The following is a 57,671-nucleotide window of genomic DNA, read 5'->3' as shown; positions in this document are numbered from 1 at the left end:
TATGGATCGTACTCAATTCCGTACATCTTTCCCTAAACAAGAATCTAATCCAGCTTGGTTAGATGAACAAATTGCTAAAGCTCCTGCAGAAATCAAAGCTCATTTAGAAAAAGTTCGTCCAGATGTCTTAGCATTCCAGCAAAAGATTGCAGATATTGAGAAAGAACTTAATTTAAGCGTTGCTGAAATTAAAGATATTTCTAAACGTATGGCGATTGGTGAAGCCAAAGCACGTCGTGCGAAAAAAGAAATGGTAGAAGCTAACCTTCGTTTGGTAATTTCGATTGCGAAAAAATACACCAACCGTGGTTTACAGTTCCTTGACTTGATTCAAGAAGGGAACATTGGTTTGATGAAAGCCGTAGATAAGTTTGAATACCGTCGTGGTTATAAATTCTCGACTTATGCAACTTGGTGGATTCGTCAGGCAATTACCCGTTCTATTGCAGACCAAGCACGTACAATTCGTATTCCTGTACATATGATTGAAACGATTAACAAGATTAACCGTGTCTCTCGTCAATTGTTACAGGAAATGGGCCGTGAACCTACTCCAGAAGAGTTAGGTGAACGTTTAGAAATGGATGAGGTCAAAGTTCGTAAGGTTCTTAAAATTGCTAAAGAACCAATTTCAATGGAAACTCCAATCGGTGATGATGAAGATTCGCATCTTGGGGACTTTATTGAAGACCAGAACATCACTTCTCCAATTGATGCTGCGACTTCAGAAGGCTTAAAAGAAGCGACTCGTGAAGTTCTAGAAAACTTAACTGAACGTGAAGCTAAAGTATTAAAAATGCGTTTTGGTATCGATATGCCAACCGATCATACTTTAGAAGAAGTTGGTAAACAGTTTGATGTAACACGTGAACGTATTCGTCAAATCGAGGCGAAAGCATTACGTAAATTACGTCACCCTTCTCGTTCTGAACACTTGCGTTCTTTCTTAGAGAATGACTAAGTTTTGAAATCTTGAAATTTCGACACTAGCCCCCATTTAATAGAAAGAGCTATAAACGCCTGCGATGATGCAGGCGTTTCACATGATGAGGTTACTTATGTTAGACCGCACTCCATCTCGCGAACTCCGTGAAGACCTTTGGGTATTTCCAATGGACTATCCAATTAAACTCATTGGCGATGCGGGTGAAGAATTACGTATAGCTGTAGTTGATATTCTAGTAAAACATTTCCCTGACTTTGACCAATCAACGTTAAAAGTACAAGAATCTCGTACAGGCAAATACCATTCATTAACCGCACAATTACGCTTTGATGAATTGGAACAAGTTCATGCTTTGTATGCAGACTTGGCTGCTTGTCCGCAAATAAGAACTGCACTTTAATTTTAAGATGCCATGACAACTTTAATGTCATGGCATTTTTATTTATAACAACCTTATTATAAATAATCACAAATATTTAGAACCGTTTAAGCAAAATACTTTAAACTCATCAAGAGCATACTCTCATGACTTAAGGTTGTGAGCTGCCCTTCTGTTTAGTACGTCGCACAGGAAAATGTTTAATGAGCCTTGATAAACCCACTTTGATTATTCGTCAGTGGAACGATTTACAAGATTATCAAAGCAAATTCGAATTGATGAAGAACCTGACCAATCAACGTGATGAAAACACAGCAGACGAGCTGTGGTTGCTCCAGCATCACGAAGTCCTTACTCAAGGACAGGCTGGAAAACCAGAGCATATTCTAATTCCATCGAATATTCCTGTCGTTCAAACTGACCGTGGTGGACAAGTGACATGGCATGGACCAGGCCAACTGGTAGCTTACTTTATGTTTGACCTTAATCGACTAAAGTGGAATGTACGTACATTGGTTAGTTTTGCTGAACAATTTATGATTGATGTTTTAAAGAAATATAATATTGAAGCATATGCAAAACCTGATGCTCCAGGCGTATATGTAAATGATAGAAAAATTGGTTCCTTAGGTTTCAAAATTCGCCGTGGACGTAGTTATCACGGTTTAGCCCTAAACTTGGACTGTGCTCTAACTGGTTTTCAAACTATTAACCCTTGTGGTTATGCAGGGTTAGAAATGGTCCGCATAAAAGATTTAGTGACTCCATATCCATCATTTGAGCAACTTTGTCAGGACTTTATTGAGTATATTAAGGCCTCTGGGTTCTTTAATGACCCTGAAGTCAAAATTGAATAAATGATTTTGAGATGGAATAAAAATAGATTAGAGTAATTACTCTAAATTTGCTTTTGCATAATTTTAAGAAGGGATAGCAAGTGATTTCGACAAAAGCTGTAAAGCCCACTCTGCAACTTGCCTACGTTAAGCTCATGATGGATGTTGTTGGTCGTGGCTTAGTCATGGCGAGTCAAGTAGATAGTGAAATACAAGAGGAAGTGTCCAAATTTCCTGTTCACTTTGTACTTTCAATGAATGTCTTCCCAAATGGACCAGCATTTTTTGCCCGAGTGACAGAGAACAAACAATTAGAGCTGCTAAAAAGAGCGGAAAAAAAACCTGATTTAACCATTACATTTAAGCATGTAACTCATGCATTTTTGGTTTTCTCATTTCAGGAAAGCACTGCTCAAGCATTTGCAAACGATCGAATGATTGCCGATGGTGATGTATCCGCAGCAATTCGTCTAGTACGCTGCCTAAACAAAATGGAATCTCTCATTTTACCGAAATTGGTAGCTTCACTCGCAGTTAAAGAATACCCAACCGAACTCACCCTAAAAGAAAAATTCAACGAAGCTGCAAATATTTATTTAAAAGTAGCTAAGTCTTACTTCAAGCGGAGCGCATAACATGGCTAAACCATATTACGAATTCTTTTGTCCTGTAAAAGTCATTGCCGGTAATGCTGCTTTAGAACATATTCCGTTTGAACTCGCGACTTTGGGTGCAAAGCGTCCTCTTATCATTACCGATAAAGGCGTTCGCGCGAATGGCTTACTCAACCCTATTGAAGCTGCTTTTAGTACGACTGATGCTGTGATTGGTCATGTTTTTGATGATGTTCCACCAGACTCAAGTCTTGAAGTCGTTCGCCTTGCAGCAGAAGCTTATCGCACAAATAAGTGTGACGCGATTATTGCTGTTGGCGGTGGCTCTGTTATTGATACCTCTAAAGCAACCAATATTTTAGTCTCTGAAGGTGGAAATGACCTTCTTCAATATTCTGGTGCTCATAACTTACCAAAACCATTAAAGCCATTTTTTGTGATTCCGACCACTTCAGGTACAGGTTCAGAAGTAACTATGGTTGCTGTGGTTTCTGACACACAAAAGAATGTGAAATTGGCATTTGCTTCATATTATTTAATGCCACATGCTGCAATCTTAGATCCACGCATGACATTGACTTTGCCACCTCACTTGACGGCAATGACTGGTATGGATGCGTTAACACACTGTGTGGAAGCATACACCTGCATGGCAGCTAATCCACTCAGTGATGCTTATGCAAGTGCGGGTATTAAAAAGATTAGTGAAAATTTATTTAACGTTTTAGAAAATCCAAATGACTCACAAGGCCGTTTAGAACTCGCACAAGCTTCCACAATGGCAGGTATTGCATTTTCTAACTCGATGGTAGGCCTTGTACACTCATTAGGGCATGCATTAGGTGCAGTTGCTCACCTGCCCCACGGTTTATGTATGAACCTATTCTTACCATATGTGCTTGAATACAACAAACAAGTCAATGGTCAGAAAATTGGTGAGTTACTATTACCTCTAGCTGGTGCAGATATCTATGCACAAACTCCAGCAACCCAACGTGCAGATAGAGCAATTACAACTATTTTAGCGATGCGTGATCGCTTATTTAGTTTAACTAAATTACCACGTACTTTGCGCGAAACTGGTAAGGTTACTGAAGCACAACTTGATGAGGTTGCAGAAAAAGCACTAAATGATGGCTCTATTATTTACAACCCTAAAGAAGCAAGCTTAAAAGATATCCGGGAGATCTTACAAAAAGCTTGGTAATTTAAGTTTTAGCTAGCTCAAGTAAAAACTTAAAGGTCTGATTTTTATGATAAATCAGACCTTTTTTATATCTATGAATTTTTATTCATCATTTTATTTGGAAATATGGCAAAAAATTTGCTAAAAATTCCACGAAAGTACTGACAATTTGCATCAATTTAGGATAGATTGGCGCACTTTATCTTTTATGTAGGGGGGATCGTTCGTCTCAAACGATCCTTAACACCAAGCTGATCCTTGATCAACGATTATGAGGATAACGCCGTTGACAAACTTATCTGGGACTAAACCAACAGCTAAACTTCAAAAGAATCTTGTGCTATGGCACATCATTATTATTGGTTTAGCTTATATTCAGCCATTAACTTTATTTGATACTTTTGGTTTAGTATCAGAACGAAGTGGTGGTCATGTACCTACTTCTTATATTTTTGCCTTAGTTGCAATTTTATTGACATCGATCAGTTATGGACACATGATCAAACGCTATCCTTCTTCAGGATCGGCATATACCTACGCCCAAAAGTCAATTCACCCTAATGTTGGTTTTATGGTGGGTTGGTCATCTTGGCTAGACTATTTACTTTCACCACTCGTCAATATCATTTTGGCCGATATTTATTTAAGAGCATTGTTTCCGGAAGTAAATAATTGGTTATGGGTTATTGGCTTAACTGCATTAATGACTGTGATTAACTTATTCGGCGCACGTTTCGTTGCTCGTTTTAACAGTACAATTGTCGTTATTCAACTTGGTGTTATCTTTTACTTTGTTTATCAAGTATATACCTTGCTTACTCAAGGGGTATATGCTGATGGCACGCTGAATCCAGATAAATCAGAACTATGGTCACTCACTCCTTTTTGGAATGATATGACTTCTATTAGTGCTTTGATTGGTGGTGCAACAGTACTGTGTTTTTCTTTTACAGGTTTTGATGCTTTATCTTCACTTGCCGAAGAAACAAAGGATGCTGAAAGAACGCTTCCAAAAGCGATTTTCTCAACAGCATTGCTTGCAGGTATTATTTTTATCGTAAGCACTTACTTTATCCAGTTATATTTTCCAAGTAACCCAAATACTTATTTTAAGCCATTAGATGAATCACAACCTGTGATGGTTGCAGCAATTGGCAGTATTGCCTTTAAAACGTTAGTTTTATATTTTGCTGTAGTTGCAGTTATGGCATCGGGTATTTCAGCACATGCTGGTGTATCTCGCTTAATGTATGTAATGGGTCGTGATGGGGTTATCAATAAAAAGTTATTTGGTCATATTAGCCCAAGACTACATACACCAACTTACAACATTCTTATCGTTGGTGTAGTTGCATTGTCTGCTGGCTTTTTAGACCTTGAACATATTGTTAACTTAATTAGTTTCGGGGCCTTAACTGCTTTTAGTTTTGTGAATTTCTCAGTAATTTCGCGTTATGCGCTTAGAGATGGTAAAAACAAATCTATTAAAGATATTATTAATTACATTATCGTACCAACGCTTGGCTTTGCCAGCGTGTTCCTAATGTGGTTGGAGATCGACAAGCTTGCTTTACAAATCGGCTTGGCTTGGGCAGTGGTTGGTGTAGGTTATCTTGCTTACAAAACCAAAGGCTTTAAATACAATGCTCCTCAACACAACGAGCATGAATAATAAAAAAGGCGCTTAAAGCGCCTTTTTTATGGACTTATTATCCAAATATTTTATTTACAATACCTTGTACGCGTTTTGCATAAAGTTTTGCTGTTTCCAAATCCCCTGTTGGAATCTCATCTACACTTGCGTCTGATGGCGACTGAACAAGTAAACCTACTGAACCACCTAGGTTATTAACATCTTCACGTTTTGCATTTTTAGTATTTGCTGGTAACAGACCCAAGCTCACCCAAATACCACCGTGTTGTGATGCTAAAGTTTGTAATTGGATAAGCGTAACTTGCTTATCACCATTTAGACTTGCACTGTTGGTAAAGCCTGCAAATACTTTATCTTCCCAACCACGTGTAAACCAAACTTTTGAAGTTGCATCAGCAAATTTTTTAAACTGCCATGGAGCTGTACCCATGTAAGTCGGAGCACCGAAAACAATACCTTTTGCATTGTTTAATGTTTCCCAATCTTGCTCAGTAATATTACCTTCCTGATCAATCTGGATAAGTTGAGCATTAATTTCATTAGCAAAAGTTTCAGCAACTACTTTCGTGTGGCCATAACCAGAGAAATATACAACCGCAATATTAGAATTAGACATGGGAGAAACCTGTGTTTTATTAAATTCTGTTTTATGATATATTTTAGAAACTAGGTGTCAATTAGTTACCACTTGGTAACTAGTATATTTTTTTAGAAATAAGTAGGTAAATGGTATGAATGAATGTCTAAAATACAATATTTTTCAACAACATTGCCCTGCTCGTTTATTTTTTGAAAAAATTGCAGATAAGTGGGTTTTACTCATCTTAAATATTCTTGAGGAAGAAACTCAGCATTTCAATTTACTCAAAAAGAATATTCAGGGCATTTCTCCTAAAGTCTTGTCACAAAAATTAAAAATGCTAGAAAGAGATGGTTTTATCGAACGTAAAATTCAAGACACTTCACCCATTCGTGTAGACTACTCACTTACACCATTGGGTCAGAATGTCGCATCAATGGCATTCCAATTAAAAGAATGGGCTGAAACAAACATTGAGCAAGTTTTAGCAGCACAAATCATGTATGACGAAAAAATACTAGAACAAGCTTAAATTAAAATTAGATCAAAAAAATAAGGCCACCTAGGGCCTCATTTTTTGTATTTAGGAAACTAACCTAAATTTTTAAAACCTTGCTGACGCCATGCTTCGTAAACAATCACTGCAGTTGCATTAGACAAATTCAAACTTCTAGAGTTTTCAGCCATGGGTAACCGAATCCACTGCTCTTGAGGGAACATCAAGCGAACATGCTCAGGCAAGCCGCGTGTTTCTGGCCCCATCAGTAAAGCCACAGGTCGATTCAAATCAACTGTATGCGGAGTTGCAGAACCCTTCGTCGTTAGAGGAAAGACATGCTCAACACCTTTTGACTTTAAGTCTGCGAGGCATGCTTCAATATTGTCCCAAATCTGCATTCTTGCCCATTCATGATAATCAAGCCCCGCACGTTTAAGCTTTTTATCATCAAGCTCAAAACCTAAAGGCTTAACCAAATGCAATTGAGCCCCTGTATTCGCGCATAGTCGAATAATATTCCCTGTGTTTGCAGGGATTTCAGGCTCGTATAGGACAACATGAATCACTTAATTACTCACTTAAATTACTTGTTGGTTAGCTTAGGCAATAGTTACATCTCTTTTGTAGATAGTAATTGGCCTACTAATTCCACTGTAACTGTTCGCGCAAACGTACGACCTCACCAATAATTGTGAGAGTCGGCGCATGAATTTGATGTTCTGTCACTTTAGATGCAATATCAGCAAGTGACCCCACCACAACCTTTTGTTCAGGGGTTGTACCCTTTGAAATTAATGCGACTGGCATATCTGGACGCTGTCCGTGTGCAATCAGTTGCTCACAAATACGTTCCAAGCCCACCAAGCCCATATAAAGAACTAAAGTCTGGTTCTCATATACCAGCTCATTCCACGGAAGCTCAGGAGAACCTTCTTTTAAATGACCAGTTAGAAAACGTACACTCTGAGCATAGTCACGATGAGTGAGCGGAATACCAGCATAAGCTGAACAGCCTGACGCTGCCGTAATGCCTGGAACCACCTGAAATGGTACACCAGCTTGGAACAATTCTTGGATCTCTTCGCCACCACGCCCAAAAATAAACGGATCACCGCCTTTTAAACGACAAACACGCTTTCCTTGTTGAGCATATTCAACGAGTAAAGCATTGATCCCGTCTTGAGGAACAGAATGATTTGAGCGAGCTTTACCAACATATATTTTTGTCGAGTCTCGACGGCATAATTCTAAAATGGGTTGAGATACCAAACGATCATAAATAACTACGTCAGCTTGTTGCATTAAACGCAAAGCTTTTAAGGTAAGCAGTTCAGGATCACCAGGACCTGCGCCCACTAAATAAACTTCACCTTTAGGTGCTTTCCACTCCAGCAATGCTTGTTCAAGCATGCTATCTGCAATATCTAAATTATCGTTAAAAACCTGCTCTTTTAAGGGACTTGCATACAAGTTTTCCCAAAAAATACGGCGTTCATCAGGATTAGAAATTTTTTCTTTAACCTGATTTCGCCATTTTCCAGAAAATTCCGCTAACTTCCCCATTCCATGCGGAATGGATGTCTCTAACTGTGTACGGATTTGACGAGATAAAACTGGAGACGTCCCATTTGAAGCAACCGAAATCACTAAAGGTGAACGGTCAATAATCGCAGGAACCATAAAGCGGCAATTTGGAATATCATCAACACTATTTACAAGTAAATTACGTACTTCACATTGTTCAAAGACTGTTTTATTGACTTGTGGATCATTGGTCGCAGCAATGACTAAACGATAGGGTGTACTTAAAAACTTCTCAGAGAAAACTTCAGCAAAATGCTGACCGCTTATTGCTGTTACTAATTGCAGAAGCTGCTCTTCAATTTCAGGAGCAACAATATCTATTATTGCTCCTGCCTTAGCTAATAAAGTCGCCTTGCGTAAAGCAATATGCCCTCCGCCCACAATCAGACAACGTTGCTGCTGCAACTTCAAAGAGATTGGAAAAATATCCACCTTAAACCTCTACATCAATCATCTGATTATGTTTAAGCAAAAAACGTGCACAATTTAGATGCAAAGTTTAGTCAATAAAAGTTGCACCACCCATATATGGGCGTAATACTTCTGGAATCTCGATTGAGCCGTCTTCACGTTGGTAATTTTCCATTACTGCAAGCAAAGTACGTCCTACTGCAAGACCTGAACCATTTAGCGTATGCACTAATTCAGTCTTCTTCTGATCCATACGGAAGCGTGCTTTCATACGACGCGCTTGGAAATCACCCATATTAGAGCAGCTTGAAATCTCACGATATGTATTTTGGCTTGGAACCCATACTTCTAAATCGTAAGTTTTCATCGCACCAAAGCCCATATCACCACCACAGAGCAAAATTTTGCGGTATGGCAAACCAAGTGCCTGCAAAATGCCCTCAGCATGTGCGGTAAGTTCTTCAAGGGCCTGCATAGACGTTTCTGGTTTAACGATTTGCACCATTTCAACTTTATCAAATTGGTGCTGACGGATTAAACCACGTGTATCACGGCCATAAGAACCAGCTTCACTACGGAAACATGGTGTATGCGCTGCATATTTTAGTGGTAAACGGTCTGCATCAATGATTTCGTCGCGAACAAAGTTTGTGACAGGAACTTCAGCTGTAGGAATAAGGTAGTATTCTTTTTCGCCTTGAAGTTTAAATAAATCTTCTTCAAATTTTGGTAATTGTCCTGTCCCACGAAGTGAGTCAGCATTAACCAAATAAGGCACGTATGCTTCAGTATAGCCATTCTTTAAAGTATGGGTATCAAGCATAAACTGAGTTAAAGCACGTTGTAGACGCGCTAAAGGCCCCTTCAACACACTGAAACGTGAACCAGTAAGTTTGGTCGCAGTTTCAAACTCTAAGCCGCCCATCCACTCGCCTAAATCAGTATGATCTTTGATTTCAAAATCGAACTGACGAGGTGTACCCCATTTTGAGATTTCAACGTTATCACTCTCATCCTTACCAACTGGAACAGATTCATCCGGTAAGTTAGGGATGCTAAGCGCTTTTTGTTCAATCTCGTTTTGTAGTTCTGATAAAGCAACTTCAGCTGCTTTAATCTCATCACCAATCGCCTGCATGCGTGCCATGATTTCAGAAGCATCGCCACCGGATTTTTTAATCTGACCCACTTGTTTAGCACCGGCATTTCGCTCTGCCTGTAACTTTTCAGTTTTTGATTGCAAGTCTTTACGGCGAGTCTCTAAAGACGCCCATTCTTGAACGTCTAACTGAACACCACGTTTTGCCAAAGCTGCATTAACGACTTCAATATTATTTCTGAGTAACTTAGGGTCGATCATAATTAATCATAATATGGGTAAAAACTGGCTATAGTGTAAGCCCTTAGCACTAAAAAATATAGTGATCATCTTCATATCGAATAGCTTTCACACAATTCTAAGAAGAGACCTCATATTTTACATGTTGTAGTTTGGCACACTCGGTAAATACTCAGGTTTAATGAACTTAGCTGCCTCAGAATATGGCAGTGTTAATTCAGTCATTCCTTCTGCATAAGAAGCTAACTCATAGACAGGATAGACAAAAACAATCCCATTGGCACCATAATAGTAATTATCACTTAGTTGCAGTTTTTCACGGCTAATATTGTGGTCTTGAAGCCAGTTCGTATTCGCATCAAAAAGTGCATCAACGAGTTGCTTTTCAACATCTGGCTTAAGGAGTTCCGCAACAGTAATGTGTTTTTTATTTAATAAATCAAAATTTACAAATTCTTGATGAGACATGCCATGTGCTGCACCCGCAGAGTATGAGTATGTCTGTAAGGCAAAGGTTGCAAGATTATAATTTTGTCCCAAATAACGGACATAAATTGCACTTTGACTTGAGCTCGGCTCCCCTTCTGGTACCTCTACAGGTTTATCAGCCAAGTTTGCAAAAGCATTCGGATCTGCTTTTTTTATACGGTTCGTAAAATAATCATTAATCCATTTTTGGTTGGTTTGTACTGTCTGAAAATCATATTCAGTACAGCCATCTTCAAGACAAACTTTAGATTTTGGTAATTTTACTGGAATTACTTTTGCTTGAATCACTGGAACTTCTGCTTGTTTTTGTTCTTTTACTGAAGCACTAGATGCAGGTTGCTCATCTTTAGCTGCAGATTTTGGCTGACAACCACTTACTGCCGCCATGGCAGCCACCATAGGAAGAATGAAAATAATTTTCTTATCGTAAAGTCGCATGTTAATCCCCGTGTAATCTGTTTTATCACTATACAAAGCGTAGGAATAAGACGGGGTTAAAAAATGTATCTAGGATTGATATATAAAAAGAAAGCCACCCTTTTAGGTGGCTTTCTTAACGAAGCACAATAATTATTGATCAATAATATCTGTGCCTTTTGGTGGTGTAAAATTAAAAGTTGAAGCTGGAATTGAGGCATTCACTTTTACATTATTAAATTTCACGTAAGTGGTTTGACCTAAAGAATCTTGTAATACCATTAATGTAGGTGCTTTGTTGGCACCAAAACTAATAGTTAAGCTTTGGAAAGCTCCATCTTCTTTTTTCGGGAATAAAGTGAAATATAATTTAGATTTATCTGGCTGAGTCACTCGGTAAGACTTCATGATTTGACTAGTATTACCAGAGAGCAATAAAGCTGGAGTATCGGCTACTTGCGAATCTAAGCTTTGACGTACAGCTTGCTGTAAATCAGGATCATAAATCCATACTGTTTTACCACTTGTCACAATAGTTTGTTTGGACGGGCTCACAGTTTCCCAATAAAATTTCCCCGGACGTTCAACTTTCATTGAACCTTTAAATGTCTGGTTCATATGCTGAGCACCTAGACCTTTTTTCTGTGCTACAGCTTTTGTATTTGCTTTGGTTGTTTGTTCAAAATCAGCAGTTAAACGCTGTAATCCTGATAACTGATTTACCAGGTTCCCAATTGCCTGTTGCTCCGGTGCTGCTACTGGTGCAGCAAACGCTGTAGTACTCATTACAGGAGCAAGCACTGAGGCGCTGAGTGTAATAGCACACATGGTTTTACGAAGCATATTCATGTCATCACCTTTTTAGTTGCTGTAAGATAACTTGTTCGCTTTTAATTTAACTCAGCCAAACAAGCTCTTCATTCAAGACTCATATTAACCGACAAACTCTGTGCTAATCATTGAGAAAATAAGATATTTTGTTATGTTGTTCATATAGTTTGTAGAATTTCATTCATCATGATGAAGATAAAATTAATGAAATTCCATAAAAAAAGCCCACAAAATGTGGGCTTTTTCTTAAGCTAAAACTTAAACAGTTTCAACTTTTACGTAGCGACGGCCAAATTGACCTTTCACTTCGAATTTTACTACGCCGTCAGCAGTAGCAAATAAAGTATGGTCACGGCCCATACCAACATTTGCACCAGCGTGGAATTCTGTACCACGTTGACGAACGATGATGTTACCAGCAGTTACAGTTTGACCACCGTAAACTTTAACACCTAACATTTTTGGGTTTGAATCACGACCGTTCTTCGTCGATCCACCGGCTTTTTTAGTTGCCATGTCTCTTACTCCTCGTGATTAGCCTGAAATACCAGTAATTTTCAACTCAGTGAACCATTGACGGTGACCTTGTTGCTTACGGTAGTGTTTACGACGACGCATTTTGATAATGCGGATTTTGTCGTGACGACCATGACCAATCACTTCTGCAGTTACTTTAGCGCCAGCTACAACTGGAGCACCGATTTGAATGTTGTCACCGTTTACAACCATTAATACATCATCAAATGTAATAGTTGCGCCAGATTCAGCCTTCAATAATTCAACTTTAAGGGTTTCACCCTCAACTACACGGTGCTGTTTACCACCGCTTTGGATTACTGCGTACATAACGTACTCCAATCAGCCCGTGTCGTCGTGCCGATAAAGGGATATATCGATCTTAAAACGAACGCCACTGGGGTTATACAAGGCGACAGATTTTAAGTGAAATTTGATCAAACGACAAGTGCTTTATCTTTATCTGGGCAATAGAGACCGCTATTCTTACATAATAAAAACAGCTTAAATTCGAATTTAGTACTTTTCATTGATTCTGAATGAAATTTAAAATACAGTTCCAAACACAACTTGCAACAAGAACAAGCTGTATTCATGTTGACGTTATTAAAATTTATTGTTTTGTCGGAAACACACCGTTTTGCCGAAATAAAGAACAAAGAACTCTTCATGAACATACAAATGATTCATATCAATTGCTTGTTTCCCTGTTTAATGCACTTTTAATTGATACACTAACGCCACTTATCACCAATACGGGGTTTTTCTTCATATGGTCATCGATTTTAAGCAAGACATTCTCGCTCCTGTTGCTACAGACTTTGCTGCGATGGATCACTTGATTAATGAAGGAATTAGCTCAAAAGTCGGCTTGGTCATGTCGGTCAGTAAGCATGTTGTTGAAGCTGGCGGCAAACGTATGCGCCCAATCATGTGCTTACTTGCAGCACGCGCTTGTGGCCTCGACAATATGCAACATGCACAGCGTCTGGCTGCCATTATTGAAATGCTTCATACCGCAACTTTAGTGCATGATGATGTGGTCGATGAATCGGGGCTTCGCCGTGGTCGTCCTACTGCCAACGCAACTTGGAACAACCAAACTGCCGTGTTAGTGGGTGACTTCCTTATTGCCCGTGCTTTTGACTTATTGGTTGATTTAAACAACATGACCTTATTAAAAGACTTCTCAACAGGTACATGTGAAATCGCTGAAGGTGAGGTATTACAGCTTCAATCTCAGCATCAACCAGATACAACCGAAGAAACATATTTAAAAATTATTCACGGGAAAACTTCTCGTTTATTTGAACTTGCAACTGAAGGTGCTGCCATTTTGGCGGGACAAGAAGCTTATCGTGAACCTTTAAGATTATTTGCAGGTCATTTCGGAAATGCATTCCAAATTATTGACGATATTTTAGACTACACTTCAGATGCTGAAACATTAGGTAAAAATATTGGTGATGATTTAATGGAAGGTAAACCGACTTTACCGTTAATTTCAGCATTAGCACATTCAACTGGTGAAGAACACGCCATTATTCGTCGTAGTATTGCGACAGGTGGGGTTGACCAATTAACCAGAGTAATTGAAATTGTGCAAAAGTCTGGTGCTTTAGATTATTGCCAGCGCCGTGCTCAAGAAGAAACAGAAGCAGCACTGCAAGCCTTATCAATCTTGCCTGATACACCTTATCGCCAAGCATTGATTAACCTCACTCGGCTTGCATTACATCGAATACAGTAGATATTATTTTGCCTATGCATATAAATTTTTCAGATCATTTTTTAAAAATCCAGAAACAGCTTGAAAACCCTCAAGCTGTTATCGACGAAAATATCCTCATTGACTTAGTCAATGCCTTACGGCCATCCGATCCTCATGATACGGATGAGATAGAGCAAAAAATACAAGCATTTATTGACAGCTTATTACTTACTCCTACCGCTCCTGCCCTTTTACAAACCTTTTTATTACGTTTAATTAATCAATATAAGCAAGTGAGCTTATATGCAGATAGCGGTATTTTGTCTTTAGATGGTTTCTGGAACCAGCTTGGGCAAAGACTTGGCGGCCATTTTCTACCGCTTATTGAAGATGCAAGCCAACTCAAAATTTTGATTGGAAAAATTTTCTATTTAGAAAGTGATTCAGTCTGGTTAAACAATGTTGATGACAAGGATTGGGCAACCTTATTCGGTCTAATTGGGCAAAGTAATAGTAATGTTGAAGAAAAACATGCCATTCAGCGAGAAATGATCAAGGCTATTACGGTTCTATCTTATCGTATTAGTGGTATTGGGCTTTATCCTGAATTTATTAATGCTCAGCCTGAGCTAACTGAATATGAGTCGCCGTTTTTAGTACAGAATCGTGAAATTATTGAGTTTATCGAAAAATATAAAAAACAAGATATTTCTCAAGATGACACTGTGGTAACTGTACCTCCAGATGCATCTCAAGCATTTGTAATGTTGGAACAATGTCGGGATGTCGTTTTAAAGATACGTCGAGCAACAAAAAGAATTGGTGTTAGTTTAAGTTTGACATATCTATTGTCCTTACTTGAACAATGTTTAGACCGAATTGAATTATTGCTCTATTTGGTTGTTGATAACAGCGAAGGACGTTACGTTTCTTTAGGAAACTTAATTTCGGACTTAACTAAAGCTCATTATAGTGAAAAAAGCGTCCGTTCTTTACTTAGCACGACTAGTGAGCTTATTGCCTTTCAAGTCACAGAAAATGCGAGCCGTACCGGTGAGCACTATGTAAGTACAGACACTAAAGGCTTTTGGGGAATGTACAAAGCCGCTGCCGGTGCAGGTGTCATTATTGCCTGTATGGCAACATTAAAGATTCTTGCTGCACGAATGACGATGGCGCCACTCATGCAAGCCTTTACGTTCAGTATGAACTATTCACTTGGCTTTATTCTGATTCACGTATTGCACTTTACCGTTGCAACAAAACAGCCAGCAATGACCGCTGCTGCACTCGCTGCAACTGTACAGCAACGTAAAGGTTCTAAAACTGCACAAATTGCAGAATTAGCAGCGCTTATTATCAATATTATTCGAACTCAGTTTATTGCTATTTTGGGGAATATCTCGATTGCGATTCCTACCGCTGCCCTCATTACCTTTGCTTGGCAGTTCTATCTTGATGAGCCCTTATTAACCCATACCAAAGCAACCTATTTATTACATAGTCTAAATCCTTTTACGTCATTAGCTGTTCCTCACGCAGCAATTGCGGGAGTCTGCTTGTTTTTATCAGGCCTGATTGCTGGTTACTTCGATAACATGGCAGTTTACCGAAAAGTAGGACCGCGTTTAAAAGCTCATCGCCGACTACGCAATTTATTTGGACAAGAACGTCTTAATCGTTTTGCAGAATATATTGAACGTAATTTAGGTGCACTTGCGGGTAACTTTCTATTTGGTGTCATGCTAGGAAGTATGGGAACAATAGGTTTTATTTTAGGTTTACCTCTAGATATTCGACATATTGCCTTTGCATCAGCAAACTTTATTCAAGGTTTAATGACTATAAACGGTAGTCCAGATATTGGCTTGATTATTGTTTCGTTTTTAGGCGTACTCTGTATCGGTCTTACGAACTTATTTGTGAGTTTCACTTTAACGATTATTGTGGCTCTACGCGCACGCCGAGTTCGCTTTGAACAATGGAAACCTTTGGCTAAACTGGTCATGACCCATTTTCTTACACGTCCGAGCGACTTCTTCTGGCCTCCAAAACAGCCTTTAGAATTAGAAGAAAATGCCCAAGCCAATAGTGGAAAAAAAGCAGAACACTAACTGTTTTGCTTTGTACACAAAATGTGATATCCGTCAATTTTGTTGTGATTGTTTTTCCAAATGTTAAAAAAATTTCAAAATGAATTTACGATGATCTATCAGGCTTGAAAAAAAGTGTACTGGCAAGTACACTTTCAACGGCGTTCAGTAGTAGAAAACTACTTGAATAAGCAAAGGTGTGTATATGCCCTATCTATTGCTTTGTATTGGTTGCGTTTTTTTAGGATTAGGTATTCTTGGTCTATTTGTGCCAAGTCTTCAATCTTTGGACTTGCTCACCGTTCAAACATTGAGTCACCATCGTTTAGATTATCTTAATACTATAACCACCTTTCTTGCACGCATAGGCGGCATGCCTTTTGTATGTTTTTTATCCTTTCTAATATGTGTATATTTAGCATGGTATAAAAAATATATTACTGTTATTTTCATTAGCTTGGGAGTTTTTGGCAGTATCACCATTGGTTGGCTGCTCAAATGGTGTGTTAACCGGCCTAGACCTCCTGAGGCATATCATATTGTTGAAAGTTATGGTGCATCGTTCCCAAGTGCACATAGTGTTTATGCATCAACACTAGCTTGTCTGGCAATGATTATGTTATGCCGTAAGCACAACATTAACTCTCCTTATATTGTTTTGATCTCCTGTCTTTGGTTTGTGTGTATGGGGCTTTCAAGAATATATGCAGGAGTTCATTTCCCAACAGACGTACTCGCTGGTTGGGGCATTGGTTTTATTTGGATTGCACTGCTTTGGCTCTGGTTATTACAAACACAAAGTAGGTTAAGTAGAAAACAAATATATTTTTAGATTTTATCTAAACGAGGTGGAACAATGATGTCGGCTAAGCTTTGGGCACCAGCCCTTACTGCTTGCGCATTAGCAACAAGTATCGCACTTGTTGGTTGTAGCAAAGGCTCCGATGAGAAACAGCAAGCTGCTGCTGCTCAGAAAATGCCGCCTGCAGAAGTAGGTGTTATTGTTGCTCAACCACAAAGTGTTGAACAAAGCGTTGAGCTTTCAGGCCGTACTTCAGCATATCAAATTTCTGAAGTTCGTCCTCAAACAAGTGGCGTGATTTTAAAGCGCTTATTTGCTGAAGGAAGTTATGTTCGTGAAGGTCAGGCACTCTATGAGCTCGACTCTAGAACGAACCGTGCAACGTTAGAAAATGCAAAAGCATCACTCCTACAACAACAGGCAAATCTAGCTTCACTACGTACCAAGTTAAATCGTTATAAACAACTTGTTTCTAGTAATGCTGTGTCTAAACAGGAATATGATGACTTACTTGGTCAAGTTAATGTTGCAGAAGCACAAGTTGCAGCAGCTAAGGCTCAAGTAACAAATGCAAATGTAGATCTTGGTTATTCTACAATTCGCTCTCCTATTTCTGGACAATCTGGACGTTCATCAGTAACGGCTGGTGCTTTAGTTACTGCAAATCAGACTAATGCGTTAGTGACGATTCAACAGTTAGATCCAATTTATGTTGATATTAATCAGTCTAGCGCTGAGTTGTTACGTTTACGTCAACAATTAAGTAAAGGCAGTTTGAACAACAGTAACAATACGAAAGTAAAATTAAAGCTTGAAGATGGTTCTACCTATCCGATCGAAGGCCAACTTGCTTTCTCTGACGCTTCTGTAAACCAAGATACAGGAACAATTACATTACGTGCCGTATTCTCTAACCCGAATCATTTATTGCTTCCGGGTATGTATACCACTGCACAAATTGTTCAGGGTGTTGTTCCAAATGCTTATCTGATTCCTCAAGCTGCTGTTACACGTTTACCTACAGGTCAAGCTGTAGCAATGCTTGTTAATGCCAAAGGGGCTGTTGAGAGTCGTCCTATTGAAACCTCAGGTGTTCAAGGACAAAACTGGATTGTGACTAACGGCTTAAAAGCTGGCGATAAAGTCATTGTTGATGGCGTTGCCAAAGTCAAAGAAGGGCAACAAGTAACAGCAAAACCTTATCAAGCTCAACCAGCAAATCCTCAAGGTGCAGCGCCAAATGCTGCGAAACCGGCTCAATCAGGTAAACCTCAAGCAGAACAGAAAGCAGCTTCAAATGCATAAGGGGTAGATTGAATGGCACAATTTTTTATTCATCGCCCCATATTTGCGTGGGTGATTGCATTAGTCATTATGTTGGCAGGTATTCTCACGCTAACAAAAATGCCTATTGCACAGTATCCAACGATTGCACCACCGACAGTCACCATTGCTGCGACTTATCCTGGTGCATCGGCTGAAACAGTTGAAAACACCGTAACCCAGATCATTGAACAACAAATGAATGGTCTCGATGGTTTACGTTATATTTCTTCCAACAGTGCTGGTAACGGACAAGCATCTATTCAATTAAACTTTGAACAAGGTGTTGACCCTGATATCGCACAAGTTCAGGTTCAGAACAAATTGCAATCTGCAACTGCGCTTTTACCTGAAGATGTACAACGTCAAGGTGTAACAGTTACTAAATCTGGTGCAAGCTTCCTACAAGTTATTGCATTTTATTCACCAGATAACAGCCTTTCAGACTCAGACATTAAAGACTACGTAAACTCTTCAATTAAAGAGCCGCTTAGCCGTGTTGCTGGTGTAGGTGAAGTTCAGGTCTTTGGTGGTTCATATGCAATGCGTATTTGGCTCGATCCAGCCAAATTAACAAGTTACCAACTTACTCCTAGTGATATTGCAACTGCGCTTCAAGCACAAAACTCGCAAGTTGCTGTAGGTCAGTTAGGTGGTGCGCCTGCTGTACAAGGTCAAGTACTTAACGCAACAGTGAATGCTCAAAGTTTGTTACAGACTCCTGAGCAGTTTAGAAATATCTTTTTAAAGAACACAGCATCTGGTGCTGAAGTTCGTTTAAAAGATGTAGCTCGCGTAGAGTTAGGTTCGGATAACTATCAGTTCGACTCGAAATTTAATGGTAAACCAGCAGGTGGTCTTGCAATTAAAATTGCTACAGGTGCTAACGCACTGGATACGGCAGCTGCTGTTGAACAACGTTTATCTGAATTACGTAAGAACTATCCAGCAGGTTTACAAGATAAACTCGCTTATGACACGACTCCATTTATCCGTCTTTCAATTGAAAGTGTAGTACACACATTAATTGAAGCCGTGATTTTGGTATTCATTGTCATGTTCCTATTTTTACAAAACTGGCGCGCAACGATTATTCCAACGCTTGCAGTTCCAGTGGTTGTATTAGGTACATTTGCTGTTATTAATATTTTTGGCTTCTCAATTAACACTTTAACCATGTTCGCTATGGTATTGGCAATCGGTCTTCTGGTCGATGACGCTATTGTTGTAGTGGAAAACGTTGAACGTGTAATGAGTGAAGATCATACTGATCCGGTTACGGCTACTTCACGCTCAATGCAGCAGATTTCTGGTGCGTTAGTGGGTATTACCAGTGTATTGACAGCGGTATTCGTACCAATGGCCTTCTTTGGTGGTACAACAGGTGTAATTTACCGCCAGTTCTCGATTACCCTTGTAACTGCAATGGTACTGTCGTTAATTGTAGCGTTGACGTTCACACCTGCACTTTGTGCGACTATTCTAAAACAGCATGATCCAAATAAAGAACCAAGCAATAATATCTTCGCTCGTTTCTTTAGAAGCTTTAACAATGGTTTTGACCGCATGTCGCACAGCTACCAAAATGGTGTTAGCCGCATGCTTAAAGGCAAAATCTTCTCTGGCGTGCTGTACGCTGTTGTAGTTGCCCTTTTAGTCTTCTTGTTCCAAAAACTCCCATCTTCATTCTTACCAGAAGAAGATCAGGGTGTTGTAATGACACTTGTTCAATTACCACCAAATGCAACGCTTGACCGTACAGGTAAAGTGATTGACACCATGACAAACTTCTTTATGAATGAAAAAGACACAGTAGAATCAATTTTCACTGTTTCTGGTTTCTCATTCACAGGTGTGGGTCAGAACGCTGGTATTGGCTTCGTTAAGTTGAAAGACTGGAGCAAACGTACTTCACCGGAAACCCAAATCGGCGCATTAATTAAGCGTGGTATGGCATTAAACATGATCATTAAAGATGCATCATATGTTATGCCGTTACAGCTTCCTGCAATGCCTGAATTGGGTGTAACTGCCGGATTTAACTTGCAGCTTAAAGATTCAAGTGGTCAAGGCCATGAGAAACTAATTGCAGCACGTAACACTATTTTAGGCCTGGCATCGCAAGATAAACGCCTTATGGGTGTACGTCCAAATGGCCAGGAAGATACGCCTCAATATCAAATTAATGTAGATCAGGCTCAAGCTGGTGCTATGGGTGTTAGCATTGCTGACATCAACAATACAATGCGTATTGCTTGGGGTGGTTCATACATTAACGATTTCGTTGACCGCGGTCGTGTGAAAAAAGTTTATGTTCAAGGTGATGCGGGTAGCCGTATGATGCCTGAAGACTTAAACAAGTGGTATGTACGTAATAACAAAGGTGAGATGGTTCCATTCTCGGCATTTGCTACTGGCAAATGGACATATGGTTCTCCACGTCTTGAACGTTATAACGGCGTATCATCGGTTAACATTCAAGGTACACCTGCACCTGGCGTGAGCTCTGGTGATGCCATGAAAGCAATGGAAGAAATTATTGGTAAGTTACCATCTATGGGCTTACAAGGTTTCGACTATGAATGGACAGGCTTATCACTTGAAGAACGTGAGTCTGGTGCTCAAGCGCCATTCTTATATGCGCTTTCATTGTTAATCGTATTCCTTTGCTTGGCTGCATTGTATGAAAGCTGGTCAATTCCGTTCTCGGTTTTACTTGTGGTACCGCTTGGTGTCATTGGTGCGATCGTATTGACTTACTTGGGTATGATTATTAAAGGAGATCCAAATCTCTCGAATAACATTTACTTCCAGGTAGCGATTATTGCGGTAATTGGTCTTTCGGCAAAAAATGCGATCTTGATTGTTGAGTTCGCAAAAGAGCTGCAAGAGAAAGGTGAAGATCTACTTGACGCAACCTTACATGCTGCAAAAATGCGTTTACGTCCAATTATCATGACAACCCTTGCCTTCGGTTTTGGTGTACTTCCGCTTGCACTTTCAACAGGTGCTGGTGCAGGAAGTCAGCACTCGGTAGGCTTCGGTGTACTTGGTGGCGTACTCAGCGCGACATTCTTAGGTATCTTCTTTATCCCTGTATTCTATGTGTGGATTCGTAGTATCTTTAAGTACAAACCAAAAACCATAAACACTCAGGAGCATAAATCGTGATGCAAAAAGTATGGTCTATTTCAGGTCGTAGCATTGCGGTATCTGCACTTGCGCTTGCTTTGGCAGCTTGTCAAAGCATGCGCGGCCCAGAACCAGTCGTGAAAACCGATATTCCACAGAGCTATGCATATAACAGCGCTTCTGGTACATCTATTGCTGAACAGGGCTACAAACAGTTCTTTGCTGACCCACGTTTGCTTGAAGTAATCGACTTGGCTCTTGCGAATAACCGTGATTTACGTAAAGCAACGCTCAATATTGAACGTGCTCAAGAGCAGTATCAGATTACGAAGAACAACCAGCTTCCAACAATCGGAGCAAGTGGTAGTGCAATTCGTCAGGTTACGCCAAGTCGTGATCCGAATAACCCCTACTCTACTTACCAAGTAGGTTTGGGTGTAACTGCTTATGAGCTTGATTTCTGGGGCCGTGTTCGTAGTCTAAAAGACGCTGCTTTAGATAATTACCTTTCAACACAAAGTGCACGTGATTCGACTCAAATCAGTTTGATCAGTCAAGTTGCTCAAGCATGGTTAAACTATTCGTTTGGAACGGCGAATTTAAGACTTGCAGAGCAAACACTTAAAGCACAGCAAGATTCTTACAATCTCAACAAAAAACGTTTTGATGTAGGTATCGACAGTGAAGTTCCATTACGTCAGGCACAGATTTCTGTAGAAACTGCGCGTAACGATGTAGCGAACTACAAAACTCAAATTGCTCAAGCACAAAACTTGTTGAACTTACTTGTAGGTCAACCAGTTGCACAAAGCTTGTTACCGACACAGCCTGTGAAACGTATTGCTCAGCAAAATGTATTCACTGCTGGTTTACCAAGTGATTTGTTAAATAACCGTCCAGATGTAAAAGCGGCTGAATATAACTTAAGCGCTGCGGGTGCGAATATTGGTGCAGCAAAAGCACGTTTATTCCCAACCATTAGCTTAACGGGTTCAGCAGGTTATGCATCAACTGACTTAAGTGATCTATTTAAGTCTGGTGGTTTTGCATGGTCAATTGGTCCAAGCTTAGATTTACCAATCTTTGACTGGGGTACTCGTCGTGCCAATGTAAAAATTTCTGAAACCGATCAGAAAATTGCATTGTCTGATTATGAAAAATCAGTTCAGTCTGCATTCCGTGAAGTTAATGATGCACTTGCGACACGTGCCAACATTGGTGAACGTTTAACAGCTCAACAACGTTTAGTAGAAGCAACTAACCGCAACTACACACTTTCAAATGCCCGCTTCCGTGCAGGTATTGATAGTTACTTGACAGTTCTTGATGCACAACGTTCATCTTATTCAGCTGAACAAGGTTTGTTATTGCTTCAACAAGCAAACTTAAACAACCAAATCGAGTTATATAAAACTCTAGGTGGCGGTTTAAAAGCAAATACTTCAGATACAGTGGTACATCAACCATCAAGTGCTGAACTGAAAAAGCAATAAGCTTTAAATCACATTCTTATAAAAGCTCACTTCGGTGGGCTTTTTTATTGCAACCAATGTGAATATTTTTTATCTTGAAACCTTAATAAATTTTGATTGATAAAAAACAATGTTATTAAGTAATTTAGAAAGCGTTTCAGGCCATCAAATTTTAAAACAACTTGATGTTGTATATGGCAGCACTGTTCGTAGTAAACATGTAGGCCGTGACCTCATGGCAAGTTTAAAAAATATTGTAGGTGGAGAACTCACAGGCTACACCGAACTTTTAGAAGAATCCCGCCAAGAAGCAATGGATCGCATGATTGCTAAGGCACAGCAACTTGGTGCTAACGCAATTGTTGGCATTCGTTTTTCAACTTCAAACATTGCCCAAGGTGCTTCCGAGTTATTTGTATATGGCACAGCAGTCGTTGTGCAGCCCCAAGTACCTCATCTACCAGACCCATTTAATGCATAGGTAGAAAATGGACAATCTTATTTTTCAGCTTGTTATTTTTCTCATTCTCTTCAGTATTGGTTGGGCTTTTGGCCGCCATATTGAACGAAAACATTTAAATGAACTTCTAGAAAAAGAGCAACAATTTGCACATATCAGAATTGATACCAATCGTTTTGCAACGAGTGATCAATTAGGCCATTTTATTAGCAGTAATGTAGTCATTTCTCACGACTACTTTAAATATGTACTGGCTTCTATAAAAAATGTTTTAGGGGGTCGGCTGACCAGTTATGAAAGCATTGTTGAACGAGCTCGCCGTGAAGCGATTATTCGTTTAAAACAACAAGCCCATAATGTGGGTGCTAACCATATTATGGGAGTTCGGTTGAGTACAACCGAACTCGGTATGCAAGGCGGAATGGTTGAAGTTTTTGCTTATGGTACAGCAGTCAAAGACTAGCACTGCCCCATAGCAGAAAAGTGAATACGTGGATTGCCAATATTTTTAGTTAAGTGTTGGCAAATTCCAGTGATTTTCCATTTGTCCTGTTGTTTTGCCAAGGTAAAATAATAGCGACCAAAAGAATGAAAATAATCATTTTCAGAAAAACGGTAAATTTGATAATTACACTCTAGCCATGCTCGGTCTTGTTCAATCCGAATAAGAGGATTACTCAAATTATGTTGTAGTCGCAAATGTGACAAAGCTTGTTGCCGCGAACCTTTATATTCATGACAAGACACCACACATAAAGGCTCCCCTCTAAACTGGAAATAGTCCACCTCAAGTTGATCGGCCAATAACTCATCGAACGCATCCCAATTTTTCTGGTCAAAGACCAATTGAAAACGCGTAACAACGTCTAAGATACGATGGTAGTCTTGATCCATGGTGAACCTTCTATGTGGGTTTTTCCATCAATTTAGCACGGCAAAATCTCTTTTTTATTTCACTTTTGTTTTTCGAATCATTTTATAGAGTAATTTCGGTGACATACGGGAAACCATCACACCTAATTTTTCTTTAGTACCGCCTACCACGATATATTCTTGTCCTTGCATTAATGCCTTAACTGACTGTTCTGCAAAAACATCGGCTTCTAGTCCATTTTCGATTGCTTCATCTTGATGGCCTTGAGGTTGCCCTGCGCCATTTAACGCATTAAACGAAACATTAGTTTTTACAAAGCCCGGGAAAATAACAGAAACTTCAACACCCTGATCGGCAACTTCGGCACGTAAACTGTTGGCCCACATGTGAATAGCAGCTTTAGCAGCCGAATAACTTGCACGGTACTGCGTACCTAGAAGGCCTGCCACACTCGACACAAATACGACTCGGCCAGACCTTTGTTTAAGCATGGTCGGTAGCACAGTTTTGGTTAATGCCACTTGTGAGAAATAATCGACTTCCATAATGGCTCTTTCAGTTTCCATTGTGGTGTCTTGAATTAGAGCACGCTGACTTAAACCTGCATTATTAATAAGCCAGTCAATTCGTCCTTTTGCTTTTAAAATCTGCTCATAAGCCTCTTGAACTTGCTCTTGATTGGTAATGTCTGCAACTACCGATAAGTGCTGATCCGGATGGAGTAAACCAACGCGAACTTCTTCTAACTCTTCAAAGCGACGCGAAGTTAAAATCACTTGAGCCCCTTGCAAAGCAAACTCACCAGCTAAAGCTTTACCTAAACCGGAAGATGCTCCAGTAATCCACACCACTTTATTTTGCAAAGTATCAAGTTTGGCCATTTTGACTTCCTATTATCTTTTTAAATTATGCTGCTTGATGCATGAAGGCCAAAAAATGATTGATATAATGAGTTGCTGTGGTCTGATCAACCTGCGTCCCCAATTTTTCCAAACGTTTATAGCCCAAATGCGTTGTCATATTAATGACCCCATTTAGGGTTTTGTCGACAACCAAATTAAATTTTAAACGTTTTTTAGGTTCACGTACTAGGCTTGTTACACCTAAATCCACAATTTGAATCAAGGTCTGAAAAGCCTCTTCTACGCTTTGCATATTGCCCGCACGTATTTGTTCAGTCAGTGTTTGGGCCTGTTGCACAAGTTGTGGTGTGATTGGGTAAGTAATATAAACATCTTGCTCACGCTCTTTCATAAGCGAGGTCATATAATCAACTAAAGGCAAAAGACGCTCATTGCCGAAAAAAGAGACTGACCAAGGCATATACTTTCGGAAAGTATCTAAAATTTGTTGAAGAACTTTCTCGGACTCATGGCGCTGTTTTTCAGTCATAGTAGAGTTGTCTTGCTCATCCTTTAACAATACTGAGAAAACTTGCTCAATAATTTCACAAGATAAATCGGAAAGAACACTACCTAATGCTTTAGATTGGCTTTCTTTTACCCCTGCGTGTAATTTCTCTCGAATTGAAGCAAATTGGGTATAGGTTGAATCGGAAATCTTTAAAAAAACTTTGTAGCTCATATATCGCATCCCTTATCAATTCTTTTGTAATTTTTCTGCCGTGCCGCTACACGATTAAATTGTGATCCATGCTTCATAAATCTACCGTTTTTTGAAAAAAATACAAAACCGTTTATCTGTTTTCAGCACATTAATTTCGAGGCAATTTTTTGCTACAATAGATGCAATTTTTTATGCATATTCGATCTAAGCTACTATGACTGACGCTCAAACCGCTCAAAATATTGCCACCACCTACGATCCAACCGAGATCGAAAAGAAGTGGTACAAAACGTGGGAAGAACAAGGTTACTTCAAACCTTCTGGTCACGGTGAATCATTCTGTATCATGATTCCACCACCAAACGTCACTGGTAGTTTGCACATGGGCCATGGCTTTAACAATGCCATTATGGATGCCCTCACCCGTTATAACCGTATGATGGGTAAAAACACTTTGTGGCAACCGGGTACTGACCATGCTGGTATTGCAACTCAAATGGTGGTTGAGCGTCAACTTGGCTTACAAGGTGTAACTCGTCACGACTTAGGCCGTGAAAAGTTCATCGAAAAAGTTTGGGAATGGAAAGAACAATCTGGCGGCACAATTACCAAACAAATTCGTCGTTTAGGTTCGTCTGTAGACTGGTCACGTGAACGCTTCACGATGGATGAAGGTTTATCAAACGCCGTTAAAGAAGTATTCGTTCGTTTACACGAAGACGGTTTAATTTACCGTGGTAAGCGCCTTGTAAACTGGGACCCTAAACTTCAAACTGCTCTTTCTGACCTTGAAGTAGAAAGCAAAGAAGAAAAAGGCTCACTTTGGCACTTTAAATATTTCTTTGAAGATAAATCAGTTAAAACTCAAGATGGCAAAGACTATCTTGTAGTTGCAACGACTCGTCCTGAAACATTACTTGGTGATACTGCTGTTGCTGTTCACCCTGAAGATGAGCGTTATGCACACCTTGTTGGTAAAAATATTGTATTGCCAATTACGGGTCGTTTAATTCCAATTGTTGCCGATGACTACGTTGAAAAAGACTTCGGTACCGGCTGTGTAAAAATCACGCCTGCTCACGACTTTAACGACTATGAATTAGGCAAACGCAATAGCTTGCCAATTATCAATATCTTCAACAAAAACGCCGAAGTTTTAGGTGAGTTTGAATACATTGCCAAAGCTGGCGAACAAATTTCTAAAACCATTACTGCACCTGCAGATTATGCTGGTTTAGAGCGTTTTGAAGCACGTAAAAAACTAGTTGCTCAAGCGGAAGCTGAAGGCTGGTTAGACCAAATCCAACCTTATGACTTAAAAGCGCCACGCGGTGACCGTTCAGGTGTGATTATTGAGCCATTATTGACTGACCAATGGTATGTAAAAATTGCACCTCTTGCTGAGCCTGCAATTGAGGCGGTTCAAGATGGTCGTATTAAGTTTGTTCCAGAGCAGTACAGCAACATGTACATGGCATGGATGCGTGACATTCAAGACTGGTGTATTTCACGTCAGCTTTGGTGGGGGCACCGTATTCCAGCTTGGTACGATGCTGATGGCAACATCTATGTTGGCCGTAGCGAAGAAGAAGTTCGCGCGAAAAATAACATCGCGGCCGATGTTGAGCTTAAACAAGACGAAGACGTACTTGATACATGGTTCTCATCTGCACTTTGGACATTCTCAACTTTAGGCTGGCCAGAACAAACGCCTGAACTCAAAACTTTCCATCCGACTGACGTGTTGGTGACTGGTTTTGACATTATCTTCTTCTGGGTTGCCCGCATGATCATGATGACCATGCACTTCATGAAAAATGAAGATGGTTCATCTCAAATTCCATTTAAGACAGTTTACGTTCACGGCTTGGTACGTGATGGTGAAGGTCAAAAAATGTCGAAGTCTAAAGGTAACGTACTTGACCCATTAGACTTGATTGACGGTATTGATTTAGAAAGCTTAGTTGCAAAACGTACGACTGGCCTAATGAACCCGAAAGATGCTGCGAAGATTGAAAAATCAACGCGTAAAGAATTCCCAGAAGGCATTAATGCTTATGGTACTGACGCAGTTCGTTTCACGTTCTGTGCCCTTGCAAACACTGGTCGTGACATCAAGTTCGACTTAAAACGTGTTGAAGGTTACCGTAACTTCTGTAACAAAATTTGGAATGCAACACGTTTCGTTCTGATGAATGTTGAAGGCCAAACTGTTGGTCAAGAAGCACGTCCTGATCTATGGGAACTTCCAGAACAATGGATTATCAGCCGTCTGCAAAAAGCTGAAGCTGCTGTACATCAAGCATTTGCAACTTACCGTTTAGACCTTGCTGCTCAAGCAATTTATGACTTTATCTGGAATGAATACTGTGACTGGTACGTTGAGTTAACTAAACCGGTTCTGAACGATGCAGAAGTTTCAGAAGAGCGTAAAGCTGAAGTACGCCGTGTATTGCTTGCTGTAATGGAAGCTTCTTTACGTTTGGCTCATCCATTAATGCCGTATTTGACAGAAGAAATCTGGCAGACTCTTGCACCAATGCTTGGTCAAGGCGGCCCAACGATTATGACTGCTCAATACCCTATTCCTGAGCAAGCGAAAATCAATGAACAAGCTGAAGCAGATATGCAATGGCTTCAAGGTTTGATTGGTGCGGTACGTAACATTCGCGGTGAAATGGGCTTAGGTAATGCGCGCTTGTTGCCAGTATTACTTCAAAACACATCTGATGCTGAACGTGAACAAATCATTCGTATTGAAGCATTGTTCAAAGCATTGGCTAAAGTTGAAAGCATTGAGTTCTTGAATAAAGACCAAGAACCACCTTTATCTTGCTCAAGCGTTGTTAGTCATGCATCGGTATTTGTACCAATGAAAGGCTTAATTGACCCTAAAGCTGAGCTTGCTCGTTTGCAAAAAGACTTAGATAAAATCCAAAAGCAACACGACCAAATCGCGGGCAAACTTGCAAACGAAGGCTTTGTATCTAAAGCACCAGCAGCGGTGGTTGAAGGTGAAAAAGCGAAGCTTGCTGAGTTTGCTGCTCAGTTAGAGAAAGTTAAAGCAAACATGGAGCAAATTGCTGCGCTTTAAGGTGTTGTTAATTTAATCCAATTTGTGTATAAAAGGCTGATTATTCAGCCTTTTACACTTATAAGTTCATGCCTAAATCAAAAAAACCTCGTAAAAAATTTCGAACTAAAAAAAATCAAAAAAAGTTTACTCAAGGTGATATACACATTCGAGAGTACTATCAAGTTGCTTTCAACTTTTTTATAAGAAAATATTTAGAAAATATTAAAATAGAGGTGTTAGAACTTCGTTACAAATTACGATCCGAGTTTTATCAAGAACACACTATTATCCCAAAATCTGGAGATGATGCTTTCAATTTTTTAAAACAATATTTGTTTCATTTAGAAGCTATTCTGAAGGAAATTATTAGCTCACATTCCCCAAGTTTTTGGATTCACTTATATCGTCGAGTTGGAGTTGATGTACTTCATTTAATAGTAAAAGATAATGAGTCAGTAAGTCCCATGACTATCAATATTGTTAGAAATTTCATGGAAATAGCATTTTTAAAATTTGGAGATTTAGATAAAGTTGACCTGTGTTTAACGAAAGACTTACACTATAATGAGATACTTGATGGCTTATTTTATGAATCGCATAAAGATATTGGTCTTTCAGATCAAAAAATAGAAGAGTATTGGAATCAATACACTAAAAAAAGTGAAATTATCTTAAAAGACTATAAAAAAATTGATCACAAAAATATATATTTCTTAGAAGGGATTGCTTATGAATATTGGAAAACAACAGCTAATATGCGATCTATCGCAAAAGGTGGAGAATTAAGCACATGTGAAAATTTTTTTTGGAGAGAGAGCCGTACCGATGATTTGAATAAGCTTATATCTTCATATGATAGAAGAATATCTATTAATTTTAAATATTTACCAACAGCTAAAGGTTTAATAACTTACGATGAAATAGAGTCAAACAATAATCTCTTTTATACGGTATATAATGATAATTTCGTACGATTTTCGCAGATATGTAGTGATAAAAAATTTTCTAACGTAATAACTAATTTTTATCCACAATATGTAAATATAGACAATTTTGTTGATTCACATAAAGTTTTAGAAAAGCCTTTTGAAAAAAAGAAGAAGTATTCGATTAAATTTTGCTTAAGTTTTTTCAAAGCATTATCAGATGTTTTCATTGAACATAGGGGACTAGATAAATCGACAAATTCTCAAGATCTAGATAAAAATATAAAATTATTTTCTATATTACAAAGATCTTATACTATTCTTCCTTTAAATAAAGATGCCTTATTCACTGAATTAAAAACAAAAATTTTACATTTTGGTTTCTCCTCAACTGAAATTGACGAAGTACTACCTAAAATATTAGATGAATATATACTAGATAAAGAACAGCAAAGTATTATGTCTATTTGGTCATTTGGACCTCGCCCCTTAATAATAGAAAATACTTTTGGATCCTTAATTGATGTTGCAGGTTTTTCAACTATTTTAAGAAATTTATTTTTTGGTGTTAGAGAAAATCAAACTGAAAGAGGTGTTGAATTAGAAAGGATTGCTCGAAATTTTGTAGAGAAAAATGGATACACTTTATTAAAAGATCGAATTTTAAAAAATAATTTTCAACAAGAACGTGAAGCTGATTTAGTTATTAGAGTTAATAATAGCATTATTTTATGTGATTGCCGAAGTATAGAGAGCCCAGTCGATTTATTTTTAGGAAAACCCTCAACTCAAATTGCTAGAAATTCTTTGATACAAGATAAGTTTGAACAGATTGAAAGCTTAAAAAAATTTATTATTGAACATCCAATAGGTAAAAATTATGATTACTCTTATGCTGATAAAATTTTTTCAATAGCAATATTGCCTGATCCTGAATGGATACCAAGCCTTAATAAAGATTATTGGATTAATTTAGATCAAGACCTACCAAAAATAATGTCAATTCAAGAGCTTTTTAATTTTCTTGATAAACTCACCCTATCTTCCGCCTAATTTCATAAGAGTAAAAATAAATAATCTATTGTGTAATCACACACTGTCAACGAAGTTTAAGATTTATGAGTATTTTAGCATGAAGTAATTCTCACATTATTTTTTCTGCATCTGTAGCCCTATTTGGTATAGTTTTGGCAAATGCTAATAATTGAGTCTAATCTGTTTAGTATTTTCCATTTAAATTACCCTCAGCCCATCCCTGTCCCTAAGGGAGACTTTTATCATAAAAATGTGCCATTACAGCCTATTTTAAGCAAATTAACGCACCATTTATCGCCAAAAACTAATTTCACAATCCAAATTGGTGCGCTTATTGCATATTCACTTCTATGCAATTGAGTTTGTTTCGGCAAACTTAGGTTTTTAGGTTCCTTAAATCTATTTTGGTGCAATTTACAGACCCAGATTTGTTCCAAAATGGAATTTAGCACTTTTTTCGAGCATGCTATGCAAAATGTAGATCTATTTTTCTTGTTACTTGGTGCAGTTTTGGTTCTTGCCATGCACGCAGGTTTTGCATTCTTGGAACTTGGTACAGTTCGCCACAAAAATCAGGTGAACGCGCTTAGTAAAATTCTGACTGACTTTGCCCTCTCCGCAATCGCATATTTCTTTGTTGGTTATTACATTTCTTATGGCCAGCATTTCTTCCATGATGGTACAGCGCTAGCAAGTGATCATGGTTACAACTTAATGCGCTGCTTCTTTTTACTGACTTTTGCTGCGGCAATTCCTGCAATTATTTCAGGTGGTATTGCAGAACGCGCCAAAATGCGTTCACAAGCAATAGCAACGCTCGCTTTAGTTGGTCTGGTCTATCCTTTTTTTGAAGGTATGGTCTGGAATGGTAACTATGGTCTACAAAAATGGTTAGAAACAACTTTTGGCGCAGCTTTTCACGACTTTGCCGGTTCAGTTGTAGTCCATGCAATGGGTGGCTGGATTGCACTCGCTGCGGTTATTTTATTAGGTGCTCGTTCTGGTCGTTATAAGAAAGATGGTCGTGTAAGTGCTCACCCTCCTTCTTCAATTCCATTTTTAGCACTTGGTTCATGGATTTTAATCGTGGGCTGGTTTGGCTTTAATGTAATGAGTGCTCAACGTCTTGATGCTATTTCTGGGCTAGTTGCTATTAATTCACTTATGGCAATGGTTGGCGGAACGATTACAGCAAATGCAATTGGGAAAAATGACCCAGGTTTCTTACATAATGGTCCACTTGCCGGTTTAGTTGCTATTTGTGCAGGATCTGACATTGTTCATCCCGTGAGTGCACTTGTTATTGGTGGTATAGCTGGTGCCATGTTCGTATACCTCTTTACCTATACTCAAAATAAACTCAAAGTAGATGATGTACTAGGTGTATGGCCTTTACATGGCGTTTGCGGTGCATTCGGCGGTATTGCAGTGGGACTATTTGGTCAAAAATGGCTAGGTGGTTTAGGCGGTGTATCTTTTGCCTCACAGCTCATTGGTACAGTACTCGCGATTGCTATTGCACTTGCTGGCGGTTTTATTGTTTATGGCATCCTTAAAGCGACCATTGGTATTCGTTTATCTCAAGAAGATGAGTTTCGTGGTGCAGATTTGTCTATTCATAAAATCTCTGCCAACTCTGAAGAAGGCATGTTTTGATTCAATGATTATGAAGCAGGATTTAAATATTCTGCTTCATATACCTCTTACAAATAAAACCTCTTAGTTTAAAAATAACTTTCCTTGATTAAAAACTACACTTTTAGTTTTCCATACATTCAATTTAATATATTGAAAAATATATTAAATTGAATATTTTTCTAAGATTTAAAGATGAAATCCTGTTTAGTTTAAGAACAATTTAAGTTTTATTTTATGTAATGCCTTCAATTCACGCTTAAATTGATGTTAAAACACAATGAATCAACAAAAACATTTTTTTCAGCTTCAGCTTATTTTTCTTGCTATCAGCTTTTTTATACTTTTATTCGTATTCCCAGTGGGTGGAAAAATTGATATGTACCTCATCCAACCTTGGATTGATTCAACTGGTCAATTTTTTAATCGGGAAAATTGGTATCTCGAAAGGCTTAATCATCAAATCGTAAAAGACATTATCACTGCGGTTTATGTCATCTTTTTTGGTCTGTGGCTTGCTTCATTTAAAGTAGAAAAGTTAAAAATCTATCGCTGGCAATATGGTTATATGTTTTTTGTCAGCATGATTGGTAGCGGTGTTGTTGGTTTATTAAAATCACAATCTGCTCATGCCTGCCCTTGGAATATGGTTCATCCTAATAGTTTAGGTGGCTATATTTGGGACTTTACAGCAAAACATGGTCATTGTTTTCCAGGTGGTCATGCCAGTGCTGGATTTATCATAATGACCGGTTATTTTGTTTATCGTCTTGAACAACCAAAACGAGCTTATTTTTATTTATTTTCAGGCATTTTATTAGGATTTATGATGGGTTGGGCACAAATGATGCGAGGAGCACATTTCCTAAGTCATAACTTATGGACAGGTTGGATTGTTTGGGCAGTGAACATTTTCTTTTATGCGATTTGTATTCATCGCTTTGAGTTCGAAAAACAATTAAAACAAGAGCTTAGTTAAGCTCTTGTTTCATGTAAATGTAAAACCTTAGGTAACTTCACTAAAACTGAAAGACCACCAAGTTCTAAACTTTTATCGAGAGTTAGAGTTCCACCAAGTCTTTGAGTTGCACGGTCTACAATTGATAAGCCTAAACCACTTCCCACTTCAAGATGATGGTGTACTCGATAAAAACGTTTAAGCACCTTATCATAATTTTCAGGATCTATACCTGCGCCACTATCTTCGATTTGAATACAAGCAAAGTTATCTGGGTCGGTATAAACTGAAATGTTAATTACCCCCTGATGTGGTGTATATTTAATTGCATTATCAATTAAGTTAAAAATAATCGAATGTACGGTAGGTTCAATACTATGCATCTCGACAGGGTCATTTCTAACAAAGCCTAAATCAATTTCTTTTTGCATGGCTAAATTAACCAACTGCTCAACGCAATTTAAAGCCACATCATTGAGCTGGAAATAGCCAGTAGGTTCAACCATACTTAAAGTTACATCTTGCTTTGCCAACGCTAAAAGCTGCGTCACTAAATGCTGAATACGAGCTAAACCTTTGCTTAAATTTTGCAACGATTCATGCTCAGGAAACTGGCTTAACAAAATCTTGGTTTGTAAGTTCAATGCAGTAACAGGTGTTCTTAGTTCATGAGCAGCATCAGCAATGAATTGCTTCTGTTCATTTTGTGCTTTAGAAATACGATCAAACAGACGGTTCATTTCATCAATCGTAGGCAAAAGTTCTAGAGGATAATCATGCACCTCAATTGGTGTTAACTCCTCAGAATCACGCTCCATTAACTCATTTTTAAAATCATCTATTGGTTTTAAACCACGACTAATAATGGCGGCCAAGGCAAATATCGCAAAAGGTAAAATAATTAAATATGGAATGAACATGCTGCCGGCAAGCTCCCATGCGAAAGCTTCACGAACCCGCTCTTGTTGACTGACCTGAATTTGGTAGTCTTTCAACGGTAAAACATATGTTCGGACTACACCTTCAGCGGTTTTATGTGAATAAAAACCAGCTTGTTGCACTGGAGGAACCAAGAAGTGAAGATGATGAGATAAATTCGCTTGGTCTTTATAAGCCCAAATATCTAAAAATAAATCTTCTTCGTGGTAAGTTCGATGTAAATCAAACTTACTACTTACTGTTTTTAAGGGATACTCAGCCGTTCTTTCCGCTAAATACTGCATTTGAGTATCTAGAATTTCATCGACTTCCTGAAGTGCAACCTTATAAGCACTAAAAATTAAAATACAACCTAAGATGACACTGAAAATTGAGGTGCCCCAAATCAGTCGTTTTTTTAATGAATAATGCACGTTCATGAAGTCCCGAAATCTTAAATTATGATTGCCCTAAACGGTAACCCAGTCCTCGGATAGTTCGAATAAAGTCTTTACCCAACTTAGCCCTTAAATGATGGACATATACCTCAATCGTGTTGCTGGTCACATCACTATCAAAGTCATATAACTTATCTTCCAAATTAGCTTTTGAGAAAATTTTATTTGGATGACTCATAAGCGGAATCAAGATTGCCCATTCACGATTCGATAAATCAATACGTTGCCCTTTAAATGTTGCAATGTGCTGTTCAACATTTAAAACCAGATCACCGCTTTCTAGTAGTTGATCTTGGCTTGCAAGTTGAGCCTCTACGCCACTACGGCGTAATAAGGCATGAATACGAGCGAGTAATTCATCAAACTCATAAGGCTTAATTAAGTAATCATCTGCTCCCAAATTCAAACCATCAACACGGTTTTGCAGTTGGTCACGTGCAGAGATAATCAAGACTGGTGTTGCTGCTCTTTGACGGATCTGCTTTAAAACTTGCATACCATCCATCATTGGCAATCCCAAGTCTAAAAGAATGAGATCAAACTTATTCTTTGCTAATTGGGCCAAACCATCTAAACCGTTATTGACCCATTCCACCTCAAATTGATGATATTGCAGCAACGTCGTTGTTGATTCTGCAATCATAAAATCATCTTCAATCATCAAGATTTTTGTCATGTTCTAGGCTCGCTTTAGTTTACATGGGCACAAGAGTGCAACATGTCCAGTTGAGGGTTGATGACCTGAGTTTGTACATCCAGCAAACTTAACAAACTTGGGAATAAATTATCCTGACTTAACTTTTGTTTAGTTTGTTGGTTTAAACAATTTACTTGAGCAAGATTATGTTGTTTCCAGCCATCAGAGAACCACATAATCATTGGAATATGTGTTTGTTGGCTCGGTGCGATTGAGTAAGGCGAACCATGCAAATACATACCATGCTCACCTGTCGATTCTCCATGATCAGATAAATACCATAAACCTGTTTGATAATTCGATACTTCTTTTAAAGTATTGATCATTTGGCTTAATACATGGTCTGTATACACGATTGTATTATCATAACTATTTAATAGCTCAGCTGGTGAACAACCCTGTATCGCATTAGTATCACAAGTTGGTTTAAATGGTTGATATCCCTCAGGTGCCCGCTTGTAATATGCTGGTCCATGGCTACCCATCTGATGCAATACAACTAAACGTGGACGTTTATCATCTTTCGGAATAGAGGCCAAATACTGCTTTAAGCTATCAATGAGAATACCATCAAGACATTCACCATCTTTACACCATTTTTGCTTTAAGTCTTCTGGAATCTGGTATTGTTCAACACGATCACATGCACCTTTACAACCCGAGTTGTTATCAATCCAAGTCACTTGATAGCCTGCGCGTTTTGCAATATCTAGTAAGCCTTCACGATGGCTTGCCAATTGCTCATCATAATCAGCACGTGGCATACCAGAGAACATACATGGCACAGAAACTGCTGTTGCCGTACCACATGAACTCACTTGAGAGAAATTTAAAATATCTTGTTTAGAAAGCTCTGGGTTTGTATTTTTAGCATACCCATTGAGCGAGAAACTTTCTGCACGTGCAGTTTCGCCCACTACAAGTACCATGAGTTTAGGTAAATCTTTTTGAGTTTGTTGAACTTGATGGGCATCTTCACCATACTTCACAAGAGGAAGATTTTTCTTAGGCGCTTTTTTACGATAATAAGACATCACCGAAGAAATAGTGTTTTGAGGAGAGATCATTCCTTTTAAATCACGATGCTCTCTAAATATCGCTGCAAAATCAACATAATATGCAAACAACAAACCGCCTACAACGGCAAATGCAAGAGCGATTGAAAGTACTTTTTTAAGCAAAAGCGGAAGTATTTTTTCTGATTTGAGTTTTACCTGAGTAATTAAAAAAATAGGTAAAATAACAAAGAAGATTGTCCAGAGCCCAAAACGCAAAGACAGTAAATCTGTAGCTTCAGCAACATCTGTTTGAGCAATATTCTGAATCTGATCAGGTGAAATAATGACACCTAAAGTATTTACAAAGTACGAGCTAAAACCACCAATAAATACAAGTAAAATGGCAAAAATTTTGGCCGTCCATTTCCAGTTTAAAATTTGTAAAGCCGCATAATAGGTAGCAACAACAATCACTACAGTAGCCGCTAAGAAAAAGGTCGCTTTTATACCTAAATATGGCGTTAACAAATGAACTTTTTTATAAAAACCAAAATTTAGAATTGCACCTAACCAAATGGCTATAATGAAGTTGAACATAAACAGGGAAATCTGCTTATTTCTTAATGTAGAAAAAAAACTCAGCATCTCTGGTTACTACGACCTTTTTTTATGATGCTCTACTGTAAAAATTGAAACTTAAAAATGACTTAAATAATAGAATGATCGGTATAAACCATTTTTAACGGCTTTACGCTACTTATTTATTTCAATTAAAAAAAATGAGTCGAGACTCATATGAATCTCGACTCACTTAGCTAAGAAGCATTGAGAAATTAGAAGCTATACTTAGCCATTAAACCAATACGGTTATCTTTATAAGACTGGCCAGCAAACGTTTCACGTTTACCATTGATATATTCAAGACCTAAATCAATTGGTTTAACAGGCGAATAGATAAAGTTAATCCATGCTTGTTGAACTTTTTCGTTAGCAGATGCATTTAAGCTGGCAAAATCTGTACCATCATCTGCAAACTGTGCACCGTACGCTAAAGTTGAACGCAAGTTAGGTAAGATTTTATAAGTACCACCTACTTGTACAGCAACAAATTTATTTTGCTCAATATCTTTATTAGCAGCTACAGCATACGCAGCATTACTACCATATAAATAAGTATTATCGCCTACCACATATGAAACATCAGCAAATACTTTTAAAGGATCTGAAACTTTGAAGTCTGTACCTGCAGCAATGCCCCAGCCAGTTTTATTATCGTCAGCAAGCTGTGATTTGTAGTTTTCTACTAAAACACGAGCTGATGCAGAACCTTTACCCTCTGCATAACCTTGAGTGATTTTAGCAGTTAATGCAGGTAGACGATATTTAAGGCTATCACCTGTAGCTGATGATGAACTATCAGCTTTTTCAGCAGAAACAAACAATTGAGTTGCAGGTGCTAATTTATAGCTATAACGTACTTGAGGAACACGTTTTGTACCGCCACCAATGTTTGTCGAGAAGTCGATCATTTCTGGTGCATGAGTTGATAAGAAGTTAGACGTCGTTTGACCAAATAACCAGTCATTATACGTTACATAAGCATGACGAATACGGAATGCATCGTTTGTTCCACCGAAGTCAACTTCGATTTTACCGCCTACTTTAGCATCGCCCACAGGCGTATTAAAATCTAAACCAAGACGTGTGGTTTTAGCTGTAGCACGTAATTTATCTTGTGTTTGAGCAGTTTTACCACCAACTTTATCTACAGCATTAAAGTCATCATCCGCACCTTCGATAATATAGTTAGCATCACCACGAACGAAACCATAAAGGTTTACATCAGCACCAGCTTTAGATTTAAAACCTGCTAATGGAGAAGCTGGTGCAGCAACAGGTTGAGGCTGTGCTTTAACTTCAGCTAACTGCACTTGCTGTTGTTGCTGTACTTGTTGCTGTTGCTGCTGTACTTGGCGCTGTTCTTTAACTAATGCTTTTAATGCTTCAACTTCTTGACGAAGTTTTTGAATTTCCTCTTTTTCAGAGGTCGCCGCATTTGCCCCACTCATCATTAAAGCTGTTACTGTAATAGCTAAACTTTTAACAACAAACGATTTACGATTAAGGAATAGATCCATCAAAAACTCCTAAAAATATATTTTATGTTGCTTATCCATGCCAAGTTGATTCGGTGACCATTGAGCACTAAAAAATCAACTATTCTCCAAATTTGATTGCATTAATTTTATTACCGCAATCAAAAACCAATTTTAACGCTGGGTAAGATTAAAAATTCCAAATCAAAAGAAGCAAGACATACTTTTGTTTACAGAACTTTTACCTTGACTTCATGTTGTAACGAATCCTACACAACTCTCTTATCTTATAGAATGATTAAATCATTATTTCATTATTCTTTTTTAGACTTTAGGCTAATAAACCGTCTAAGTGAATATTTTTTTACCGACGTTGCTTGATTCACATAATTTTTCTTGTTACTTCCATCCTTTTTTCCTTTCTAGCGTCCATTTGCTACCCAAACAAGATGGCACAATTAATAAGCCATTTGAATAGCTAAAAATATACATTTTTAAAAGAATGAATAAAGTTATAAGCACAATTTTTTAGCTTAACTTAATATGAATTAAGTTTCTTAATTTCATCAACTTAATATCACTTTTTATACAGCTTTTACTGCCTTCCATACGTAAATAGGAATTAAAAATAGTACAGCAATAGTGACAATAGCTATCAAATAATGGAAATAACCAAGTACATCTCCAATGATTCCACTCAAGGTATAAAGTCCCCCACTTACAGTCGCCATAATCGAAACCTGAAAAGTAAAATCGGTACCCGCATAGTTCTTTCGACTGTAATGCATAACCAAGGTTAGCATTACAACTAATAGCATGGCAGCAAAGGCATCTTCCAAAGCATTTACAGAATAGATAAGCCATGTATTTATTTTTATCTTCTGCTCATAAGCATAGGCCAAATAAACATAAGCACCTAAGCTCATAATTTTTAATATTGAAAAACTAATTAATGTAGCTGGTCTAGAAAAGTGCTTTAGCACCCACCCTGCAATAAATGCTCCCACTAAAGCAGCAACAGCACCTAGCATAGTGATGTAAACACCAATTTGGGTAAAGCTTAATCCCATATCAACCATTAAAGGTTTAAGTAATGGCCCAGCTAAGCCATCTGCCACTTTAAAAGTGATAAGTACCATTAACCAAAAGCGAAGCTCTTTATTTTGAGAAAAATAACTCAAATAAGACTTAATTTTTATCAATAAATTTGGCTGGCTAGATTGATTGTCAGAATGAGAAGTATGAGGAGGTTCTTTGAATAGTAAAACAGGTAGAGTATTGATAAATACTAAAGCAGCTAATAATAAAAAAGTTGGCTGCCATGACAACCAATCTAAACACCATAACACAGCTCCCCCACCTACAATAAAACCAAGCCGAGAGCCTACAACTTGAAATGTATTTCCCCAATGTTGCTGATCATGTTGTAATAAATTGACAGCTAAAGCATCGGTTGCAATATCTTGAGTTGCGCCCGTCGAGTTCATAAATAACAGTGCAATAAAAAATATAAATAAGTACAAAGGCTGATCTAAAGTCTGAATAGGAAAAAAAGATAAAATACAAAGTACTGCCACCGTCAAAAGCTGAGTGGGTAAAATCCAGCTACGATAATGACCTAAATGGGAAATTGCGTGTCGATCCACCCACGGTGCCCAAAATATTTTGATTGACCAAGGCAACATAAGCAGCCCAAAACCACCAATATGCGCGAGTGATACACCTTGAGCTCTTAATATTACGGGCAAAGCATGGGTCATAAAACCCACAGGTAAACCTTGCGCCCAATATAAGGAAAATAGCAAAAGATAAAGATTTTGCTGTCGAAACATATATACCTACTTTTATTTCTTTGTGCGGTAATAACATGAAATACCATGCGTAGTCTTACATTTTGCCAATGAAGCATAGATTTCAAAAGATTAAGATAAAACAAAGGATGATTTAAAACTTAAAAATATGGAACAACATTTCCCTAAACTACCTCCACAGGTCCCTCAACGTGGTAATGCTTTAAGTCGAGCATTATTTAAAAAACTTTTTTTGGCTCAAGGCTGGACCATAGAAGGTGAAGTTCCTAACTTTCCCAAGGCTGTAGCGATTATTTCTCCTCATACATCCAATATTGATGGCTGGTATGGTTTTTTAGCTATTTTTGGGCTTGGCATTCAAATTACAGTACTAGGTAAAGACAGCTTATTTAAGCCTCCTTTTAAACGTGTTTTAGATTGGGCAGGTGTTATTCCGGTAAAACGTGACTCTGCCAATGGACTGACTGAACAGGTGGTTGCAACCATTCAGGATTATGACAAAATCTGGATTGGAATGGCGCCAGAAGGCACACGTAAGAAAGCAAAAAAAATGAAGAGTGGCTTTTACCATATTGCTGCAAAGGCTAATATCCCGATTGTGATGTTCTCTTTTGATTATGATCGCAAGACTATTCACTGCTTAGGCTATTTAACTCCTAGCGGAAATTATGATGAAGATCTCGCCAAAATTTTTGAGCGTTATGATGGAAAAATATCACCGAAAAATCGTAATTGGCTTGCAGAACCTTTACAAAATCTTGTGAAAAAAACCTAGCAAAAATTGAGCGAATCTGGTCTGATGGGCCATCTTAATTTATCTTGCTATAGATTGTTTTTCAAAGATGAAAATTGCTCAATTTGCCAGTATCGGATTTATCTCTTTAGCCCTATTCGGCTGTGATAAATTCAGCAAAACACCAACACCGACCACTTCAGTTAAAGCACGCGAACCAGTTATTGCACTTGCCTTAGGCGGCGGTGGAGCAAAAGGATTTTCACATATTGGTGTTATCAAGGTCTTAGAATCACATGGTATTAAACCTAAAATTGTTACGGGTACAAGTGCCGGTAGTTTTGTAGGAAGTATCTATGCCAGTGGGCAAACACCTTATCAGCTCCAAAATCTTGCACTTAAATTACAAGAATCGGATATTCGTGATTTAACGCTTAATCGCCAAGGTATTATTCTTGGGCAAAAGCTACAAGATTATGTGAACCGTAACGTGGGCAATAAGCCTATTGAGAAATTCCCAATTCGTTTTGCAGCAGTAGCAACCCGTCTTGATAATGGTCAAAAAGCTGACTTTATTAAAGGTAATGCAGGTCAAGCAGTACGTGCGTCTTGTAGTATTCCAAACGTGTTTGTACCTGCCACTATTGGCAATCAAAAGTACGTAGATGGCGGATTAGTTAGCCCAATTCCTGTAAAAACAGCACGTGATATGGGTGCAGATATTGTGATTGCGGTTGATATTTCAGCACGTCCAGCAGGAAATCGCCCAGCGAATATGTGGGGATTACTTGATCAAACCATTAATATTATGGGTCAACAAAGTATTAATGAAGAGTTAAAACTAGCAAACGTAGTCATCCAACCTAAAGTTGGGCACTTAGGTACACTCGATTTAAAATCAAGTAATGAAGCTATTTTAGAGGGTGAGAAAGCTGCTCAAGGCCAAATTCGTCAAATTGAAACTGCAATAGCGAATTTCAAAAAATCTCCAGCCGCATTTAAGCCAGCTCCACGTCCTAAATTTTAATTGAGGTGGTTTTTTTCTATCCACACTTACTATCATCTGCTACAGTGGTAAAAGTGATATGAGATCACTTTTACCCATCATAAAGATATATAAAAGAGCAGATCTATGGAGTTTGTTGTAGAACCTTGGCACTGGTTTGTATTGGGTATCTTACTTATTCTTTCTGAGCTGATTATCCCTGCTTTTGCCGCTCTCTGGTTTGGTATTGCAGCCATTATGGTTTGCTTTCTCTATTGGTTATTTCCAGATATTAGCCTTACAACCCAAATTGTATTGTGGATTATTTTATCGGTGCTATGCACCATTCTTTGGTTCAAATTTATTAAACCCTTATCGATTGATAGAACTAAAGCAGGTTTACCTCGTGAGGCCACCATTGGACAAATTGGTATGGTGATTCAAACGGGACTTGCTCATGACCAAATTATTGTCCGTTTCCCTATGCCTATTTTAGGGGCCGATGAATGGAACTGTCGCAGCACTAGCCCTGTGAAAGTCGGTGATCGAGTCCGTGTCATTGATATTTCGGGCAATGACTTAATTGTCCAGCCCCACAGTACTTCATAAACATTAAAGATAAAGAGAGGTTATTTTCATGCCAGTTGGTACCATTATTGTTTTAGCCTTTTTGGCTTTTGTAGCAGTTACTATTTTTAAAGGGGTACGTATTGTTCCTCAAGGTTATAAATGGATTGTTCAGCGTTTAGGGAAATATCATTCCACGCTTAATCCAGGGTTGAACTTCGTTATTCCTTATATTGATGACGTAGCTTATAAAGTCACGACTAAAGATATTGTGCTTGATATTCCATCTCAAGAAGTGATTACCCGTGACAATGCTGTATTGCTTATGAATGCAGTAGCTTATATCAATTTAACAACCCCTGAAAAAGCAGTGTACGGTATTGAAAACTATACATGGGCCATTCAAAACCTTGTACAGACTTCATTACGTTCTATTGTGGGTGAAATGGATCTAGATGATGCACTGTCTTCACGAGATCACATTAAAGCTAAACTAAAAGCTGCAATTTCTGATGATATTTCGGATTGGGGTATCACTTTAAAAACTGTAGAAATTCAAGATATTCAGCCATCTTCAACCATGCAAGCTGCTATGGAAGCTCAAGCTGCTGCTGAACGTCAACGTCGTGCTACAGTGACTAGAGCTGACGGTGAAAAGCAAGCTGCAATTTTAGAAGCAGATGGTCGTTTAGAAGCATCTCGCCGTGATGCAGAAGCACAAGTTGTCTTAGCAGAAGCATCTCAAAAAGCGATTGAAATGGTAACAAGCGCAGTCGGCGATAAAGAAACACCTGTCGCTTATCTATTAGGTGAACAGTACGTTAAAGCAATGCAAGATATGGCTAAATCGAGCAATGCCAAAACTGTTGTGTTACCTGCCGATGTATTAAATACAATCCGTGGCATTATGGGAAAGCATAATTAATTTAACTGCTTTCAATAAGTCATTGAAATAAAAACGGCGACCTGATGGTCGCCGTTTTCATATTGAGTATTATTGGTTGTTTAATCTTTTTTGATCTTTCAAAAGTAGCTTTTTTACGACTAAGTCATAAGAATCTCGAATCAAATCTTGAAGTAAATCACGAGTTAAGTTTTTATGCGGAGTAATAGAGATCCAGTGTTTTTTATTCATGTGATACCCCGGAATAATAAAAGGATAAAGCTCCTGATATTCCTGACTTTTATATGGATCACATTTAACAGTAATCATTTTTGTGCCCGTTCCTTCCCCTACTAATAAAAACACCTTTTCTAAAATTTTAAAGACGTCGCATTCTGGACCAAAGGGTTGGCTTTGCTCACTAAAAGGAAGATTACACGCAATCTCTATTGCAACTTGATGGAGCTGATCACCATTCATTCTTATCTCCTTTATTCATTGAATATGAATATAAGCAGGATTATTAATTTGATTTTATATTAGTTGGTACGGGCTAAAAGGAATTGTGAAATCTCAACTAATTCTTTTGCATTTTCACCAAAATGCGCTAAAGCTTCAAAAGCTTGGTCATGCAACTCTTTTGCATAAACCTGTGCTTGCTCAAGTCCCATTAAAGCAGGATAAGTCGACTTTTGTACTTGTTCATCCTTACCCGCAGTTTTACCTAAAGTTTCAGTGCTTGAGGTAATGTCCAAAATATCATCTTGCACCTGAAAAGCCAGTCCAATCGCTTGTCCGTATTGACGCAATTTCGGAATTGCCTGATCTGTTCCAGAGAAAATTGTCACTGCACCCATCATAATGGCAGCCTGAATAAGCGCTCCCGTTTTATTACGATGGATATTTTCTAGTTCATCTTGAGAAATTTGTTTAGCTTCAGCTTGTAAGTCTAAAACCTGTCCACAAACCATTTTAGAGCTGGCTGTTGCTAAAATTTGAATTTGCTTTAATACAATTGCAGCATCAGTTCCCTGCCCTTGTTCATCAAACAAACGACTCCCTAAAACCTCAAAAGCCATCGACTGTAAAATATCACCTGCAAGTAAAGCGGTATCTTCACCAAATGCTACATGGCAAGTTGGCTGACCACGACGAAGTAAATCATTGTCCATACAAGGCAAATCATCATGCGCTAGCGAGTAGCAATGAATAAGTTCAACCGCAACTGCCGCACGGCGAGCAGCAGCAAAATTTGGATTGTCTTGTAAAGAAGCTGTGGCGTAACACAAAGCTGGGCGCACACGTTTTCCACCAAGCATAACTGCATGGTGTACTGCGCTTTTTAAAGGTTCAGGAATTGAAAATGCGGCGAGTGTTGTCAATAAATCTTGTTGAATACGTTGTTGAGCTTGTTTTAAAACATCCGCATTAACTTGAGAGAGTGATGACACAGTCGCCTCGTAAAATCAGTAGAGAAATTTTATTGAATGTGATGAAACATTCATGTGCTACATCATACACGATTCACTGTAAAAAGTGCGTGATGAGTTATGGATGTCAGAAGTAAAAAAGCCTCTCTATCGTAGAGAGGCTTTTCATTTAAATGACTTTTAGAAACTGTCACCCGGAACACGTACCCAACCTTCCATTAAGACACGTGCACTACGGCTCATAATGGCTTTTTTCACTACCCATTGACCATTTGTAAGTTCAGCTTGAGCACCGACACGTAATGTTCCAGATGGATGTCCAAAACGCACTGCTTCACGCTCGCCACCACCAGCTGCTAAATTTACCAATGTATCCGGAATGGCAGCAGCCGTACCAATTGCTACCGCTGCTGTTCCCATCATGGCATGGTGAAGTTTACCCATCGACAAAGCACGAACCAGTAAGTCGACATCATTTTCTGAAACGTTTTTACCGCTTGAAGCTGTGTAATTTTTCGGCTTAGAAACAAAAGCAATTTTTGGTGTGTGCTGACGTGCAGCTGCTTCTGAAATATCTTTAATTAAACCCATTTGCACAGCACCATATGCACGAATTTTTTCAAAACGTGCTAGCGCTGCGGCGTCACCATTAATATGATCTTGCAGTTCTGTACCTTGGTATCCTAAATCTTCTGCATTTAAGAAAATGGTTGGAATACCGGCATTAATAAATGTGGCTTGGAAACTGCCAATCTCAGGCACGTCTAATTGGTCAACAACATTCCCTGTCGGGAACATATCACCGCCCTCTTCACCATCATCGGCTGGGTCTAAAAACTCAATTTGAACTTCAGCAGCAGGGAAAGTCACTCCATCCAGTTCGAAGTCACCAGTTTCTTGAACTTGACCATTGGTGATAGGTACATGAGCAATAATGGTTTTTTGAATATTTTTTTGCCAAATTCGAACAGTACAGAGGCCATTTTCAGGAATTCGATTTGCATCGACCAAACCATTTGAAATCGCAAATGAGCCAACCGCAGCAGTTAAATTACCACAGTTACCACTCCAGTCCACAAAAGGCTGATCTATTGAAACCTGTCCAAATAAATAGTCTACATCGTGATCTGGCTGTGTGCTTTTAGCGAGAATAACGGTTTTACTGGTACTTGAAGTCGCTCCACCCATTCCATCAATTTGCTTTCCATAAGGATCTGGGCTACCAATGACACGTAGTAAGAGTTGATCTCTTGCTTGACCTGCCACCTGAGCTCTTTCCGGCAAATCATCAAGTTTAAAAAATACGCCTTTACTGGTTCCACCACGCATGTAAGTTGCTGGAATTTTAATTTGCGGTACTGAGCTCATATCAACTGTTATCCTTACTATTGTGTTTTTATATCTCGAAACAAACAGACTTGTTTAGTCATGCACTTCATCTTAAATCGTTTTGTGATCTAGAGATAGCGTTATGCTTTTATACATCAATCGTATTGACGCAGACTTATTTTGAGAATTTAGATTCATGCTCGCAATGACCGAATTAAGCAAAATCATGAAAAAAAGAGTCTATCAAAAATATATTTTTAGAATATTTTTTAATCATTTTTAAATTATTAAAAGCAAGTTAATGATTTTAAATATTTTTTAGTGTTACTTTTCAGTCACCGCTTGTTAATTTGTAGTCTAGGCTAAAATAAATCCATCTATTAGAATAATTTACTTATTCATAGTGAGTGAAGACCTTTGACCAACGAATCTTCTACACTGCAACGAGGACTAAAAAATCGACATATCCAATTAATTGCTATGGGTGGAGCAATTGGTACCGGATTATTTTTAGGCTCGGCGCAAGTGATTCAATCTGCGGGACCATCCATTATTTTAGGATATGCCATTGGTGGCTTAATTGCTTTTTTAATTATGCGCCACCTGGGAGAAATGATTGTTGAAGAACCTGTTGCAGGATCGTTCAGCCATTTTGCTTATAAATACTGGGGGAAATTTCCCGGATTTTTAGCTGGATGGAATTATTGGATGCTCTATGTTCTGGTTGCGATGAGTGAACTCACCGCGGTAGCCAAATATATTAATTATTGGTGGCCTCATATTCCAGCGTGGACGTCTGTCTTATTCTTCTTTGTCGTGATTACGGCAATTAACCTAACAAACGTCAAATTTTATGGTGAGTCCGAATTCTGGCTCGCTATTATTAAAGTTGCTGCTGTTATCTCTATGATTGTATTTGGCCTTTATTTGCTATTTACAGCAGATGTGGGTTCAAGCATTTCATTTAGTAACCTGTGGTCTCATGGTGGATTTTTTCCAAATGGCTTTAGTGGCCTCTTCTACATGTTGGCTTTCTTGATGTTCGCCTTTGGTGGTATTGAACTGATTGGTATGGCTGCGGCAGAAGCAAAAGATCCGAAAAAGACCATTCCAAAAGCAATTAACCAAGTTGTTTTCCGTATCTTGATTTTCTATATCGGTTCACTAGCGATCTTACTTTCATTAGTGCCATGGAACCAGTTAGATCTTGGCGGTCTCGATAAAAGTCCATTTGTTATGATTTTTAGCCAAATGGGTATTGGTTGGGCTGCACATTTACTAAACTTTATTATTTTAACCGCGGCCCTGTCTGTTTATAACAGTGGGATGTTTGCCAATAGCCGTATGCTTTACGGTTTAGCTCAACAGGGTAACGCGCCAAAAATTTTCAAGAAAGTAAATAAACAAGGTGTACCTGTACCAGCAGTTTTATTATCTGCATTACTTATTTTTGGCTGTGTTCTTTTAAATTACTTTGTACCTGAAGATGCTTTAAGTCACTTAATGTACATTGTAGTTGGAGCATTGGTATTGAACTGGGCGATGATCAGTATGACTCACCTTAAGTTTAAATCAGCAATGAAAAAACTCGGTCAAAAAACTCACTTCCCTGCACTTTGGGCACCATTTAGTAACTATTTGGTTTTAGGTTTCATTGCTGTTGTACTCTACATTATGTGGAGCCAAGGCTTTAAAGAGTCTGTAATGATGATTCCGATCTGGATTATTCTTATGTTTATTTTGTTTAAAGTACTTAATGCTAAAGAACAATAATCTGAACCCTTGTACTTAAAACATGAAAAAAGCCATTGTCTCGACAATGGCTTTTTTATTTAAGGCTATAAAATTAAAAGCATATCTGAATGTCTGCTTAGAGCCACTGTTTTGTGTCATCAGCAACAGGTGTGCCATGAATAACATGCATAATCATTGCATGCGCAATACTGCCCTTAAATGGAATTTCAGGTAACTGATCAAATTTGAAAAACTGAGCATCACTGAGTTCTTTCTTCTGAATTTCAATTTCGCCCGCTTCATATTCGGCTTTAAAGGCCAACATTAAGTTACTCGGAAATGGCCATGGTTGACTCGCCAAATACTGAATATTCTTAATATGTAATCCAACTTCTTCTAATGTTTCACGTCGCACAGCATCTTCTAGTGTTTCCCCCACCTCGACAAAGCCAGCGATTAAACTGTACATCTGGCCCGTATTTCTGGCATTTTTAGCCAGCAAAATCTCGTTCTCTCCACGTGTAATAATAGTAATCACACAAGGGTTAACTCTAGGATATTGACTGAAATTACATACAGGACAAGTCATAGAATATTCGGTCTTATGCTGCTGGGTTTTATGTCCGCAACGACTACAAAATTGATGATTACGACGCCACTCTAGTAACTGTAAAGCACGACTCGCCTGTTCAAACTGCGGTTTAGTCCAATACTGTAAGAGTTGGCGAATAGGTATGAATTGATATCCATTTGGTATACGTTCACCTTCTTGGAAATCTCTTGCTATTACTTGAGGGTCTGCTTGTATATGTAAATCATGTTCCTGCCGTTTAAGGCAAGGCAGATTAAAATTCGTATCAACCAAAAGTTGTTGTTGCTGAAAAATATAAGCAATAGGAAGGTTGTTGGTATCCATTTATATACTCGAGTGAAGAACCTTTCGACGGCCTCTATAGCTTCTTCAAAAGGATCAAGCTTAAAACATATTTTTCAAAAATCTTACGCATACTGACAAACATCTTCAATTTATTTAATTTGTATCTTTTTGATTAAAATCACATTTTATTCACGCATACTATGCTTTTAAGTTATAACTATGACTTTATAGCTAACTGACCAGTGATGAACTTAGAAGCACTGCTTCACATAAAATTGATCTCTGAAAATTTAGACTAGTTTTAGTTCCATCTCATGAAGCAAAAAATATGCGATTTGGTTTAATTCTGGGTGATCAATTAAATCACCAACTCGCAACGCTCAAGTATTTAAACCGAAATGAAGACATTATTTTGATGGCTGAAGTGCTTGAGGAAACATCTTATGTTGCCCATCATCCACAAAAAATAGCGCTAATTTTTAGTGCAATGCGACACTTTGCAAAAGAATTAAAAGCACAGGGCTGGAAAATCCGTTATCACACATTTAAGCGCGAAAGTCATATAAAAAAGTTAGTCGACTTTATTGCTTTGCAGGAGCAACACTTCTTCCCGAATACTCTCGTCGTTACCCAATGTGGTGAGTATCGCTTACAGCATGAAATCGATACTTCATGGTCTAACTCACTAAAACTACCTGTTATTTGTTTAGAAGATGATCGCTTCTTTTGTACCGTAGAACAATTCAAGCAATGGGCAAACAAATATAAAACGCTAAGGATGGAATACTTTTACCGAGAAATGCGCAAGCAAACTCACTATTTAATGCATGACCAACAACCCGTAGGCGGGCAATGGAACTTTGATCAAGCCAATCGAAAAGCGTGGTCAGGCAATCCACCTTTGCCACAAAAATTAGCCTTTGAGCATGATCAAATTGATATAGATGTTATTCAACTGGTCAAGAAAGAATTTTCTCAACATATCGGCAATCTCAATTCCTTTCTATGGGCAACAACCCGTCAAAATGCCTTACTTGCTTTAGACCATTTTATTTCTAATAACCTGCCCCACTTTGGCGATTATCAAGATGCTATGGTTTATGGTTCAGACTTTATGTTTCATAGTCTGCTCTCGCCTTATTTAAATTGTGGATTGTTATTACCCAAAGAGATATGTGACGCTGCTCAAACAGCCTATTACAACGGACAGGTCCCCTTAAATGCAGTAGAAGGATTTATTCGTCAGATATTAGGGTGGCGGGAATATGTGCGTGGAATCTATTGGTTGTCTATGCCTGACTATAGCGATCAAAATACCCTTCATGCCACCACGCCGCTGCCACAATATTACTGGACAGGTGATACAAAAATGGCATGTATGGCCGAGTGTTTCAGAACTACCTTTGAACATGGCTATGCTCACCATATTCAGCGTTTAATGATTACAGGCAACTTTGCGCTTTTAGCAGGTGTAAATCCATCAGAAATTTGCGAATGGTATTTAGCTGTCTATGTAGATGCTTATGAATGGGTCGAATTACCCAATACATTAGGCATGGCGATGTATGCAGATGGCGGCATCATGGCAAGTAAACCCTATGCTGCATCAGGTAATTACATACATAAAATGTCAAATTATTGTCAGCACTGTACATATAACGTCAAAACCAAAACTGAACCAGACAGTTGTCCATTTAACAGCTTGTATTGGTATTTTATGAGCCAGCATGAGGCCATATTTCGTCAAAATCCCAGAATGGCGATGGTCTACAAAAACCTTGATCGTATGAAAGATAAAGCTTCTGTTATGCAGCATGCAAAGTTAATTATTCATCAACTTGATAAGCTTTAAGATCATGAAAAAACAGCATCTACCCCAGAAAATATGTGTCTATTGTCAACGCCCTTTTGACTGGCGAAAAAAATGGGAACGTTGCTGGGAAGAAGTAAAATATTGCTCTGAAAGATGTAAACGACAAGCCCGCTCAAATAAGTAAATATTTCACGCGATTGTTTTCACTGATTCAACACTACTCTTCATTGTTGAATCAGTTGTATTTCAATTGATTATATTTAATGCTCTTAAGCATATTTATACTGGCGAGAACAGTAAGCTCTTTCAACTTCTGGTGAACGTAATTGCTGATGCTTGGTTTTACGCCCTGCCATACGCTTGCGCCAGAGTTTAAAACTGCTCGATTTTAAGTTGTATCTCATTAAACGAATAACTTCACTTTCACGCAAGCCATACTCTCGCTCAATTGCTTCAAATGGGGTTCGATCTTCCCATGCCATTTCAATAATTCTAGATAAGTCCTGTTCATCAATTTTTTTCATGTTATGACCTTTTAAATTATGCTGTAACCAAATCTGATTCTTTAACAAACAACCTTCCGAAAATAGCTTCACTTACCCGATCGCTTGCCTTGAATGTTTTCGTGTTTTGCTTCAGATCATAGAAAGGCAAACATGAATTTTTTGTGATTTTTAGCTTTATAAACTCTATTTTTTATATAAGACATGAATAATTATAAAACCTTTGAATGATCTAACTTTTTATTAACAACTATGGCAAAATTTTTAATACCTAAAACATGAAAAAAGCCATTGCCTTAGCAATAGCTTTTTTGTTTATAATCATAAAATTATGCGCCCTTAGCTTAACTGGATAGAGCAGTTGCCTCCTAAGCGACCGACGTGGGTTCGAGTCCCGCAGGGCGCACAAACCTAATAGCAAAATATAAAACAATTTAGTTAAAAGTAATTATTATTCAAATATTTATATACAAATCATAGAAGAATATAGATAAATACATAAGGATATAGTTGCAATATTTAAGGATATGATTGAGGATATATAAAGTTCTACTCAATACGTATCCTTATTCTGCCATGGCTAAGAAAACTATTCCGCTATCCGACTCCAAATGCACCGGTGCAAAGCCGCAGGAAAAAGATTATTCCTTATACGATGGTCATGGGCTGATTCTATTCATTCGTAAAAGTGGCTCAAAAGTATGGCGATTTAAATATAAAAGAGCTAATGGTAAAGATGGCTTAATGACATTGGGTAACTTCCCTGCTTTAAGTTTAAAAGCAGCCAGAGATAAGCGCCGTGAATTGGAGACACTATTAGCCAATGGAATAGATCCAATTGAATACAGCGAAATACAAAAGGCTAAACTAGACAATAAATATAATTTTGAATCTATAGCTCGAGAATGGCATACAGCATATAAAAATACTGGACGCTGGGGAACTGAAACAGCAGAAAGAGCTCTTAAGAATATGGAAGAGTATGTTTTTCCAAAACTGGGGAAAAAACCTATTGATGCAATTAAGCCAAAAGAACTGATTCAAGTAATTAAAAGTATTGAGGATCTAGGTTATACCGAAGTTGTAAAAAAAACCCGGCAACGGCTAACAAGTATTTTTGCATTTGCAATGTCAAAAGGATTTATTGAAAGCAATCCAGCCTATGGTCTTCAAGATATTTTCATTCTTTCAAAGAAAACTAAACATCACCCTCAACTACCTTTAGAAAGATTACCCGAGTTACAAGCTAAATTAGCTTCCGATACAGGTCATCCACTTACTCGACTATGTGTTGAATTTGCATTACATACCTTTGCTCGTTCAAGTGAAATTAGATTTGCAAGGTGGAAGGAATTTGATTTTGAGAATGCTATTTGGACGATTCCCCCAACTAGAGATTTTGTAGAAGGTTACAAATATTCTCATCGTGGTGCGAAAATGAAGACACCTCATTTAATTCCTCTCTCGAATCAGGCACTAAATATAATAAAAGAGATCTACAAATACAGCGGACACACTCAAAATGTTTTTCCTAAAAACGGCGATCCGCATGGTTTTATGAGTGAATCTACTATCAATAAAACTCTACGCCGTCTTGGATATGACACAAACACTGAAGTTTGTGGCCATGGATTTAGAGGTATGGCCTGTGCCGCCCTAATCCAAAGTAAACTATTCCAAAAAGATGCTGTCGAAAAACAAATGAGTCATCAAGAGCGTAATAATGTACGACTTGCATATACCCATAAAGCAGAGTTCTTAGAAGAAAGAAAAACAATGCTCAATTGGTGGAGTAGTTATTTAGATGCAACTAAAGAAACAAGTATTAGTCCATATGATTATACAGCACAGATTTTAGGTGACGAGATCATACAATTTAAGTATGCGAAATTGATGAAATAATCAATTTTAACAGTTTGCTAAGCCTAGGTTAGCTCCCGAAAGTCGGATACCCAATCCGATTGGCTTAGCTCCTATTTGGGGGTGCCGTGGGAGGCAAGAATGCAAACTTTATATACTTTAGATGAACTTTTAGTCGCTTCAGAAAATAAGTTGAATATTAGTACAATTAAACATCATTGTAGACTCGGTGAATTACATCCTTGTTTATACTTCGAAGGTAATATTATTTGTATTCATGAGGAACGTTTCCAAAATGGTTTAGACAAACGTGATCCTATTGCTCATAGTAGAACTGTGAGTTGGTCAAAAGCATTTAAAGGCTATATCTACGTTACAGATTTTATTGATTATATAGATCACTCAAATTCAGAAACTGGTGGTGTGTTTTTTGATGTTGAAAAAATTATTGACTATATTTCACCTAATACCGAGTTTCCATATCTTAAACAAGATGAGTATCTTAAAGCCTTACCTAAAATGATTGATGATGACATTCAAGAAAAAAGATGGTTACACGAAATAAAGTATTTTGAAGGGAATCCTTTTAAGTCTAAAGAAATTGTTTTTCATGTAAATGAAGTAAAAAATATTTTAAATCCTAATAACAAACCTAAACCTGTTGCTTTTTTGGATTATTCAGACAGACCATTTTTAACAAAATTGTTTAAAAACGATTTTTTTACTCCCATTGAAGCTGCATGTTTAATATCAAAGGATGATCCGGATATAATTGTATTGTTGTACAAAAATAATAAAGATCAATTTAAAATGAATTATCCCAAAACTTATGATGCTTTGGTCTTAATTCAAAGAGCTATCGAACTTGAAATCTTAAAAAGTGTCAACGAAACGGATATCCCCCAACTTGATCTAGCAGAATTCCTAGTTAACCGCGGATACGTAATAAATAATTTTAATAAAAGGAACTTTGAAGGTAGATGTGCTCCTTATCTTTTTTATTTTGAAGGTCGAAAAAGACCTAAACCAGAGGTTATAGACTTTTCAAACATTGAAGATCCTTTATCAGAAATTAATTATTTACGCTTTAAAGTGTCTAAACAACTGATTGAAATAGAAAAATTAAAATTTCATTCTAGCACTGTATTGGGAGCTAAAGAGCCCCAAGTTAATACTATGATCACTCAAGTAGATCCCAATCAATACTTAACACCTGCATTAAAAGCAATAAAAGGAGTAATTCAAGAATTTTGGATAAAATATAATCCAGAAACAGATATAGCTCCAAAACAAAGCACTGTGATGGATTGGATCGGAGATAATTATCCAGAATTTACTAATAATGACTATATGAAAAAGTGTATAGACAAGATTTGCCGTCACCCCAATGCAAAAACTGGAGGTAACTCAAAAATCAAATAGTTCTAAAGAAAAAATAACTAAAGGTGTTACCCCATAAAACCTATTAAATATAAACACTTAAATTTGGGGTAACGCCTAATAAACAATAATACAGTTACCCCTTTGGGTCTTCGTCACCCCAATAACTTTCTGATTAATTACAACCATGTTCTTGCAAACTTGGTTATCAACATGGTTCAAACAAAACCAATCCGAATTCAATTTGGTACTGCTTGTCAGCTACTTGATGTAACACGTGAGTCCCTTCGACACACTATACGCAAAGATCCTACATTTCCACGTCCGATGAAGATGGGTACATCAAAACAAGCGCCCGTTTTCTTTGATTATCAGGATATTATTGAATGGCACAATAACAAGAAAGAAGCTGCTGCAGCTCAAATGGAGGCATGATTATGAATGCTTCTAAAAACTTAATAACTCTTTCGTCAGTTCAAATAAATATTGATGGAGCTACAATTCATCAAGATCAACTTGGGCGTTTTTGCCTAAATGACCTACATCAAGCCAGTGGTGGGGAACGTAAAAACCAGCCTCAGTACTTCCTTGAAAACAAACAAACTCAAGAACTTGTTCAAGCTTTAATCGATACAGGAATCCCTGTATCCCCTGTCGAAGTGGTACGCGGGGGCTTAAATCAAGGTACATATGCTGTTAAGCAAATTGTTTATGCATACGCTATGTGGATTAGCCCATCATTCAATTTAAAAGTTATCAATACATTTGATGCACTGATCACTCAAAGACCACAACTCCCTCAATCTTTCTCTGAAGCACTTCAGTTAGCAGCAGATCAGGCACGAAAAATTGAAGAAGATAAACCAAAGGTTGATTACTACGAAAAAATTGTAGTTCGTGACACTTTACTCAATGCGACTCAAGTAGCTCAGAAAATTGGTTTATCCGCTATAGCCTTAAATAAGCTTTTGGACTCTCTCAAAGTTTATAGCCACGGCGTAAAGCGTGCACGTGTATTTCAACAATGGTTTATCGATAAAGGGTTTGGCGAATTAAAACAAACTGATCTGGGTTACTCACAACCAATGTTTACGACGAAAGGCGAAGCTTGGGTAATTCAAAAATTAGTAAGTGAAGGGGTTATTTCATGAAATATTCACCTATTTTTAACTTCGCCCTTTTCAAATTAATTTTATTGATTTATATTAAGTCTGTCTGGTGCAAAATCACTAGATTAGCTTTGGTCGGCTATGAATACACAAGCGCATACAGTCCGCTACGGGCTTTTTTTATGCGTAAAATCTCTATGCTTCTGCATCTCTATGGTGAAGCTGGAGAGGGACATCTTCGGATGTGCAGGTCTCTTGTGTACCTGTCGACCAACCCTTTTCAGCTTTGCCACCCTCACTTGGTCGTGACTGGTAAAGCTCCTAAACAAACACAAGGAGCGCATTCATCATGAACGCTAAAGTACAAATTCAATTTCCAGAACAATCAATTCCTTTTTACAGTGTCGCTGATATTATCAGTGCCTATTCACTTGCATCTGAAGCTGCCACACAACTTCGAACTTTGGCTAACCAGATCAACAAAGCAACGGCTTTCGTTAAAGCATTTGTACAAGAAAATGATAAAGCCGACTCCTCTGCTTTTGCTGAACTAGAAAATCTAATAATAATTTCCCAGCAGCTTGCTAACAGTCAAGCAGACACTTACATGCGTGAACTTAACAGACATACGCATAAGCCTGATGATCAGTACGATGCTGGTGATCTGTACTATGCATACTCATTAGCTTATGAAAATACATCATGGCTTGAGACCATGTTTTATGAAGCTAAAGATGAAGTCGAAATAATCAAAGAGGCTATTAAGCAAAATACTCATGGCGCCGTCTTCGCGACTCTTGAACGCTTAATTCATATCGCCGCGTACTTGGCCGAAACTCATAGCAATACATTCGATATTGAAAGCGAAAAGTATGAATCAGAATGGGAGGCTACTAAAAATGGATAAGCCTTCTCGAGATTTGAATAAAACAGCACAAGCAGAAGAAGCCACTCCACCAAGGAACCCACTTCCTCCCACATATCCTAGCCTGGTGAAAATTACAGGCGAACGGCTGGTAAATGCGCTAAACAAAATTTATCAGCAAGGAGGATCCAGTGAGCATTGATGCAACACGGTGGGCTTGGGCTGCTCCAGTAAATAACTCATCACAACGTCTCGTTCTGCTTTCATTAGCAGATCGGGCCGGTGAAGAACATACGGCTTGGCCAAGCATAGAGCGCTTGGCTAAAGATACCGTGCTGGATAAAAAAACAGTTCAAAAAGTTATTTTAGAGTTAATTAAACTTGGTCTGGTCGAAGATACTGGAGAGCGCACAGGACCTACCAGACGTGTTCGTGTTCTCAAGCTCAACGGCGTAAAGGGTCGCGAGGAATACACCCAAAATCTAGATGATGCTAATACACCCAAAAACGGGAACATTAAACAATCCCAAAAACGGAATGATTCCAAAAATGGGAATGATCCCAAAAATAGTGCTTTGAATAACCCCAAAAACGGGATGTTGAATGATCCCAAAAACGGGGTGCAGAACCTATCAGGGAATCTACCAATGAATCTCTCTCAAGAGCATGACTGGATTCCTGATGTGGATCAGTTGATAACAAAGATAAAGATGGCAGGTCACAGCAACAATATAGACCTAATCTTTGGCCTACCTAGCTTTGAATTCGAGCTGAGTGCATTCAACTCTTATTTTGATAACAGCGGACTATCTGACAGTAAAAAACTTCATAAGTTCACGGCTTGGATCGTAGACAAGTTTGAACGCTACAAAAAGCAGAATCCTGAATATGGCATTCAGTCTCTAACCGGACAGCAAGCTAATACTGCTCAACCATTTCTTAATTTACCGACTAAGCCTAAGAGCCTATTAGGAGGTCCTCAATGAATACGCCGATTCATAATCTACAAATTGAACAAGCTGTACTTGCAGCGCTGATGACTGTTTCAAATTCGTATAGCCAAGTTGAAAATCTACTGACCGAGGAAGATTTCCACGCTACACGCCACAAACTAATTTTTCAGGCCATAGTAGATCTTGATTCTAAAAATTCACCATATGACGCCGTATTGGTTAACCAGTGGTTAGAAATGCGTAACTATTCTGAAGCTGCCGGTGGTGAGCAATACATCATGCAAATTTTAGGTGATGCCCCTTCCAGCTTTTATAACCTGGTGTCTTA

The 57,671-nt window shown here is 38.3% G+C and carries 55 protein-coding genes, 1 tRNA gene and 1 pseudogene (2 of these 57 cut by a window edge); 36 read left to right on the top strand and 21 right to left on the bottom strand.

Going from position 1 to position 57,671, the window contains the following annotated elements; genetic code table 11:
• The 6 genes from rpoD to J678_RS13880 all read left to right on the top strand — a co-directional run.
• Positions 1–961 carry the 3' portion of an RNA polymerase sigma factor RpoD gene (gene rpoD, locus J678_RS13905; RefSeq protein WP_004712253.1) on the top strand. 926 nt of this gene lie to the left of the window's left edge, so 961 of the gene's 1,887 nt are visible here — the last part of the coding sequence; its start codon lies beyond the left edge, outside the window; its stop codon occupies positions 959–961.
• A 97-nt stretch (positions 962–1,058) separates the two neighbouring features.
• Positions 1,059–1,346, top strand: coding sequence for a YbeD family protein (locus J678_RS13900; protein ID WP_002051390.1), 288 nt, complete (start codon positions 1,059–1,061; stop codon positions 1,344–1,346).
• A gap of 182 nt (positions 1,347–1,528) precedes the next feature.
• Positions 1,529–2,182, top strand: coding sequence for a lipoyl(octanoyl) transferase LipB (gene lipB / locus J678_RS13895; RefSeq protein ID WP_004712250.1), 654 nt, complete (start codon positions 1,529–1,531; stop codon positions 2,180–2,182).
• 80 nt (positions 2,183–2,262) lie between these two features.
• The gene (locus tag J678_RS13890; protein ID WP_002051257.1) at positions 2,263–2,796 is read left to right on the top strand and encodes a hypothetical protein; all 534 of its coding nucleotides are present in this window, start codon (positions 2,263–2,265) and stop codon (positions 2,794–2,796) included.
• Between the two features lies 1 nt (position 2,797).
• Positions 2,798–3,982, top strand: coding sequence for an iron-containing alcohol dehydrogenase (locus J678_RS13885; protein ID WP_004705881.1), 1,185 nt, complete (start codon positions 2,798–2,800; stop codon positions 3,980–3,982).
• Between the two features lie 265 nt (positions 3,983–4,247).
• Positions 4,248–5,633: an APC family permease gene (locus J678_RS13880; protein WP_016803846.1), complete on the top strand. Its 1,386-nt coding sequence runs from the start codon at positions 4,248–4,250 to the stop codon at positions 5,631–5,633.
• Between the two features lie 37 nt (positions 5,634–5,670).
• Here the strand turns inward: J678_RS13880 and J678_RS13875 are convergent, their stop codons facing one another.
• Positions 5,671–6,231: a flavodoxin family protein gene (locus J678_RS13875; protein WP_002051305.1), complete on the bottom strand. Its 561-nt coding sequence runs from the start codon at positions 6,229–6,231 to the stop codon at positions 5,671–5,673.
• Between the two features lie 115 nt (positions 6,232–6,346).
• Between J678_RS13875 and J678_RS13870 the strand changes: the two genes are divergently transcribed.
• Positions 6,347–6,727 (top strand): winged helix-turn-helix transcriptional regulator, encoded by a 381-nt coding sequence (locus J678_RS13870; RefSeq protein ID WP_016803845.1) that lies wholly within the window; start codon positions 6,347–6,349, stop codon positions 6,725–6,727.
• 59 nt (positions 6,728–6,786) lie between these two features.
• On the opposite strand, the gene J678_RS13865 is transcribed toward J678_RS13870, so the two are convergent.
• The 7 genes from J678_RS13865 to rplU all read right to left on the bottom strand — a co-directional run bounded on the left by J678_RS13865 (position 6,787) and on the right by rplU (position 12,611).
• A complete protein-coding gene (locus tag J678_RS13865; RefSeq protein WP_002051239.1) occupies positions 6,787–7,260 on the bottom strand; it encodes a tRNA (cytidine(34)-2'-O)-methyltransferase in 474 nt (157 codons plus the stop codon).
• A gap of 76 nt (positions 7,261–7,336) precedes the next feature.
• Entirely contained in the window at positions 7,337–8,710 is a 1,374-nt protein-coding gene (gene cysG / locus J678_RS13860; protein ID WP_017393834.1) for a siroheme synthase CysG, read from the bottom strand.
• 67 nt (positions 8,711–8,777) lie between these two features.
• Complete coding sequence (gene serS, locus J678_RS13855; protein ID WP_017393835.1) at positions 8,778–10,049, bottom strand: serine--tRNA ligase; 1,272 nt, start codon at positions 10,047–10,049, stop codon at positions 8,778–8,780.
• Positions 10,050–10,166: 117 nt separating this feature from the next.
• Entirely contained in the window at positions 10,167–10,955 is a 789-nt protein-coding gene (locus J678_RS13850; RefSeq protein ID WP_025466165.1) for an RsiV family protein, read from the bottom strand.
• A 132-nt stretch (positions 10,956–11,087) separates the two neighbouring features.
• The gene (gene lolA / locus J678_RS13845; protein WP_002051355.1) at positions 11,088–11,783 is read right to left on the bottom strand and encodes an outer membrane lipoprotein chaperone LolA; all 696 of its coding nucleotides are present in this window, start codon (positions 11,781–11,783) and stop codon (positions 11,088–11,090) included.
• A gap of 240 nt (positions 11,784–12,023) precedes the next feature.
• Positions 12,024–12,281 (bottom strand): 50S ribosomal protein L27, encoded by a 258-nt coding sequence (gene rpmA / locus J678_RS13840; protein ID WP_000201632.1) that lies wholly within the window; start codon positions 12,279–12,281, stop codon positions 12,024–12,026.
• A gap of 18 nt (positions 12,282–12,299) precedes the next feature.
• Positions 12,300–12,611: a 50S ribosomal protein L21 gene (gene rplU / locus J678_RS13835; protein WP_000271409.1), complete on the bottom strand. Its 312-nt coding sequence runs from the start codon at positions 12,609–12,611 to the stop codon at positions 12,300–12,302.
• A gap of 96 nt (positions 12,612–12,707) precedes the next feature.
• Here rplU and J678_RS23155 point away from each other — a divergent pair.
• The 9 genes and pseudogenes from J678_RS23155 (at position 12,708) to J678_RS13795 (ending at position 23,737) form a co-directional block, all read left to right on the top strand.
• Positions 12,708–13,007: pseudogene (locus tag J678_RS23155) on the top strand (hypothetical protein).
• A 46-nt stretch (positions 13,008–13,053) separates the two neighbouring features.
• Complete coding sequence (gene sdsA, locus J678_RS13830) at positions 13,054–14,031, top strand: All-trans-nonaprenyl-diphosphate synthase (protein WP_004712232.1); 978 nt, start codon at positions 13,054–13,056, stop codon at positions 14,029–14,031.
• A gap of 14 nt (positions 14,032–14,045) precedes the next feature.
• Positions 14,046–16,106 carry a site-specific recombinase gene (locus J678_RS13825; RefSeq protein ID WP_004885469.1) on the top strand — a complete coding sequence of 687 codons (2,061 nt, stop codon included), beginning with the start codon at positions 14,046–14,048 and terminating at the stop codon, positions 16,104–16,106.
• A gap of 184 nt (positions 16,107–16,290) precedes the next feature.
• Positions 16,291–16,917 (top strand): phosphatase PAP2 family protein, encoded by a 627-nt coding sequence (locus J678_RS13820; RefSeq protein ID WP_002051172.1) that lies wholly within the window; start codon positions 16,291–16,293, stop codon positions 16,915–16,917.
• A gap of 24 nt (positions 16,918–16,941) precedes the next feature.
• Entirely contained in the window at positions 16,942–18,192 is a 1,251-nt protein-coding gene (gene adeI, locus J678_RS13815; protein ID WP_002051558.1) for a multidrug efflux RND transporter periplasmic adaptor subunit AdeI, read from the top strand.
• Between the two features lie 12 nt (positions 18,193–18,204).
• Positions 18,205–21,381: a multidrug efflux RND transporter permease subunit AdeJ gene (gene adeJ, locus J678_RS13810; protein WP_004885467.1), complete on the top strand. Its 3,177-nt coding sequence runs from the start codon at positions 18,205–18,207 to the stop codon at positions 21,379–21,381.
• A complete protein-coding gene (adeK, locus tag J678_RS13805; protein WP_017393837.1) occupies positions 21,381–22,835 on the top strand; it encodes a multidrug efflux RND transporter outer membrane channel subunit AdeK in 1,455 nt (484 codons plus the stop codon). Before adeJ ends, adeK begins: the two co-directional genes overlap by 1 nt.
• Before the next feature lie 109 nt (positions 22,836–22,944).
• Positions 22,945–23,295, top strand: a complete 351-nt coding sequence (locus tag J678_RS13800; protein ID WP_017393838.1) for a YbjQ family protein — start codon at positions 22,945–22,947, stop codon at positions 23,293–23,295.
• Between the two features lie 7 nt (positions 23,296–23,302).
• Positions 23,303–23,737, top strand: a complete 435-nt coding sequence (locus J678_RS13795) for a YbjQ family protein (protein WP_004712225.1) — start codon at positions 23,303–23,305, stop codon at positions 23,735–23,737.
• Here J678_RS13795 and J678_RS13790 read toward each other — a convergent pair.
• From J678_RS13790 to J678_RS13780, 3 genes are read right to left on the bottom strand one after another with little or no spacing between them, the layout of a single operon-like run.
• Positions 23,734–24,168 (bottom strand): nuclear transport factor 2 family protein, encoded by a 435-nt coding sequence (locus tag J678_RS13790; RefSeq protein WP_004712224.1) that lies wholly within the window; start codon positions 24,166–24,168, stop codon positions 23,734–23,736. The genes J678_RS13795 and J678_RS13790 overlap by 4 nt on opposite strands.
• A 54-nt stretch (positions 24,169–24,222) precedes the next feature.
• Positions 24,223–25,029, bottom strand: a complete 807-nt coding sequence (locus tag J678_RS13785; protein ID WP_017393839.1) for an SDR family NAD(P)-dependent oxidoreductase — start codon at positions 25,027–25,029, stop codon at positions 24,223–24,225.
• Positions 25,030–25,054: 25 nt separating this feature from the next.
• Positions 25,055–25,732 carry a hypothetical protein gene (locus J678_RS13780; RefSeq protein ID WP_002051408.1) on the bottom strand — a complete coding sequence of 226 codons (678 nt, stop codon included), beginning with the start codon at positions 25,730–25,732 and terminating at the stop codon, positions 25,055–25,057.
• Between the two features lie 196 nt (positions 25,733–25,928).
• On the opposite strand from J678_RS13780, the gene J678_RS13775 reads away from it, so the two are divergent.
• From J678_RS13775 to J678_RS13760, 4 genes are all read left to right on the top strand, one after another.
• Positions 25,929–28,808, top strand: coding sequence for a valine--tRNA ligase (locus J678_RS13775; RefSeq protein WP_017393840.1), 2,880 nt, complete (start codon positions 25,929–25,931; stop codon positions 28,806–28,808).
• Between the two features lie 68 nt (positions 28,809–28,876).
• Positions 28,877–30,769 carry a hypothetical protein gene (locus J678_RS13770; RefSeq protein ID WP_017393841.1) on the top strand — a complete coding sequence of 631 codons (1,893 nt, stop codon included), beginning with the start codon at positions 28,877–28,879 and terminating at the stop codon, positions 30,767–30,769.
• Positions 30,770–31,219: 450 nt separating this feature from the next.
• Positions 31,220–32,407, top strand: a complete 1,188-nt coding sequence (locus J678_RS13765) for an ammonium transporter (RefSeq protein WP_025466166.1) — start codon at positions 31,220–31,222, stop codon at positions 32,405–32,407.
• 259 nt (positions 32,408–32,666) lie between these two features.
• Positions 32,667–33,365, top strand: a complete 699-nt coding sequence (locus J678_RS13760) for a phosphatase PAP2 family protein (protein ID WP_017393843.1) — start codon at positions 32,667–32,669, stop codon at positions 33,363–33,365.
• Here J678_RS13760 and J678_RS13755 read toward each other — a convergent pair.
• The 5 genes from J678_RS13755 to J678_RS13735 all read right to left on the bottom strand — a co-directional run bounded on the left by J678_RS13755 (position 33,362) and on the right by J678_RS13735 (position 40,343).
• Complete coding sequence (locus tag J678_RS13755) at positions 33,362–34,696, bottom strand: two-component system sensor histidine kinase PmrB (protein ID WP_004712203.1); 1,335 nt, start codon at positions 34,694–34,696, stop codon at positions 33,362–33,364. The genes J678_RS13760 and J678_RS13755 overlap by 4 nt on opposite strands.
• A 25-nt stretch (positions 34,697–34,721) precedes the next feature.
• Complete coding sequence (locus J678_RS13750) at positions 34,722–35,396, bottom strand: DNA-binding response regulator PmrA (RefSeq protein WP_002051287.1); 675 nt, start codon at positions 35,394–35,396, stop codon at positions 34,722–34,724.
• Positions 35,397–35,410: 14 nt separating this feature from the next.
• Positions 35,411–37,060: a phosphoethanolamine transferase gene (locus J678_RS13745; protein ID WP_017393845.1), complete on the bottom strand. Its 1,650-nt coding sequence runs from the start codon at positions 37,058–37,060 to the stop codon at positions 35,411–35,413.
• Positions 37,061–37,248: 188 nt separating this feature from the next.
• Positions 37,249–38,553 (bottom strand): DcaP family trimeric outer membrane transporter, encoded by a 1,305-nt coding sequence (locus J678_RS13740; RefSeq protein WP_017393846.1) that lies wholly within the window; start codon positions 38,551–38,553, stop codon positions 37,249–37,251.
• Positions 38,554–39,095: 542 nt separating this feature from the next.
• Entirely contained in the window at positions 39,096–40,343 is a 1,248-nt protein-coding gene (locus J678_RS13735) for an MFS transporter (protein ID WP_017393847.1), read from the bottom strand.
• A gap of 127 nt (positions 40,344–40,470) precedes the next feature.
• Between J678_RS13735 and J678_RS13730 the strand changes: the two genes are divergently transcribed.
• From J678_RS13730 to J678_RS13715, 4 genes are all read left to right on the top strand, one after another.
• On the top strand, positions 40,471–41,097 hold the full coding sequence (locus J678_RS13730; RefSeq protein WP_004885444.1) for a lysophospholipid acyltransferase family protein: 627 nt from the start codon (positions 40,471–40,473) through the stop codon (positions 41,095–41,097).
• A gap of 67 nt (positions 41,098–41,164) precedes the next feature.
• Positions 41,165–42,082, top strand: a complete 918-nt coding sequence (locus tag J678_RS13725; protein WP_004705841.1) for a patatin-like phospholipase family protein — start codon at positions 41,165–41,167, stop codon at positions 42,080–42,082.
• A gap of 105 nt (positions 42,083–42,187) precedes the next feature.
• On the top strand, positions 42,188–42,649 hold the full coding sequence (locus J678_RS13720; protein WP_004885442.1) for an NfeD family protein: 462 nt from the start codon (positions 42,188–42,190) through the stop codon (positions 42,647–42,649).
• 28 nt (positions 42,650–42,677) lie between these two features.
• Positions 42,678–43,532, top strand: coding sequence for an SPFH domain-containing protein (locus J678_RS13715; RefSeq protein WP_002051299.1), 855 nt, complete (start codon positions 42,678–42,680; stop codon positions 43,530–43,532).
• Positions 43,533–43,601: 69 nt separating this feature from the next.
• Here the strand turns inward: J678_RS13715 and J678_RS13710 are convergent, their stop codons facing one another.
• From J678_RS13710 to prpF, 3 genes are all read right to left on the bottom strand, one after another.
• Complete coding sequence (locus tag J678_RS13710; RefSeq protein WP_017393848.1) at positions 43,602–43,970, bottom strand: MmcQ/YjbR family DNA-binding protein; 369 nt, start codon at positions 43,968–43,970, stop codon at positions 43,602–43,604.
• 59 nt (positions 43,971–44,029) lie between these two features.
• Positions 44,030–44,941, bottom strand: a complete 912-nt coding sequence (locus J678_RS13705) for a polyprenyl synthetase family protein (RefSeq protein ID WP_000097114.1) — start codon at positions 44,939–44,941, stop codon at positions 44,030–44,032.
• Positions 44,942–45,100: 159 nt separating this feature from the next.
• Complete coding sequence (gene prpF / locus J678_RS13700; protein ID WP_017393849.1) at positions 45,101–46,288, bottom strand: 2-methylaconitate cis-trans isomerase PrpF; 1,188 nt, start codon at positions 46,286–46,288, stop codon at positions 45,101–45,103.
• A 378-nt stretch (positions 46,289–46,666) separates the two neighbouring features.
• Between prpF and J678_RS13695 the strand changes: the two genes are divergently transcribed.
• On the top strand, positions 46,667–48,022 hold the full coding sequence (locus J678_RS13695) for an amino acid permease (protein ID WP_002014084.1): 1,356 nt from the start codon (positions 46,667–46,669) through the stop codon (positions 48,020–48,022).
• Positions 48,023–48,119: 97 nt separating this feature from the next.
• On the opposite strand, the gene nudC is transcribed toward J678_RS13695, so the two are convergent.
• A complete protein-coding gene (gene nudC, locus J678_RS13690) occupies positions 48,120–48,899 on the bottom strand; it encodes an NAD(+) diphosphatase (protein WP_017393850.1) in 780 nt (259 codons plus the stop codon).
• 289 nt (positions 48,900–49,188) lie between these two features.
• Here nudC and J678_RS13685 point away from each other — a divergent pair, with 289 nt between their 5' ends.
• Positions 49,189–50,712, top strand: coding sequence for a cryptochrome/photolyase family protein (locus J678_RS13685; RefSeq protein WP_017393851.1), 1,524 nt, complete (start codon positions 49,189–49,191; stop codon positions 50,710–50,712).
• A gap of 4 nt (positions 50,713–50,716) precedes the next feature.
• The gene (locus J678_RS23140) at positions 50,717–50,857 is read left to right on the top strand and encodes a DUF2256 domain-containing protein (protein WP_077162469.1); all 141 of its coding nucleotides are present in this window, start codon (positions 50,717–50,719) and stop codon (positions 50,855–50,857) included.
• A gap of 85 nt (positions 50,858–50,942) precedes the next feature.
• Here the strand turns inward: J678_RS23140 and J678_RS13680 are convergent, their stop codons facing one another.
• A complete protein-coding gene (locus J678_RS13680) occupies positions 50,943–51,197 on the bottom strand; it encodes a TIGR03643 family protein (RefSeq protein ID WP_004705831.1) in 255 nt (84 codons plus the stop codon).
• A 312-nt stretch (positions 51,198–51,509) separates the two neighbouring features.
• Between J678_RS13680 and J678_RS13675 the strand changes: the two genes are divergently transcribed.
• The 9 genes from J678_RS13675 to dnaB form a co-directional block, all read left to right on the top strand.
• Positions 51,510–51,582: transfer RNA gene (locus J678_RS13675), tRNA-Arg, on the top strand.
• 170 nt (positions 51,583–51,752) lie between these two features.
• Positions 51,753–53,078, top strand: a complete 1,326-nt coding sequence (locus J678_RS13670) for a tyrosine-type recombinase/integrase (protein WP_016653611.1) — start codon at positions 51,753–51,755, stop codon at positions 53,076–53,078.
• Positions 53,079–53,177: 99 nt separating this feature from the next.
• On the top strand, positions 53,178–54,458 hold the full coding sequence (locus J678_RS13665) for a hypothetical protein (RefSeq protein ID WP_001194248.1): 1,281 nt from the start codon (positions 53,178–53,180) through the stop codon (positions 54,456–54,458).
• Between the two features lie 171 nt (positions 54,459–54,629).
• Positions 54,630–54,851 carry a hypothetical protein gene (locus tag J678_RS13660; RefSeq protein ID WP_000250867.1) on the top strand — a complete coding sequence of 74 codons (222 nt, stop codon included), beginning with the start codon at positions 54,630–54,632 and terminating at the stop codon, positions 54,849–54,851.
• A complete protein-coding gene (locus J678_RS13655) occupies positions 54,848–55,567 on the top strand; it encodes a KilA-N domain-containing protein (protein WP_000605667.1) in 720 nt (239 codons plus the stop codon). The genes J678_RS13660 and J678_RS13655 overlap by 4 nt, the downstream gene beginning before the upstream one ends.
• Positions 55,568–55,874: 307 nt before the next feature.
• Positions 55,875–56,432 carry a hypothetical protein gene (locus J678_RS13650; RefSeq protein WP_000992316.1) on the top strand — a complete coding sequence of 186 codons (558 nt, stop codon included), beginning with the start codon at positions 55,875–55,877 and terminating at the stop codon, positions 56,430–56,432.
• Complete coding sequence (locus tag J678_RS23685) at positions 56,425–56,592, top strand: hypothetical protein (RefSeq protein ID WP_004739786.1); 168 nt, start codon at positions 56,425–56,427, stop codon at positions 56,590–56,592. The genes J678_RS13650 and J678_RS23685 overlap by 8 nt, the downstream gene beginning before the upstream one ends.
• Positions 56,582–57,376 (top strand): helix-turn-helix domain-containing protein, encoded by a 795-nt coding sequence (locus J678_RS13645; RefSeq protein ID WP_000020576.1) that lies wholly within the window; start codon positions 56,582–56,584, stop codon positions 57,374–57,376. Before J678_RS23685 ends, J678_RS13645 begins: the two co-directional genes overlap by 11 nt.
• Positions 57,373–57,671, top strand: the 5' end (the start) of a protein-coding gene (gene dnaB, locus J678_RS13640) for a replicative DNA helicase (RefSeq protein WP_004739789.1). It continues 1,069 nt past the right edge of the window; only the first 299 of its 1,368 coding nucleotides appear in the window; the start codon lies at positions 57,373–57,375; the stop codon falls past the right edge of the window. The genes J678_RS13645 and dnaB overlap by 4 nt, the downstream gene beginning before the upstream one ends.

Origin of the sequence: Acinetobacter sp. 1424608, assembly GCF_000588255.1 — a bacterium.
Lineage (GTDB): Bacteria > Pseudomonadota > Gammaproteobacteria > Pseudomonadales > Moraxellaceae > Acinetobacter > Acinetobacter nosocomialis.
Note: the sequence above shows the minus strand (reverse complement) of the source record. Positions and strands in the feature narration are given on the sequence as shown.

Coding starts and splice junctions, on each gene's coding strand:
- lipB (WP_004712250.1), top strand. CDS start 1,529: ATGAGCCTTGATAAACCCACTTTGATTATTCGTCAGTGGAACGATTTA.
- J678_RS13685 (WP_017393851.1), top strand. CDS start 49,189: ATGCGATTTGGTTTAATTCTGGGTGATCAATTAAATCACCAACTCGCA.
- J678_RS13900 (WP_002051390.1), top strand. CDS start 1,059: ATGTTAGACCGCACTCCATCTCGCGAACTCCGTGAAGACCTTTGGGTA.
- J678_RS13800 (WP_017393838.1), top strand. CDS start 22,945: ATGTTATTAAGTAATTTAGAAAGCGTTTCAGGCCATCAAATTTTAAAA.
- J678_RS13735 (WP_017393847.1), bottom strand. CDS start 40,343: ATGTTTCGACAGCAAAATCTTTATCTTTTGCTATTTTCCTTATATTGG.
- rplU (WP_000271409.1), bottom strand. CDS start 12,611: ATGTACGCAGTAATCCAAAGCGGTGGTAAACAGCACCGTGTAGTTGAG.
- J678_RS13875 (WP_002051305.1), bottom strand. CDS start 6,231: ATGTCTAATTCTAATATTGCGGTTGTATATTTCTCTGGTTATGGCCAC.
- nudC (WP_017393850.1), bottom strand. CDS start 48,899: ATGGATACCAACAACCTTCCTATTGCTTATATTTTTCAGCAACAACAA.
- rpmA (WP_000201632.1), bottom strand. CDS start 12,281: ATGGCAACTAAAAAAGCCGGTGGATCGACGAAGAACGGTCGTGATTCA.
- J678_RS13740 (WP_017393846.1), bottom strand. CDS start 38,553: ATGGATCTATTCCTTAATCGTAAATCGTTTGTTGTTAAAAGTTTAGCT.
- J678_RS13720 (WP_004885442.1), top strand. CDS start 42,188: ATGGAGTTTGTTGTAGAACCTTGGCACTGGTTTGTATTGGGTATCTTA.
- J678_RS13650 (WP_000992316.1), top strand. CDS start 55,875: ATGAACGCTAAAGTACAAATTCAATTTCCAGAACAATCAATTCCTTTT.
- J678_RS13870 (WP_016803845.1), top strand. CDS start 6,347: ATGAATGAATGTCTAAAATACAATATTTTTCAACAACATTGCCCTGCT.
- J678_RS13665 (WP_001194248.1), top strand. CDS start 53,178: ATGCAAACTTTATATACTTTAGATGAACTTTTAGTCGCTTCAGAAAAT.
- adeJ (WP_004885467.1), top strand. CDS start 18,205: ATGGCACAATTTTTTATTCATCGCCCCATATTTGCGTGGGTGATTGCA.
- adeK (WP_017393837.1), top strand. CDS start 21,381: ATGCAAAAAGTATGGTCTATTTCAGGTCGTAGCATTGCGGTATCTGCA.
- J678_RS13655 (WP_000605667.1), top strand. CDS start 54,848: ATGATTATGAATGCTTCTAAAAACTTAATAACTCTTTCGTCAGTTCAA.
- J678_RS13770 (WP_017393841.1), top strand. CDS start 28,877: ATGCCTAAATCAAAAAAACCTCGTAAAAAATTTCGAACTAAAAAAAAT.
- J678_RS13710 (WP_017393848.1), bottom strand. CDS start 43,970: ATGAATGGTGATCAGCTCCATCAAGTTGCAATAGAGATTGCGTGTAAT.
- J678_RS13745 (WP_017393845.1), bottom strand. CDS start 37,060: ATGCTGAGTTTTTTTTCTACATTAAGAAATAAGCAGATTTCCCTGTTT.
- J678_RS13790 (WP_004712224.1), bottom strand. CDS start 24,168: ATGGATCAAGACTACCATCGTATCTTAGACGTTGTTACGCGTTTTCAA.
- J678_RS23685 (WP_004739786.1), top strand. CDS start 56,425: ATGGATAAGCCTTCTCGAGATTTGAATAAAACAGCACAAGCAGAAGAA.
- J678_RS13750 (WP_002051287.1), bottom strand. CDS start 35,396: ATGACAAAAATCTTGATGATTGAAGATGATTTTATGATTGCAGAATCA.
- J678_RS13660 (WP_000250867.1), top strand. CDS start 54,630: ATGGTTCAAACAAAACCAATCCGAATTCAATTTGGTACTGCTTGTCAG.
- J678_RS13795 (WP_004712225.1), top strand. CDS start 23,303: ATGGACAATCTTATTTTTCAGCTTGTTATTTTTCTCATTCTCTTCAGT.
- lolA (WP_002051355.1), bottom strand. CDS start 11,783: ATGAATATGCTTCGTAAAACCATGTGTGCTATTACACTCAGCGCCTCA.
- prpF (WP_017393849.1), bottom strand. CDS start 46,288: ATGAGCTCAGTACCGCAAATTAAAATTCCAGCAACTTACATGCGTGGT.
- J678_RS13820 (WP_002051172.1), top strand. CDS start 16,291: ATGCCCTATCTATTGCTTTGTATTGGTTGCGTTTTTTTAGGATTAGGT.
- J678_RS13760 (WP_017393843.1), top strand. CDS start 32,667: ATGAATCAACAAAAACATTTTTTTCAGCTTCAGCTTATTTTTCTTGCT.
- J678_RS13780 (WP_002051408.1), bottom strand. CDS start 25,732: ATGAGCTACAAAGTTTTTTTAAAGATTTCCGATTCAACCTATACCCAA.
- J678_RS13785 (WP_017393839.1), bottom strand. CDS start 25,029: ATGGCCAAACTTGATACTTTGCAAAATAAAGTGGTGTGGATTACTGGA.
- J678_RS13885 (WP_004705881.1), top strand. CDS start 2,798: ATGGCTAAACCATATTACGAATTCTTTTGTCCTGTAAAAGTCATTGCC.
- serS (WP_017393835.1), bottom strand. CDS start 10,049: ATGATCGACCCTAAGTTACTCAGAAATAATATTGAAGTCGTTAATGCA.
- J678_RS13730 (WP_004885444.1), top strand. CDS start 40,471: ATGGAACAACATTTCCCTAAACTACCTCCACAGGTCCCTCAACGTGGT.
- J678_RS13670 (WP_016653611.1), top strand. CDS start 51,753: ATGGCTAAGAAAACTATTCCGCTATCCGACTCCAAATGCACCGGTGCA.
- J678_RS13765 (WP_025466166.1), top strand. CDS start 31,220: ATGCAAAATGTAGATCTATTTTTCTTGTTACTTGGTGCAGTTTTGGTT.
- J678_RS13725 (WP_004705841.1), top strand. CDS start 41,165: ATGAAAATTGCTCAATTTGCCAGTATCGGATTTATCTCTTTAGCCCTA.
- J678_RS13825 (WP_004885469.1), top strand. CDS start 14,046: ATGCATATAAATTTTTCAGATCATTTTTTAAAAATCCAGAAACAGCTT.
- J678_RS13680 (WP_004705831.1), bottom strand. CDS start 51,197: ATGAAAAAAATTGATGAACAGGACTTATCTAGAATTATTGAAATGGCA.
- J678_RS13850 (WP_025466165.1), bottom strand. CDS start 10,955: ATGCGACTTTACGATAAGAAAATTATTTTCATTCTTCCTATGGTGGCT.
- adeI (WP_002051558.1), top strand. CDS start 16,942: ATGATGTCGGCTAAGCTTTGGGCACCAGCCCTTACTGCTTGCGCATTA.
- J678_RS13775 (WP_017393840.1), top strand. CDS start 25,929: ATGACTGACGCTCAAACCGCTCAAAATATTGCCACCACCTACGATCCA.
- J678_RS13715 (WP_002051299.1), top strand. CDS start 42,678: ATGCCAGTTGGTACCATTATTGTTTTAGCCTTTTTGGCTTTTGTAGCA.
- J678_RS23140 (WP_077162469.1), top strand. CDS start 50,717: ATGAAAAAACAGCATCTACCCCAGAAAATATGTGTCTATTGTCAACGC.
- sdsA (WP_004712232.1), top strand. CDS start 13,054: ATGGTCATCGATTTTAAGCAAGACATTCTCGCTCCTGTTGCTACAGAC.